Raw genomic sequence first — 54501 nt, 5'->3', positions numbered from 1 at the left:
GCATAAACCCTACGAATCACCAAACTGCCTGCGCCAATAATAGCATCTTTCTCAACCACTACCTTGGGAATTACCGACGCATGAGACCCTATGAAGACCCTTTCTTGCAGTACTACACCACCTGTGACATCACAATGACCACTTAAGGTAGAATAGTTACCGATCGAAGTGTCATGTGCAATAGTGCAATGTGAGTTAACAATAACATGCCGACCAAGCGTAAGGTCACAAGCCAAAATGGAATATGGGCATATGATAGAGCCCACTCCAATAGTAACAGAATGTCCGACCAATACAGTAGGATGGACCAATGAGGCAAAAACTGCCCCACGTACTTCCAACGTTTGAACCACCGCCTGTCTTATCTTAGGGTTCGCGATAGCACAAATAAATACGTCTGACTTGTCTGGAACGTAATCACCCACCGCCCCGAGAATCGGAGGGTACCCTTCGTAACTATCAAGCGCATTCAGGTTATCGTCTAGAAATCCTGACAATTGGGTGTCAGCACTATCTATAATAGAGTCCTTCAACCACCCGAAAACCTCCCTACCAAAACCACCAGCACCAACAATTATAATATTTTTCATCGTTCTAAATTGCCGTATAACCGCCATCTATGACAAGCGTGGTACCTGTTATCCAGCGTGACGCGGGTGATAGCAGGTATTGAACTGCATATGCTATATCTTCTGCTTTGCCCAGGCCCAACGGGTGTTGATTCGAAATATTCTCTTTCCCTTGCTGTCCTACAAGATTGAAGAGAGTCTCTGTCATCTCGGTAGCAACCACCCCTGGGGCAATTGCATTAACACGGATCTGTTCGGATGCCAATTCAAGTGCGGCCGAGCGCACCATAGCATCTACCCCGCCTTTGCTTGCCGAATAGGCCAAAAGGGACGTTTGGCCCACTCGCCCCATCACTGACGACATCAGAACAACACTACTGCCCAGCGTACAGACCCCTTTTTGCCTAAAGGCTTTAATAAGCGTAAAGCACGACGACAGATTAGATGAAATCACCTCCTGCCAATGCTCGATGCTCATAGCGCGTATTGGTTTTGGTCCTTGAACACCTGCGGCATGAATAATACCGTCAAGCGGGCCATACGTTTCTTTGAGCGTCTTAAAAAGAGCGCCCATCTCCGCCGGCTGGGAGAAATCAGCTATCGCGAAATGGTGGTCATCACCTTCCAACGCCGCAACCGCAGATTCAAGCCGTGCTTCGTTGCGGCCGAGGAGTATCAAATTCGCGCCCTGCTGGCTTAACCAATTGGCCGTAACTCGGCCTATGCCAGAGGTCCCACCAGTCACCAATATTCTTTTTCCATTAACAGAGAAAGGATTCATGAGCACAAATTACTCTTCAACAAATGTTAGGGGAGATACATAAAGATTCTCAAGCTCTATTACGCACCCTGCCCACGAGTAACCGACGCCGAAGCCCGCAAGAAGAAAATTGCCCGTCACAGGCCTACCTTGAGCATCTTCAGATATAGCAAGAGGGATCGACACGCTACTGGTATTTCCAAAATTTCTCAATTGAAGCGATACCGCTTCTAAAGGAAGCTTCATACGCTTGGCCAAATGCTGGAGCATGAAACTATTAGCTTGATGAAAATAATATCGATCTACTGCAGATCCACCTTCAATTTGATCCCGCAATCCTGTTAAGGCAGCGACCAAGCTTGGAACACGAGACAAAGTAAACGAGAAAATCTCCGGACCGTTCATATATAAATTGAAGCCTGAACGAATACCATCACTAGAACTATATGCGCCAACTCGATCTCTAGCCCCCCCAGATGGAACCTCAAGATTCTGAGCGCCTTTTCCGTCAGTACCAAGTATGAAATCGACAGGTTTGGCATCTGTCGCTTTATCTATTAATGTGGCAGAGCCAGCATCGCCAAAAAGTGCTGCAACAGAGCGATCCTGATTATTAATAAGTTGGCTGATGGTGTCGCCAACCAAAAGCAAAACTCGATTGGAACCACCCGCAATTAGCGAATGGGCTAACCAAAGTCCATACACATAACCTGAACAGCCCATGGCAACGTCAAAAGCAGCTGTAGTATCCGGCAAGCCTAAACGTTCTTGCAATATACAGGCAGTTGCGGGAAGAACGTGATCATGTGTCTGAGACAGAAAAATCAAGGTATCTATACTGTCACGCTCAATCTTTAGATCATCAATCAACTTATTAGCCGCAGCGTAACAGAGATCGGAGGCACAAATATTTTTGACAACATGCCGCTTTTCGACACCAGTAGTAGCGATTATTTTTTCAATCGTTTCCGCACCGAAAGTTTCATTAAGTGCACGTACATCCGCTACTGTCGTTGGTACCGCGCACGCTAGGCCACTGAGCTTCGCGCCACGGACGCGTTTCGCCCCATCAATAATTTTTTTAATTTTAACAGGTACGGCGGTCATTTCTCGCTTCCCATAATCTCAAGATCAGCTGAACAAGCCTCACGGCAACTTCTACGAAAGTGAAGTATTTTATCTTCTAACGAGCTCACATATCGCGGGGGATTTAGTGACCAAGTGTCAGCAGCAAGCCTTTTACAAACCTCATTATCTTCCAAAAAAATCTGCCGATTCATTTTTGCGCTACTGGAGCCAAACAGGGCTGCCATCTCGGAATACCGCATATCAGAAACGCGAGAGTTGTAAAATCTGCTTGTAAAAAAAGTCATTTCATTGACGGATGGAAAAAAATTCTGCAAGGAATATGAGTACCCGCAAGTGGAGGAAATCATGGAAAACGGAAAAATATAATAGCTCTGATAGCCTTTATAAGCCTCATGAGGCATGAACCACTTAGCCATACTATCAAGTCGCTTGCCTAGTTTTTCATTAAGAATAGGAGCTCTCCATATAGAATTTACTCCTTCAAAATTATTCTCTCCGACACCGAGCTTCAAAGAACCAAGACTATCTGTATGAACCATCGGAATATGGTAAGGTTCTAAAGCGTTTTCGATAGCTAATGGCCAATCACATCCAAATGAGTATCTATTGAAATCAGTTCGTTCCCCCATCGCAGCCGAAATCCTACGAAGATCGCAAACAACCAATTCCCCTAGTTGATCTTCTAGCAACTGGCATGGATCTATTGCGACAAATATGAATCCCGCGCACTTAGAGATTTTATATTTTTGAAGATCAGCATTTTCAATCTGACAGCTCCCGAACGTCTTTGCATTCGGTACTTTGATTTTTCCAGCTACATAGCCCCAACCATGGTATTGACAACGAATGGATGCCTGGCCAGTATCCTCCATAAAAAAACGGGCGCCGCGGTGCGGACAGCGATTGTTAAAGGCCACTAGGTTGCCACGATCATTCGAGATTACGATTTCCGTACCCAGAACGTCGAAACGAATAAAGGCTTTATCCTCACTCAACTCGGACTCATGCCCAACCAAGTGCCAGTGAGAGGTGAATAGTACCTCAGCTACACGAATAGATAGGCGCTTAGATTGCATCTTCCATCTCTTATCAGTGCGATTGCCGAGACATCGGCAATCGCGCAATACCTACCGTCAGCCGACTAATGCGACGACATCATCCACCGTTTGGCATGCCACCAAGCGGTCTGCCGAAAGGGTCTTTTCAAACCGTTCATCGACCAGCCCCATAAAAATAACCACCGCCACAGAATCCCAAACCAACTCTTGGCCCAGCTGCGCGGTACCCTCCTCGGCCTCCATTGCTTCATCGATCAGAGAAAGAATCTCGTTATGCATCTTATGCTCCATTTGAACTCCAGTATTTGGAATACTACCTAAAAACGGCGACATCGTCGCTTGCCCTGCCTGAGATATTCCTTCTCTTTTCAATACTTTACCAGCAGTCATACACAAAATCTTGATGTCGAGCAATAGGCTTTGGTTGTCTACATACCATACATCATATAAAAATTTTTGCTCCCACTCTACCGTATTCCTACCGTTGACCTGAGCCCAACCTGTCAACCCAGGCCTCACACAATGGCGCCGAGCCTGAGTAGGATTGTAGAGGGGGAGATATTGCATCAGCAAAGGCCGTGGACCCACCAAGCTCATATCCCCCCTGAGCACGTTCCAAAGGCTGGGCAACTCATCAAGACTGCTGGCACGCAAAACTCGGCCAAATTTCGTTAGACGTTGATCATCCGGAAGCAGTGAACCATACTCATCATAAGCAACCTTCATGCTTCTAAACTTTAATATCATGAAAGGATCTCCGTTGAGCCCGGGCCGCCTCTGCTTAAAAATTACTGGCCCACCCAACAGTACCTTCACAGCCAAAGCGACTACTATTGTCACAGGCAGCAAAAATAGCGCTAACCCCCCCGAAACAATGAAATCAAATACCCGCTTCATCAAAAGGCTCCAATCAAAAGCATAATAGCTAGTGCTATACGGTCTCTAAGTTTTCGCCTGAAAAGATTTACAGACATTGCTAAGTATACCTTATCAAGGTAGCTATTTCTACGAACGCGCGCCACCCAAGGATCATCTTGCAAGCCCAAAACTGTCATAGCATTCCAAAGAATATTATTTCGGTACCAACCTTCCTTAACTTTATTAAACCGTGCCTTACTGCCCCTCCAACCCAACCCTGCACCGTAAACGTTTTTACCATGCTGCCGATAGAAAACGGTACAATTGTCATCGTGCACCCACTTGTAATTATTGTGCCTCGCAATAGCATATACTACCCAATCATGCGAACGCTGGGCCAAATCTGAAAATGAAAACTGCTCAAGGGTCGCAATGACTTTCATAGCTAACATTTGGCTGAATAAATATGTACAACCCGCAGAAGCACCTTGGAACAAATAATCGTATCTCGCTGGCCTGCCACCTTTAGTAATCTTTTTGGGCCTATGCTTGTAATTCCCAAAAGTTATCAGATCTGAACTATACCCATCGGCGCCGCTCTCCTTTAGAACCGCAAGCGCCCTGGAGATTTTGTCAGGATCCCAAATATCGTCCTGATCAGAGAATCCAATGTAATCATAAGCATCTAACGGAATTGTTCTCAATAGATGAATAAAGTTTCCTGATGCAGAACCCGTTATAACATTATCCTGAAGTACGGTGATGCGGGGATTCGAGCGAAAAGCCTCAAGAATATCCAAAGTACCATCTGTAGAACCATCATCATGGATATAGAGAGAGACATCTCTGTGGGACTGCCATAAAATACTGTTGATCTGTGCTTTTAGGAATTTATTGCCATTATAGCTCGCTAATATGATGGCCACTCGCATCACTGCGCCCCTCCCTGCCTAAGCACATCTGCATATATTAAAAATCCATATATTATAGCTGCAATCAGGTCCAACCTCATAAGCAATGGAGTCGCTTTACTTTCATCTCCAGTGACTAGAAACGCTCCTCTCGCTACCACAGCAACACCTAAACAAAACAAAGAAAACCGGATTCCGGCAACCTCATTTATAAGGTAAGCAGAGACAGCTAAAGCAAGTGACGCGATCAAAAAGATTTTGGTGCGCCGACTCACCTGGTCAGCCCGCCAAGTAGAAAACACACACCACCAAATAAATAGCATGAAGAATCTCTTGATAATCGAACCGGTCGGATTCGTGGCCAAATAAATTGAAGAGCCTGCATGAACATGCGCCACGATTATTGGTAACAGAAAATTCGTAATCAACTGCGAAAAAAACAGCACGACCGGGACTAAAAATAGCACCCCTGCAATTAACCAATCTAACAATCTTGACTGTACTTTTGCTAGTAATACCGTAACAGCCAAGAGCCCCAACATCACAATCGCAGTATCATGAAAAGAGACTGCCACAACTGCGAGTATTAAAAATTTAAACCAAGGTCTTTTTTTCAGATTTTCATCGCATCCCAAATATGCAATGCACAGGTAGGCCGGCGCACTTCGGACAGCAGTGGTTAAAAGAAGCGGCCCTAATGCCAAGGTCAGAAACACCCATCCACGTGCCAGACGAGGGCTACCGCGTGACGCCCAGGTTACAAAAATTAAAAATGCTGCTTGGACGATTGCCACAAATAAATCTACGGTCGCTCGAGGTTCAATATCAAGTTTGGCCGGAACCAGTTTAAAAAAACCTCGAGAAAACCATTCGGCTACATATTCACTCGAATCTCTCAGCACCCCGCCATTTTTTACGATAGTAATATAATTAGTATAGTCAGGAAAGTGATATCCACCCACTATATAATACACACACACTATGATCATTACTGCTGCCACGGCCCCAATCTGGGCCAGATTAAACCGAATCTCGGCAGGCCGAAGCATCACAATCACCACTCAAAAAAGTATATACAAAACAATGACACCAACAATGCCTGAGCAAGCAGCTTACCTATGACAATTGCAGAAGCGCATTCAAATTCGCTTCCCTTGTCCAAAGCCCTAAAGAAAACCTTATCGACATAAGTAAAGGTTATAATAGAGGCACAAAAATTCAGCAACTGCCCAGTATACGCCAAAGTCATGCGCATCTCAGGAAACCAGGAGCTAAGTGCAAAAGGCATTATAATTGCCAAATTGATCAGAAGCGCGATCACAGCAGAAAATAACGTAACACCTGGTTTCCAAGCCCACGTTACTCTCCACCAATAATTAATTTTTCCACTTTTACCAAAAACATAGGCAAACCCTAACACTTGCAAAAACTGTGTGACCTTACCCATCAATGCGTAGCGGCACATCAACAACATCAACAGAAGGCCTGCTATCATCGAGTATCCAAATAAGTCAGGAACGCCAATAGAGCTGACTTTTCTCTCAAGCAATATAGAGATACTAAACACCGAGACCATATTTAGAATGCGAGCCAGATACTGGATCCAGTTAGCAACAGCCAAAATTTCGGTTGCACCTAAGCGGTTAACTTGCGCACGAACCATCACGCAGTAGATGTCAAAAACTTGCGCAACTACGAGGCTAGCAATCACCAATATTTCTACTGCCTGCGCAATATCTTCAAGCATTTATTTAGTCCCTTCCGATATTTTTCGCGTATACGCGCTCAAGCCCATTACTATAGAAACTATAACAGCTAAAACAAACGACAGAATCAATCCTGCGCCTATAACTGTATAGAGTCTAGGATTTACCTCCTCGAAATGAACTTCATTGATGTCTAATTTATCTCCCCAGTCTCCTATGCGGGGGCATAGCGTTTCAGCATGGAGACTGAACTCCTTACTCGTGCATCTCGACACGCTACGTACCGCGGACTTTATTTCCGTCGCGTCATAACCTCGAGCGATAAAGGCAAACCGCGAAAGAGGATCATTTAAACCTCCATGCGCTAGAGGTAATAGCTTATAGGTATTATAAGCGTTACTTTTACTTGCACACGCCTCTATTGAATGGCGAAGATCGTTCAAAAGAACCTCTCGAACATGATAGCACAAAGAACTGGCTATTTCTTTTCCGGGCGATTCAGAGGAAAACATTTTTTGATTTGGTTGAAATATTACCGCCTGTTCATAAACTTGCTTTCGCCCTCCCCCCACACTGGCGATAACTATAAACAATGAAAAAAAGACGAGAAAAAATTTCTTCCTATTCAAAACACAAATTTTCAAAACATCTTCAAAAGATAAATAGATTTTACTTGAAAGAACCTGCCTATCAGCCATCACGCTCGCTCGCGCAATTCAAACACGGTGAAAAGTTCAAATATAGATGCGCAGTATATAGCCATTTGCCTCTTCCTGAATTTTGCCATCAGTAAAATGATTCGAAATTTTTCTATTGGTTGCCTAAACCGAACAGGCGAAACCAAGCTATTACAACGACCGTCTAAGCTCCGGGGATGTCAGTTTCAAGCTGGAATATCAACGCAGTGTACACTACCAACGGTAGGTGCCCCCCCACGTCCTCAGGCCCATTATTCTCTGTGGGGGACAGACCTTCCGCAAGCTATACGCATGGCAAATTTTGAAATCCTAAGGCTCTCACGAGCATCGATCTGACTTTGGGCAATGGCCGATGGCCCTCGAACAGCACCTGCTGATCGGATGGATGATGGCAAACCAAAAAGCTCAGCATAGACAACGGGGTGGGTCAATTCACCTTCCAGGGCTAACCTTGGTAGCAGTGCATGCAAAAGATCATTCAGATCAGCGACAGCTAGACGGCGAGCATTAATGGCCTACAAACCGGCGCTCAAGACCTCAGACAACCAATACTCGTGCACTAGGGGCCAGGGTCCGCCGAAGCTCCTTCGCCAGTGCGGCCTTTGCAACGCGCTCCCCATGAATCAACTTTACCCAAGTAGGAACGATCTGTATGCCATCGACAAACCCCACCAACCCCGCCTGATCCGCATGCGCCGAATACCCACCCACCGTACACACCCGCGCATTCACGTCATACCGCTCCCCATCCAACTCCACCGCGACAAACCCTTCACTCCCCTCGGCCGCCTGCAACACCGCCCCCGGCGTACCCTTCGCCTGGTACCCCGTAAACACCAGGTTATGCCGCGGCTGGCGCAACATGGCCTTGAGGTAGTTCACCACCCGCCCACCGGAGCACATGCCATTGCCTGCAATCACAATAGCCGGCCGCAGGGTGCTGGCCAGGTAATTCACCACCGTTTGGTGTTGGGTGTGGCTGTCTACGGTAATCAGTTGGGGAAAGCTTAGCCGGTTGCTCTGTTGGGCTTTTTCGTTCCAGAAGTGGCTGAGCTCTTGGTAGGCCGAGGTGATACGGCTGGCCAGGGGTGAGTCTAGGATCACCGGCAGTTGCGGCCAGTCGATGGGGTTTTCGCCCACGGCGCCCTCCCCGCTCAAGGCTTTGCGTTCCAGGATTTCAGCGAGTTCATGGAGGATGTCTTGGGTGCGGCCCAGGCTGAAGGCTGGGATCAATACGGTGCCGTGGTCTGCCAGGGCGTGGTCGATAACCCGTTCCAGGTTTTGTTGCCGGTGTTCGCGGCCGCTGTGGTTGCGGTCGCCGTAGGTGCTCTCGAGCACGAGGATGTCTGCGCGTTCGGGCGGTGTGGGGCTGACCAGCAAGGGCGAGTCGCCGTTGCCGAGGTCTCCGGAGAACACCACGCGGTGGTGCCCGCCTGGGTGGGGTACGTCGCACTCTACGTAGGCGGAGCCGAGGATGTGGCCGGCGCGTTGCAAGCGTACGGCGCCAATGCCTTCGCCAGGCAGCGGGTGCCATTGGCCATACGGCAAGGGCACGATCAACGCGCTGATGCGCTGGATGTAGCGTTCTACGGTTTGCCGGTCGCGGCTGTAGGCCATGCGAAAGGCGTCTTCGAGCACCAGCGGTAGCAGCTTGGCAGACGGAATACTGCAGAGGATGGAGCCGTTGAAGCCTGCCGCGAGTAGCTGGGGGATGCGCCCTACGTGGTCGATGTGCACGTGGGTGACCACCAGGGCAATGATGCCTTCGGTGCTGAACCCCAGGCTGTTGCCACGGGGGGCGTCTGCGCCCTGGAACAGGCCGCAGTCCACCAGCAGGCTGTTGCCGGTGGGCAAATGCAATTGGTGGCATGAGCCGGTGACGCCGTTCACGGCGCCGTGGTGGGTGATCGCAGGCAAGGGCATGGGGCAGGCTCCAAAAAAGCGAGCGCGCATTAGGTCAGCAGATGCCCTTGTTTTCCATAAGGGAATTTCGCATTTATGTTACAGGCCGCTGGGGCCGACCTGCCAAGGCGATACCTGTACCTTGAGTAAGGTGGTGGGCTGCGCCGCCTTGGGCAGGCTGGGCAGCAGGCCCAGCATTGCCTCGGGGTCGTGCATCCGAGGCCCGACCTTGAGCAGTTCGGCACGGGGAACGTTCCACCAGTTGGACGCCAGCAAGGCGTCACGCAGGGGCTGATCGAAGCGGTAGCGAATCACCCGCGCCGGGGAGCCGGCGACCACGGCGTAGGCGGGTACGTTTTTGGTAACAAGGGATTGCGCGCCCACCACTGCACCGACGCCGACGGTCACGCCGCTCATGATCATCACGTCGCGGCCTATCCAGACGTCGTGGCCGATGCTGGTGGGCGTTGGGGTTTGCCCAGGGCTTGGGGCGTGGCCCAAGGCGCCGCTGGTGGTGAGCCAGTTCAGTGGGTGTGAGTGGCGGTTTTGCCCGATCACGCAGTTGGCGCCGATCGAGCAGTAGCGGCCGATGTGGGCGACGTCTCTGAGCTCGGTGCCGCTGACGATGTCTGTGTAGGCGCCGATGCGCAATTGCTTGGCATATACCTTGACGTTGTGCAGCTTGACCTTGGGCTCCAGCAGTAACTGGGCCTGCTCGCGCAGGCCGCGCAGGCCGCTGTCTAGCCGGCAGCCGTGGCGGGCCAGTGCGCGTTTGAGCTTGCGGTCGAGCCAGGCACGTTTGAATACATTCATGTGTGACAACGCCGTTACCAAAACACCAAGTTTTTCCTCACCGGTGGCTGGGCGTCAACCTGGGTAGCGCAACCCCTTGGGTGCTATAGGAAAAAATCTTATTAGGGTTGCAGGCAACGTCATCATTCTGTTGTCATAAAGTTGTAGCGTGCTTGCAAGCCTAACCCTTGTTCTGTTGAACTTGCGCCGTAACAGAAGGTATGTAATGAAGCGTTTGCTGGTCGCCCTGTGTTTGTTCAGCCTGGTGGGCTGTGCTGCTACCTCCGAAACCGAAGTGCATCGCGGCCGCAAGGGCGTGCACATCAGTTGTTCGGGGCTTAATTCTTCCTGGGACCGGTGCTACACCAGTGCCGCTGTGGCCTGTGGCGCAGGCGGTTACAAGGTGTTGGCAAAGTCGAGCCAGCATGGGGAGGACGAAGACACCGGTTTTATGGGGATCAACCCTGCGGGGCTGACCACGCGCAAGTTGTTGGTGATGTGCCAGTAAAGCTAGAGGGCTGGGTGGCCCTTGGTGTGGTAGTGCTGCCATGCTGTTCACCCACGCAGCCCACATGATGGATGAGGGACCAACAGCCTTGGGTGCGGCAGCGGTTTTACCGCGTGCTTGAGCTGGCGGGCCTATCGCCCGGCGCAGCCGGCCTCCCACCAGATCTGTGGTGTTGCGGCTTGCAGGGGCATGCTGGCAGGCCGACTACGCCCTCGCGCGCGGCACCGCTACACGCGCCCTTCCAAAAAGATACGCCGCCGGGTAACCCGGCCAATCGGCTCGTGCTTGGCCTTGGCGTATAGCGCATCGAAGCGCCCTGGCGGTACTTCGCCGTAGGCTGGCAGGGCTTCTGCCACCAGGTGGTCGTAGTCAGCCTCGAGCATGTAGCGGTACACGAACCGGTGATAAAAGAACCCGAACTGGAAGGCCAGTAACTCAGGCAGATGGGGCGGCGGCGTGGTAAAGCCGTTCTCAAGGTCTACGGCGCTGGCGGGCTGGGTTTCGTCATCGGGCACCATCACATTGCCGGCCCAGAAGTCCATGTGGCTGATGCCTTTGCCGTGCAGGGCCTTGAGCACAGCGAAGGCCTTGCGCACCAATACCTGCGCCCGGCCGGGGTTGCGCTCCAGCCACTCCAGGCCGTTGCTATGCCCCTGCAGCATGGCGGTGAACAGGAACAGTTCTTCAACCAGCCCCAACCGCGAACGGGTGTAACCGTACCCCACCAACCTGGGCATGCGCGCGCCACGGTGATTGGCGACGGCGGTGTTGCACACTTCTTCGATGGGCCAATCGAGCATACCGTTGCCTTTGCTGGCGCCGCGGGTGATGCGCAGGCGTTTGCTCAAGGTATGGACCACGGTGCGCTTGGTAAACAGGGCAAGGCCTTTACGCAGCAAGGGCGCGCTGGAGGTGCGCGCCTTGGGCGGCTGCCGCAGCCATTCACCCAGGCCGTTGAGTAGGGTAGCGCTGGGCGCTTCGCGAAAATGCAGGGTGGTGCGGCCGCAGCCCAATTTGACGTTGTAGCCGAGTTGTTTTGCGAACGCTTCGCTGATCATGGCCCCAAACCGGTGATTACAAAATGACAGTAGCAGCCGTTTTGTAACACATAAAACGTGGGGGTTTCACAATTCTTTTACAATTAAACCGCGAGATAGAGCGGTTTCAAGGCTTTCACCACCTGGCTGGGGAACGACTCGTTGAGTTGCTGTGTACGGCTGGCGGGCCTATCGCCTGGCACCACCACAGCAGTGCTGTGGCTGGCGAATCACACCTGCTGCGCAGGCACCGGCGCTGCTGCCTGGGCTTTTTGCCGTGCCAGCATGGCGCGCTTGACGCGCCGGCGGCCGCGCATGGCGATGAACCAGCCGATCAGTGGGCCGATGGCCAGGCCGAGCAGGAAGGCAAGCAAGACGAGAACGGCGACCGGCCACTCGGGCCCGGACCAGCCGAGAAAAGACAAAGCTACCGCCTGCTGGTTCTCCAGCACGAACAGTAGGCAGGCCGCCGCGACGATCAGGCCGATTGTGGCCTGCAGCAGCCGTTTGAAATTACGCACGTTCAACCCCCTTTGAAGCGATGGATCAGGCGTGGTCCTCCACGTCTTCGTTCACTCGGTCGCGCAGTTCTTTGCCTGGCTTGAAGTGCGGCACGAACTTGCCGTCCAGCGTGACCGCCTGCCCGGTTTTCGGGTTGCGGCCCACACGCGGCGAGCGGTAGTGCAACGAGAAGCTGCCGAAACCGCGAATCTCGATGCGGTCCCCCGTGGCCAGCGACTGCGACATCTGTTCGAGCATAGTCTTAATGGCCAGTTCAACGTCTTTGGAAGACAACAGGCCCTGGTGGGTGACAATACGTTCGATCAGTTCCGATTTCGTCATATTTTTCCCTTCTTTATCAAGAAGCTAGGCACCTCTTAAGAGGTTGTAGCATGGCTTGATGAATTTGAACAGCGCGGCGCTTGACTTTTCTGAAGTAATTCAGGCTGTTGGAGGGAAAAGACGGGGTTTTGGGGGACCGTTCGTCGGGGCCTGGGGCCTAGGAGGTTTGTTTCAGGCTTCGGGCCCATCGCCCGGCACAGCCGTAATGCTGTTCACTGAAGCGATTTCAGGGCTTTATGGAGGGGATCAATCTGTGAACTCTGCTGAATTTGTGCACGAGCTTCAGGGCCTATCGCCCGGCACAGCCGGCCTCCCACGAGGTCTGTGTTGCGCCTAATATCAATGGCTTACAAAAATCTGGTGGGAGGCCGGCTGTGCCGGGCGAAGGGCCAGTCAGGTCATGCGTTCAGTAAAACCATTTATGGGGTTATTCGATCACACCGCAGGCGAAGCGGGCGCCGCCACCGCCCAAGGGCATGGGGTGGTCAGCGTGGTTGTCGCCGCCCACGTGGACCATCAGCGCGTGGCCTTTGAGGTCGGCCAGTTGTTTGATTTTCGGCGCCAGCACCGGTTGCTCGGCTTTGCCGTCGGCGGTGAAGATCAACGCCGGCAGGTCACCGAGGTGGCCGTTGTCGTCCCAGGGGAAGCTGTGCTTGCCGGTGTTTTTTGGGTCCCAGTGGCCGCCGGCGGCGCCGGCCGGCACGGCTTTGCCGTCTACCGTGGTGGGCGCACAGCTGCCGTTGGCGTGCACGTGGAAGCCGTGTACGCCGGGCGCCACGCCGCTGAGTTCAGGGCTGAACACCACGCCGTAGGCGCTCTGGCTGAGGGTGACGGTGCCGATGCTTTTACCGGCGCCATCGGCGGTGGCTTCCTTGAGCTCGACCTTGAGCGAATCCGCGGCGTGCACGCTGGCGCTGGCGCACAGTGCAACGGTGAGGGCGATCCATGTTTTCATCGTAGTTGGCCTTGGGCAGTGAATAAGCCTTGCCAGCTTAGCCCACCGTTGCGCCGTGCTCGAATGAAAATCATTGCCAACTTCCCGCCTAGAGCGCTGGCGAGGCGGGTGGCGCCACGCCACGCCGCGCCCTGCCCGCCCCTGCTGCCCAGCGCACGAACGGCCGCTCGATGCCCCAATAGGTGAGCACGCTGAGGCTGAACGCCAGCCACAGCACCGGCAGCAGCCAGAACTGCGCGAACTGGCCCAGGCTGCTGCCGCTGAAGCCGTACAGGCCAAACACGGTGAACAGCAACGTGAGCACAATGCCATGCAGCAGGTAAACGCTGAAGCTCACTTCGCCCAGCACCTTGAGCACGCGCAGTTGCAGCAGGCCGCCGAGGGTGTTGCCCAGCACCATCAGCGCAAAGGGGATGCCCAGCAGCAGCATTTGCGCCTGGGTGTAGTCCTGCAGGCTGAAGGCCGCTATCAGCGCCAGCACGGCCACAGCGCTGTAGCCCCAGTGGCCGGGCCGCTGCACGCGGGCGCGCAGCCAGGGTTCGGCAAGGGCCACGGCCATGCCCACGGCGAACAGGGTGAGGTACTTGGGGCTGAGGGATTGATGGAACAGCACCAGGAAGCCGACGATGCCCAGGCTGCCCAGCAGCACCGGCCACAGCGAAAACTGCCGGCGCAACAGCAGGCACAGCCAAGGCAGGCTGCAATAGAACAGCGCTTCGTAGAGCAGGCTCCATTGCACCGAGGCGTTGATCAGCCGGGTGGCTTCGTAGCCGGCCACCGCCGGGCCGCCGAACAGCAACCAGCCGGCGATGGGCTTGAGCAGGTTGCGCAGGCCCAGCGGCTCGGCGCTGAGCGCGCAGGCGATCACCACCAGCGCGGCGACGCTGGCGATGTACATGGGGTAGATGCGCAGCACCCGGCCAACCAGCAGGCCGCGCCAGTTCACGGTGGGGTCTTTGCGGATTTTGCGGGTGAACAGGTAGCCGGTGATCATGAAGAACAGCGACACGGCCACCGCGCCAAAGTTGTTGATCACACCGTTGGGGGTGAGCTGCCAGAGGCCGGTGAGCTTCCATTGCCAGGTAATGGCGAAGTGGTGCAACACCACCAGGGTGGCGAGCAGGCCGCGCAGGCCGTCGAGGGTAGACACCCGGTGCAAGGCATCGGGGGCCAGCAGCGGCAGGCGGTGGGTGGCCAGGCCGAACAGCGCGATGGCGACCGCGGCCAGCGCCAGCAACAGGTAGGCGTCGTTCATGGGGTTGTCCTTGGGTTGGCGGTAAGCGAAGCGCAATACCCTGCCCAACAACCCATTGAGGCGAACGCGGTAACGACGGGATCCGATACTAAGCCAAGCGCTCTGCAATAACCAGTACCGCTAGGTGCTCGCTCGGCTGATGATGCTATAGCCGGTCAACTCGCCGCCCGCCGGGCGCGGGTTGCCGTCGCGCTCGCCCTGCATCGCGCGGATCAACAGCTCCCCGGCCTTCACCCCCAGGGTGTAAGGGTCTACCGCCACCGTGGTGATCGGCGGTTCGCAGTAGCGCGACACTTCGAAGTCCCCAAACCCGGCCACCGCCAGGCCGCCGGGCACCTTCACGCCAAGGCGGTGGCACTCCATGATCGCGCCGAAGGCCGAGAGGTCGCTCACGCACAGTACCGCGTCGCAGTCTGGGTAGCGCTGCAGCAGCAGGCGCACGGCCTCGCCGCCGTGGCTCATGGTGATCGGCGAGGCGCCATGTTCCACCAGCCGTGGCGCCAGGCCGAGGGCGGTCAGTGCCACCTGGTAGCCGCTTTGCCGTTGCCGGCCGCGGTGGTCGAGCGGTGAGGCGCCGCCGATGAAGCCGATGCGCCGGTAGCCCTGGCCATGCAGGTGGCGCACCATCGCCGCGGCGGCCTCGGCGTTGGAAAAACCTACCCACTGGTCGATCGGTTCGCTGGGCACGTCCCAGGTTTCGACCACTGGTACCCCGGCCTGGCGCAGCAGGTGGCGGGTGCTGTCGAGGTGGGCGGTGCCGGTGAGCATCATCCCGCGCGGGCGGTGCCGCAGCAGGGTGCGCACCAGGCGGGCTTCTTCTTCGAGGTGGTAGTGGGTGTCGCCCAGCAGCAGGCTGAGGCCGTGGGGCGTTACGGCATCGCCGAGGCCGCGCACGGTGTCGGCGAAGTTCGAGCTCATGATCGACGGCACCAGCGCCACCACGAACTCGGAATGCCCCCGCGAGAGCGCCCCGGCGCCAGCGTCGGGCAGGTAGCCCAGTTCGTCGATGGCCGCCTGCACCCGCTGGCGGGTGGCGGCGGAGGCATCGCGCCCGGCCAGCACGCGCGACACGGTCATCTTCGACACCCCGGCCAGGCGGGCGACGTCTGCCATGCGCGGCGGCCCGGCGGGGCGAGGCGGTACTTCTGCTGGCATGGGGGCTCCGGGGCGGCGGCGATAGGGGGAGTATACCGGAGCCGCTCGGCTACGCTGCTTTGGCTGAACCGCGCCGCTGCCTTGGCGGTCGGTTACTCCACCCCCCTTCTCCGGAGGCAACACCATGAACATCGCATTGATCGGCCTGGGCAACATGGGCCTGGGCATTGGCCAGAACCTGCTGCGCGCGGGCTTCAGCCTGGCCGTGCACAACCGCACCCAGGCTAAGGCCCAGCCGTTGCTCGACCAGGGCGCGCAGTGGGCGGCCAGCCCACGCGAGGCCGCGGCCGGGGCGCAGTTGGTGCTGACCATGGTCGCCGACGACAACGCCCTGCTGGCGGTGTGCGACGGCGCCGAGGGGCTGCTGGCAGGCCTGGGCCAGGGGGCGATCCATGCCTCGATGAGCACGGTAAGCACCGCCTTGGTCGAGCGCCTGGCCGCGCGCCACCAGGCCCAGGGCGCGGTGCTGCTCGGCGCGCCGGTGTTCGGCCGGCCGGACGCGGCCGCCGCGGGCAAGCTGTTTATCGCCGCCGCCGGGCCGGCCGAGGCGATCGAGCAGGCGCGGCCGGCGTTCGAGGCGGTCAGCCAGAAGCTGTTCGTGATCGGCGATAAACCCCAGGAGGCCGCCCTGCTCAAGCTGATCGGCAACTTCCTGCTCACCTGCGTGATCGAGGGGCTGGGCGAGGCGACGGCGTTGGCGGCCAAGGGCGGCATCGAGCCGAAGGCGCTGGTGGAGATGCTCACCGGGTCGATCTTCAACGCGCCGGTGTACCACACCTACGGCAAGCTGATCGTTGAGCAGCAGTTTGAGCCGGCGGGGTTCACCGTACCGCTGGCGGCCAAGGACAACCGCCTGGTGCTGCAGGCAGCGGAGGCGCTGAACGTGCCGCTGCCGTTTGCCAGCATTGTGCGGGACCGGTTTATCAGGGCCCAGGCGCAGGGGATGGAGAAGCAGGATTTGTCTTCGATTTCGAAGCTGGCGAGGGTGGATGCGGGGGTGTGATGGGTGGGTTTTAGGGCCCATCGCCCGGCACAGCCGGCCTCCCACCAGATTTGTGTAAGTGCTTGATTTACGAGGCAAAACAGAATCTGTGGGAGGCCGGCTGTGCCGGGCGATAGGCCCTCAAGCCAGCATCAGGGCACCGGGTTGGCCGGGCCGTCTTTCATCTGGTCTTCCACCACTTGCTCGTCTACCCGCGGGTCGAGGGCCGCGGCCAGGGGTGAGGCGGTCATGTTGTCGGGCATCGGGATGTGGTGCAGCGGCGCGTCGTCGACCTGGTGCAGGTTGGTCACCGCCTTTGGCCGCACGCGCAGCACCAGCACCAACGCGGCAAAGCTGAAGAACGCGTAGAGCATCTGGTGGCCGAACTGCTTCATCAGCACCCCGGCCAGCAGCGGCCCGGCGCTGGCGCCGACGCCGTAGGTCACCAGCAGCATGGCGGTCAGCGACACCCGCCGCTCCGGCTCGACGTGGTCGTTGGCGAACGCCACCGCCAGCGGGTACATCGAAAACTGCAGCAACGACACGCAAAAGCCCATGGCGAACAGCAGCTCCAGCGGCAGTTGCGGGAACACCGCCAGCGGCAGCGCCACCACGCACAGCGCGCCGGCGATGCAGCGGATCAACAGCGCGCGGTCGTAGCGGTCGGACAACCACCCCAGCGGCCACTGCACCACCAACCCAGCGAACACGCAGCAGCCCATGAACAAACCCACCGCCTCGGTGCTCAGGCCCTGGCCGGTGGCGTACAGCGGCGCCAGGCCGTAGAACGAACCGATCACCAGCCCGGCGCCGAGCACCGTGGTCAGCGATTGCGGCACGCGCTTGATGAAGAACAGCGGCTCCATCGGCACCGAGTGCAGCGGCTGCGGGTGGATACCTTTGGTCAACGCCACCGGCACCAGGCACAGGGCGAAGCAGATGGCGACGATCATCAGCAGGTCTGGGCCCAGTTGCGGGTGCGCCACCAGCAGCAACTGGCCGAGCACCAGGCCCAGGTACGAAGCCACCATGTAGGCGCTGAACACCAGCCCGCGCTGGCGCGCTTCGGCCTGCTCGTTCAGCCAGCTCTCGATCACCATGTACTGGCACATCATCCCCACGCCCACCAGCAAACGCAGCAACAGCCACACCGGCAGCAGCCCGACCACGCCGTGGCCGAGCACCGCCGCGGTGACGATCCCGGCACAGGCGGTGTAGGCGCGGATATGCCCCACCCGGGCGATCAGCCGGTGGCCGAGCTTGCCGCCCAGCACCAGGCCGAGGTAATAGGCCGCGGTGAGCGCGCCCACCCACAGGCCGTCGACGTGGTCGGCGGCCAGGCGCAAGCTCAGGTAGGTGGTCAGCAAGCCGGAGCCGATCAGCATCAGCAGGGCGGCGAAGTACAACGCACGAAAATTCTTCCAGACTTGACGCATCGGACTGCCCAGAGGGCTCCTTCAACGGTAGATGAAGCCCGGCGCGCTCGGCCGGGCAGGCTTGCCTTGTTTACACTTGCGCGGCCAGGATGCGCCGCTCCCAGGGGGTGATTTCGCCCATGAAGCTGGCCAGTTCCAGGGCCTTGGTCGCGCCAAACCCTTCGATGAACTCCTTGCCGAACAGTTCCACGGCCAACTCGCTGCGCATCAGACGCTCCAAAGCGGCCGGAAGGGTACAGGGTAGCTTGAATTCTTCCGGCACTTCGAATTCTCCTTGCAGCGGCGGGCTGGGCGCCAGGCGTTGCTCGATGCCGTGCAAACCGGCGCCGAGCACCGTGGCCAGGGCCAGGTAGGGGTTGGCGTCGGCGCCGGGCAGGCGGTTCTCGAGGCGCCGCGCGGCTGGGGCGCTGGCCGGCACGCGCAGGCCGGCGGCGCGGTTGTCGTAGGCCCAGCAGGCGTTGTTCGGCGAGGCGTAGGGGTGAAAATAACGCTGGTAGGCATTCACGTTCGGCGCCAGCAACGCGGTGAGCTCGGCCATGGCCTGCTGCTGGCCGCCGATGAAGTGGGAAAACGCCTCGGTGGCGCGGCCATCGGCGCCGCTGAACAGGTTGCCGCCGCCGTCCAGGCGCACCACGCTCTGGTGGATGTGCAACGAACTGCCCGGGGTGTGCGCCAGCGGCTTGGCCATGCACACCACGCTCAGGCCGTGGCGCAGGCCAACCTCCTTGAGCAGGTGCTTGAACAAGAACGTCTGGTCGGCCAGCAGCAGGGCATCGCCGTGCAGCAGGTTGATTTCGAACTGGCTAACGCCCATTTCGTGCATCACCGTGTCCCGCGGCAGGCCCAGCGCGGCCATGCTGCGGTATACCTCGTCGAAAAACGGCCGCAAGCCGTTGTGCGAACTCACGCAGAAGGCGCCATAGCCCAACTCGCCGGCCGGCAGCTCGAACGGCTGGGTGGGGTCGGCATGCTGCTTGAACACGTAGAACTCAAGCTCGGTGGCCACCACCGGCGCCCAGCCGTGGGCGGCGTAGCGCGCCAGCACGCGCTTGAGCTGTTCGCGGGTCGATAACGCCGAGCCCTCGCCGCTCAGCTCCTGGGCATCGCAGATCGCCCAGGCCCGCGGCGTGCTGCTCCAGGGCAGGCGGTACAGGTGCTGGGTGTCGGGCACCAGGGCCAGGTCGCCGTCATCGCTGCCATAGAACCGCGCCGGCGGGTAGCCGCCCATGATGCCCTGCAGCATCACCCCACGGGCCAGTTGCAGGCGCCGGCCTTCGGCAAAGCCCTGGGCGGTCATCACCTTGCCGCGCGGCACGCCGTTGAGGTCGGGGGTCACGCATTCGATTTCGTCCACGCCGGCGAGGGGGTGCGGGTTGGCCATGTTGAACTCCTTGTTCTTGTTCGGGCCACCAGCCTACAAGATTCCACCGCGCCTGGGCGCCTCGGCGCATGCCTGGCGTTTACCGGCGGCCTTGCAGCGGTACAGCGCGCGGTCGGCGCGCAGCAACAGGTCGGCCTGGTCGCCGCTGCCCTCGAACTGCGCCACGCCGAAGCTCACCGCCAGGCTGCACTGGCCAACGGGTGGCAAGCTGGCGATCTGCCGCTGGATCCGCAGGGCCAAGGCGTTGGCGTCGGCCTGGCGGGTGCTGGGCAGCACCAGCATGAATTCATCGCCGCCCCAGCGCGCCAGGGTGTCGACCTGGCGGATGCACTGGCTGATCGCCTGGGCCACGCTGACCAGCGCCCGGTCGCCGCAGGAATGGCCATGGCGGTCGTTGATCAGCTTGAAGCCGTCGAGGTCCAGGGCGATCAGCGACAGCGGCTGGCGAAAGCTTCGCGCCTGCTCGCAGGCCTGGCTGAGCACCTGCTCGAAGCGGTAACGGTTCGCGGCGCGGGTCAGGGTGTCGGTTTCGGCCAGTTGGCGGTTTTCGTCGAGCTGGCGGCGCAGCTCCAGGTTCAGCGCTTCGAGCGCGCGGGTGCGCTCGTCGACCATCTGCTCGAGCGAGTCGTTGCGCAACTGCAACTGCTCCAGGTGGCGGGCGCCGGGCTGCACCAGCCGGTAGGCGCCGACCATCCGCGCCACCGAGCGGTCGGGGTTGCGCGCCACTACTTGGGCCTGGTCGTCGATCAGCCGGTAACTGCCGTCTTGGCAGCGGCAGCGGTACTGGATGTGAAAGCCCCCCAGGCGCTCTTGCAGGCAGGCGTCGAAGTGGCCCATCACCGGTGCGTAGTCGTCGGGGTGGATGAGGTGGGTCCAGCTGTGCATGGTGTTGCGCAGGGCATCCGGCGCGTAGCCAAGCAACTGGTACCAGCCGTGGCTGCGATACACCTGGCCAGTGTTGGCGTTCCAGTCCCACACGCCGTCGCTGACAACCGCCAGCATGGCCTGCAACACCTCTTCGGTAACTTCGGGCCAATGGCCCAAGCGCGGCAGCGTTCCATCGGCCATCACACTTCCCCTTGTGCTCAGCCACTACAGGAGGGGCACTTCGGCATCGTACTGCTCAACCCCCGCCAGCCTCTGAAAACCTTTTTATACCTGTGTGGCCTGTTGCGCCAGCGCCGTTCGGCCCATCCGTTCGCGGCCCAGAGCAAACCAGAAGCCGCCCTGCCCCAGCACCGCGGCCACCACCAGTACCACCGCGGCCCCCAGCGCCGGGCTGCCCAGCCAGCCGACGGCGGTGGTGCACAGCCCGCCCACGACCATTTGGGTAAACCCATAGAACCCCGCCGCCGAGCCGATCAGGTGGCTGTCTACCGACAACGCCTTGGTCATCGCCGCCGGGCTGGTGATGCCGGCGCCGAGGGTGAACAGAAACATCAACACCAGCACCCAGGGCACGCTCAGCGCGCCGCTGCACTCCACCACCAGCAGCGCCACCGCGCTGGCCAGGCACAGTGCGTTGCCGCCCAGCAGCAGCCGCGCCAGCGGGCAACTGCGCACCAGTTGGCGGGTGAGCGCATTGCCCAGGGCCATGCCGACGATCAACCCACCCAGGTACAGCCCCACCTCCTGCACGCTGCGGTGCAGTTGCTCGACGAACAAAAACGGCGCGGCGGCGATGAATGCGTAGATCGAAGTGGTGGTGCAGCCGCCGCCCAGGGCGAAGCCGAGGAACGCCCGGTTGCCAAGCAGGGCCTTGTAGTCTCCGGCCAGCGCCGGCAGGCTCACCTGGCCGCTGGGTTGGCTGGTTTCCGGCAGCAGGCGCCAGCTCAGCAGCCAGGTCAAGGCGCCCAGCGCCGCCAGCACCACGAACACCGAGCGCCAGCCAAAGTGCGCGCACAGGGTAGAGCCTATCAGCGGCGCCAGGCCGGGGCCGACCATGATCATCAGGTTGAGCAGGGCCAGGTCGCGCGCGGCGTCCAGCGTGCTACCCACGTCGCGCACCATCGCCCGCCCCAGGGCCAGCCCGGCGCAGCCGCCCAGCGCCTGCAGCAGCCGCGCCGCCAGCAACAGCGGCACCTGCTCGGCGCAGGCCGCCAGCACCCCGCCAGCGGTGTACAGCGCCAGGCCCACCAGCAACATCGGCCGCCGGCCGAGGCCGTCGCTCATCGGCCCATAGAACAACTGCCCCACCGCCAGGCCAGCGATGTACAGGCTGATCGCCATTTGCAGGGTGCCGGGGCTGGCGGCGAAGGCGGCGGCGGCGCTGGGCAGGGCCGGCACGAACATGTGCATGGCCAGGGTGCCGCTGATGGTGATGATCACCAGCAACCACAGCGGTGCGCTTTTGCGGGGGAACTCAGGTGTGTGCACGGGGGGCCTGCGGGGCTAGATAGTTAGCCATGCAATTATATGCACACCCCGCTCCGCCCCCGCCAGCACCGCCGCTCAACTGGTGATCTGGCTGATCCCGTAGCTTTTCACCAGCTTCTGGAAGTACGGGATTTCCTCGGCCATGCGCTGGCTGATCTGCTCCGGCCCCTGCGGTTGGTTCATCAGCAGCAGGCCGTCTTGCAGCTTTTGGAAGGCCGCCGCGCCCTGCAACTGCTTGAGGCTGCCGAGCAAGGCCGTGCGCGCCGCCGGCGCCAGCCCGCGCTGGGCGAACCAACCGTACCAGCCGTAATGGTCGAGGTCGTCGATGCCCGCCTCGGCGAAGGTGCCCACCTGTGGCCACCAGCGCTGGCGGGTGCGCCCGGTCACGGCGATCGGGCGCAGGGTTTTATCCCCGAGCACGGCGAAGTTGCCCGCCACCACGATGCCGGCGGCCAGTTGCTGGTGGCGCAGGTCGTCGAACAGCGCGCGGGAGGCGCGGTAACCCTGCGGGCGCAGGGCGATGTCTTTGTTGCGGGCGAGGATCAGGCAGCCCAGGTGGCCTTGCGAGCCGTACAAGGAATAGCCCACATCCTGCAGCGCGGGGTTGTCTCGGGCCCACTTCAGGTAGCTGTTGAGGTCGGTCACCGAGGCCGGCACCGCCGGGCCCACCACCAGGGCGTAGGCGTATTCGCCCAACACCCCAAGCGGCTCGAAATCGCCGATCGGGTCGTAGCCGAGGTGTTCGTACATGGCCGGGAACAACACCATCGAGCCAGACTGCGCCTGCAGCAAGGTGCGGCCGTCTGGCGGCGCGGCCTTGACCGATTCGGTGGCGTCGCGGCTGTCACGGGTGTCGGTGATCTGCAACTGGTAGCTCAGGCCCATCGGCCGCAGCAGGTCGAGGGCGCCCTGCGCCAGCTTGCTGCCAATGGCCCCGCCGGGCACCCCGAACACCAGCCGCCCACTCAGGGTAGGGTCTGCCGCGCGGGCTGAAAAAGGAACCGCCGATGCCAGCGCCAACGCGGCGGAGCCAGCAAGGAATTCGCGCCTGTTCATAAAACCTCCCTGTGGTCGATGCTTCCACTGTAGTACACCGCAGCGGGAAGGATCCGAAACCTCAGCGATTACAAGCCCTTCACCAGGTCGACGAAGGCCCGCAGCGGCGCGGGCATGTGCCGCTGCGCGGGAAAATACAGGTGCAACCCCGGCCCGGGCGGGCACCAGTCGGCCAGCACCTGTTGCAGCTGCCCGCGGGCCAGGGCCGCTTCGGCATAGGGCTGCGGCACGTAGGCGATACCCAGGCCGGCGGCGGCCGCCTCGGTCATCAGTTGGGTGTTGTCCAGGGTCAGGCCGCCGGGCACGTCGACCGCCAGGGCCTGGCCGTGCTGGCTGAACTCCCAGCGGTAGCGTTTGCCGCTGGGCAGGCGTTGGCGGATGCAGCGGTGCCCGGCGAGGTCGTCGGGCACCCGCGGCGCTGGGTACGCGCGCAGGTAGGCCGGCGCCGCCACGGCAATGAAGCGCAGTTCCGGGCCCAGGGGGATGGCGACCATGTCCTTGGGCAGCGCCTCGCCCAGGCGCACGCCGGCATCAAAGCCTTGGGCGACGATGTCGACCAGCCGACCTTCGGCGGCGAGGTCCAGTTCCACCCCCGGGTAGCGCGCCATGAACGCCGGCACCAGGTGCTGCAACAGGTAGCGCAGCGCGCCTTCGCTGCCATTGATGCGCAAGCGGCCGCGCAGGGGCCCGCCGTCCCCACCGGCCTGGTGCAGCACCCGCTCCAATTCGCCGAGCAACGGGTACAACTGCGCCAGCAAGCGCTCGCCGGCCTCGGTCAGGGCCACGCTGCGGGTGGTGCGGTGCAGCAGCTGCACCCCAAGGCGCGCCTCGAGGCCGCTGACCGCGTGGCTCAGCGCCGAGCGGCTAAGGCCCAGCAGGTCGGCGGCGCGGCGGAAGCTGCGCTGCTCGGCCACGGCGATGAAGGCGCGCAGGTCGGCCAGGGTGGGCGAAGCCATTGGTGAATTCATTTCACGGTTTCATCCGGGCTGTTGCGGTTTATCGCGCCAGTGTTACCGCCTACCGTGATGCTGTACATCCTTGATGAGGTATTCACCATGAGTAACACCTGGTTGATCACTGGTGCCTCGGCAGGCCTTGGCCGGCTGATGGCCGAACGCGTGCTGGCCCGCGGCGACCGCGTTTTCGCCACCCTGCGCCGGGAAGGGGCGCTGGATGACCTGGCCCAACGCTACGGCGCGCAATTGCGCGTGCTGCCCCTGGAACTGACCGACACCCCGGCCCTGCGCGCCGTGGTGGCCCAGGCCTTCGCCGAAGCCGGGCGGATCGACGTGGTAGTCAGCAATGCCGGCTACGGGCTGTTCGGAGCCGCCGAGGAGGTGAGCGATGCGCAGATCGAGCGGCAACTGGCGACCAACCTGCTTGGCTCGATCCAGTTGATCCGCGCGGTGCTGCCCTACTTGCGCGCCCAGGGTGGCGGGCGGGTGGTGCAGGTGTCGTCGGAAGGCGGGCAAATCGCCTACCCCAACTTCAGCCTGTACCACGCCAGCAAATGGGGCATCGAGGGCTTCGTCGAGGCGGTGGCCCAGGAGGTGGCGCCGTTCAACATCAGCTTCGTGATCGCCGAGCCCGGCCCCACCGCCACCCAGTTTGGCGCCAGCCTCGACCACGGCACGCCGCTGCCGGAATACGAAGCGACCCCGGCTGGGGCCTTACGCCGGGCCATTGAAAGTGGCGCGTTTGCCATCAAGGGCGATGCCGGCAACACCGTGGCGGCGATCATCGCCGCCGCCGATGCCGAACGGCCGCCGTTGCGCCTGGTGCTGGGCAGCACGGCGTATGCGTCGGTCAGCGAAGCGTTGAGGGCACGGTTGAGTGCGCTGGAGGCGCAGCAGGCGGTGGCGTTGAGTGCGGACCGTTGAGGGGGTAGGTTCTGTGGGCTCTGCTGATGTCGTGCATGAGCTTTAGGGCCTATCGCCCGGCACAGCCGGCCTCCCACGGGTTCTGTGTTGCCAAGTAAATCAAGTACTTGCACAAATCTGGTGGGAGGCCGTGGTCCGGCACTCCGGCTGTGCCGGGCGATGGGCCCTTCGCCCGGCACACTCCCTAACAGATGAGGGGGTGTACTGAACTGAAATCTGGTGTCCCCGGCAGGAATCGAACCTGCATCTGAGCCTTAGGAGGGCCCCGTTCTATCCGTTGAACTACAAGGACGTTGGCGCCGCAATTCTGGCAGTTTTGCCCAAGCGCTTCAACCACTTGCGCGCGGCCCACTGGATTGCCTGGGCGGGGCGTCAAAGAACGGGAAATCCAGGCAGTGGCAGAACGCCACAGTCAAAATCATGCATTTTGCATGGCAGCCATTCGGGCATCTTGCAGAATGCACGTCACACGCCTTTCAAAATCACTTTAAGTAATTGATTTTAAAGGCTTTATTTGGCAATCAAGAGCTGGCATGGCTTCTGCTGTAGTACTGGCTCTCGGACAACACTTCGCGACCCCGGTCGCCCTGCGGAGCCCACGCCATGAATGCCACCCTCTTCGCGCTGAACGCAATGGCCCTTGCCGCTCTGCTGTCGTGCCACTTTCTTTCCGACCGCAACGATGCCGCGCTGGTTCATATCGATACCGACCACTGGGTACAACGCCCAGTCGCGCAGCGCGCAGGCATGCCGACACAACACATTCGTGCAAGCGTGATACAAGAGCGTGCTGGCAACGTTGAGCACATGGAGATGGCGCAGCCCGCGCCGGTTGAACGCTACACTTTTTGAAGGAACGTAAACGATGTCCAGATCAGCCGTGGTTTTTCTGATCGCCAGCGCCTTGAGCCTGCTCGGCGCCCTCCTCGCCTCCCCGGGCACCACCAGCGATGGTCGCGTGCTGTTGTTCGCCGGCAGTTGCTTCGCGGTGTTGTTTATCCTGGCGCTGATTCGCGGCAAACGCTTTCGCTTCGACCCTCAACTGCGCTGATGCGCATTTTCCACTAGCAGCAATAGGCCAGCAACGCTATCCTCAAGCCGGCCCGAGTTGTCCAGCCGCTGGATACCGGCACCGGCAGCCCACTGCCCCGCTTCTTCATTCAATTGTTCATGCCGGCGCAAACGCTGTTCGATCTGGGCATTGTCTTCGCGCCCGCGGCGCAGCAAGCGTTCGCGCAATACCGCCGTATTCACCGTCAGCAGTATCGGCAGCAGCCTTGGGTAACGCCCCAGGGCCTGCGGTAGCGCGCCCCGCGAACCATTGACCAACACCCCCGTACCCGCCGCCAGGCAGGCATCGATGCTGGCCGGGATGCCGTAATGCAAGCCATTGGCCTGCCAGTGCAGGGCAAAGGCCCCCTGGGCGCGCAAGCGCTCAAAGCCAGCCTCGTCCACGCCCAGGGCGCATTCGCCGACAGATTCGGCCGAGCGCGTGATCACCCGTTGCACCACTTCGATACCGCGCTGTGCCAGCACTGGCCGGGCGGCGTCTATCAGGGTGTCTTTGCCCGCGCCAGACGGGCCCATCAGGTAGATCAGCGTGCCAGGTTGCATTTCGTCAGCCTCTGGGTGGGAAACTAGCGATTGGCCGGTTTGCCACTATGCTCAAAATAAGGAGCTGGAGTGATATCTACCCGCCATGACGCCCCGGTAATATCAGCCCCGTTACGTTCTGTGACCGGCATCACGCATGGATCGCCCCGTTTTTTCCAACCAGTACGCATTTTCAGACATTAGGTACTGGCACTGCGCCTTTATTCGGGCCACTATTTGTCACAGAATTGACGCCAATACTACGGCGCCCTCAGGCATCCTAGAGGCCTGAGCAGACAATTCAGGTTGAACATTTGGCAAAATGCCTTGTCATATCGGCATTCTGCGGCCAACTTTTCCGAGAAACCGCTTTCCCTGAACTCAATCGGTAATCCTATGCGCCCAATGAAACAGGCAGTCTATTCCAGCCGTACCGCGGACAAATTCGTCGTCCGCCTCCCTGATGGCATGCGCGAAAACATCGCCGAGGTTGCGCGCAACCACCATCGCAGCATGAACTCGGAAATCATCGCCCGCCTCGAGCAAAGCTTGATTCAGGAAGGCGCCCTCGGCGAAGAGCTGAGCATGCGCCTCGACAGCCCCGAGCTGAGCCTGCATGAACGTGAGCTGCTGCAGCGCTTCCGCCAGCTCAGCCACCGCCAGCAGAACGCCCTGGTCGCGCTGATCAACCACGATGTGGAAATGGCCGCCGAAGCCGAGTGATTGGATGAGTAAAACCCACGGCCCTGCCTCCGTGGGTGTGCTGCAGGTGTACAGGCTGAGGGCCCTTCGCTTGGCGAAGGGCCAGCCGTTTACATCAGGAACACCGTCGCCAACCCCAGGAAGATGAAGAACCCGCCACTGTCGGTCATGGCGGTGATCATCACGCTCGAGCCCATCGCCGGGTCGCGGCCGAAGCGGGCCAGGGTCATGGGGATCAACACCCCCATGAACGCTGCCAGCAGCAGGTTGAGGGTCATCGCGGCGGTCATCACCACCCCCAGCGACCAGCTGTCATACAGCAGCCAGGCGACCACGCCGATCACCCCGCCCCAAATCAAGCCATTGAGCACCGCCACGCCCAGCTCCTTCTTCAACAGGCGCTTGGTGTTGCTGTTGCCGGGGCTGACTTGGTCCAGCGCCATGGCGCGCACGATCATGGTGATGGTCTGGTTGCCGGAGTTGCCACCAATCCCCGCCACGATCGGCATCAACGCCGCCAGCGCGACCAGGTGGGCGATGGAGTCTTCGAACAGGCCGATCACCCGCGAGGCCACGAACGCCGTGACCAGGTTCACCGCCAGCCACGACCAACGGTTGCGCAGCGAGCGCCAGACCGAGGCGAAGATGTCTTCTTCTTCGCGCAAGCCGGCCATGTTGAGCATTTCGCTTTCGCTTTCTTCACGGATCAGGTCGACCATCTCGTCGATGGTCAGGCGGCCGATCAGGCGGTTGTTCTTGTCGACCACCGGTGCCGAGATCAGGTCATAGCGCTCGAAGGCCTGGGCCGCCTCATAGGCGTCGGCGTCGGGGTGGAAGGTCACCGGGTCGCTGGCCATCACCTCGGCCACTTGCTTGTCTGGGTCGTTGACCAGCAGCCGCTTGATCGGCAGCACGCCCTTGAGCACGCCCTCGCCGTCGATCACGAACACCTTGTCGGTGTGCCCCGGCAGCTCGCGCAGGCGCCGCAGGTAGCGCAGCACCACCTCGAGGGTCACGTCTTCGCGCAGGGTGACCATCTCGAAGTCCATCAGCGCGCCGACTTGGTCCTCCTCGTAGCTCAGCGCCGAGCGCACGCGCTCGCGTTGCTGGGCGTCGAGGCTTTCCATCAGCTCATGGACCACATCGCGCGGCAGTTCGGGGGCGAGGTCGGCGAGTTCGTCGGCGTCCATGTCCTTGGCGGCGGCGAGGATCTCATGGTCGTCCATGTCGGCGATGAGGTTTTCCCGCACCGCGTCGGAGACTTCAAGGAGGATGTCGCCGTCGCGCTCTGCCTTGACCAGCTGCCAGACCGTCAGGCGGTCGTCGAGCGGCAGGGCTTCGAGGATATAGGCGATGTCGGCCGAGTGCAGGTCATCGAGCTTGCGTTGCAGCTCGACGAGGTTCTGCCGGTGCACCAGGCTTTCTACCCGTTCCTGGTGCTGGCCTTCCTGGCGGTGGGTGAGGTCTTCGACGACCTTTTGCCGCTGCAACAGCTCTACCACCTGGGCAAGGCGGTCTTGCAGGCTGTCCTGTAGTTTCTTGACTTCTACTTCGGTCATAAGCGTGCTCCACTCCCAGCAGTGGACCACGCCGGGAGATCAATCGATCAATGCTGTGTAGGCGAAACGCTGTAGTGAGGATCTACTGGGTAAGTCCATTGGAAACGATTCCAGAGCCCCGGCGGGGCAGACGGCGGCCATGATACCTGCTTGGTTACATTTAGGGTTAAAAAAAACCGCGCTAAACAAGTGTTTGCGGCCAAGAGTTAACGCCGCTTGCCAGGCTGGCGTTCACATGCGGTAAAACCTCTGTACTGCCCCTCCCCCCACCGGGCACTAGGCTGAGCAGCGCAACGGTAGACCACCGCGCCAGGGAGGGCGTGCCATGCGTACCAAGGTTTTTTTGATTGCGCTGTTATTGGCCCCGGGTGCTGGGGCCAAAACGTTCCAGCGTTGCCTCGATGCCCAGGGGCACCTGACCTACACCTACACCCAGTGCCCCGGCGGCGCTGAGGGCATTGACCACCGCGCCCACAACCCGCCACCGGGCAGCGTGGCGCCCCGCCAGGCCAAGCCGCCAGCGCGGGCCGCGGCGCCGCTGGTGGTGGTCGGCGAACGGCCCAAGGCGGAAAAAACCCAGCCCGCGCCGCAGCCACGCAAAAAGCCCAAGCGCCCGGTGCGGTACCGGCCGAACACACCGTGAGGCGTTCAGTCGTCGGCGTTAGGGTCCAACCCCGGGAACAACACCTCGGTGTAGCCAAAGCGGCTGAAGTCGGTGATGCGCGAGGGGTACAGGCGGCCGATCAGGTGGTCGCACTCATGCTGCACCACCCGTGCATGGAAGCCATGGGCAACCCGCTCGATCAGCTCGCCCTCGGGGGTGAGCCCTTCGTAGCGGATGCGCTGAAAGCGCTCTACCACCCCGCGCAGCCCCGGCACCGACAAACAGCCTTCCCAGCCTTCTTCGAGGGTAGGCGCCAGCGGCGTGATCAACGGGTTGAGCAACACCGTGCGCGGCACCGCTTCGGCTTCGGGGTAGCGCTCGCTGCGGTCGAAGCCAAAAATCACCAGTTGCAGGTCGATGCCGATCTGCGGCGCGGCCAGGCCCACGCCGCCCACGTGTTCCATGGTTTCGAACATGTCCTGGATCAGGCTGTGCAGCGCTTCGCTGCCGACCATCTCTTGCGGCACCGGCGGGGCGACGCGCAGCAGGCGCGGGTCGCCCATCTTGAGGATCTCGCGGATCATGCCTGGCCTCCCGGCTCGGTCTTGCCCAGCGGGTGGGCATGGCCATCGCCGTCGGCGCCTTGGGCGGCCACGGCTTCGGCACTGGCCGGCACGCCTTCCTCGCGCTCGCCCTTGTCCTTGCCTTCGGCCGACATGTGCTCTATCACCGCGTTCATCTCCGCGCCCAGCAGCAACACCGCGGCGGAAATATAAAAGAACAACAGCAGCACGATGATCGCGCCGATACTGCCGTACATGGCGTTGTAGTTCGAAAAGCTCTTCACGTAGATGCCAAAGCCCACTGAGGCGGCAATCCATACCACCACCGCCAGCACCGAGCCCGGGGTGATGAAGCGAAATTCCTGTTTAACGTCGGGCATCACGTAGTAGATCAACGCCACGGCCATCATCATCAGGATGATCACCAGCGGCCAGCGGGCGATGGCCCAGACGGTGATGATGATCTCTTCGATACCGATGCGCTCGGCGATCCAGGTCATCACCTGCGGCCCCAGCACCATCAGCGCCGCGGCCGACAACAGCATGCCGGCGATGCCCACGGTGTACAGCACCGACAACGGCAGGCGCTTCCACACCGGGCGTTGCTCAGGCACGTCGTAGGCGGCGTTCATCGCGCTCATCAGCAGGCGCACGCCGGCCGAAGCGGTCCATAGCGCCACCAGGATACCGAACGACAACAGCCCGCCCTGGGACTGCTGCAACTGGTCGATCACTGGGTTCACCTGGTCCAGCGCCTGCGGTGGCAGCACCAGCGAGGCTTGGGTGCGCAGCCAGCCGAAGAAGTCGGGCAGGTGCAGAAAACCGATCAGGGCGATCAGGAACAACACGAAGGGAAACAGCGAAAACAGCATCTGGTAAGCCAGTGCCGAGGCATAGGTGGGCATTTCGTCGTCAACGAATTCCTTGACGGTTCTGATCAGCACTTTGCTCAGCGGCAATTGCTTCATGTGCGGAAAGATCATCGTGTTCCCTCGCCTTACCCCTCTGGGAGTTTCAATATCCAATGCCCATATAGCACAACGGCCACCCCGAGGATGGCCGCTGCGCCTGGATCAAAGCCAACGAAGGGTATCAGCGGTCTTTGCTGACAGCATCCTTTACTTTGCCTTTGGTCTGTTGGGCTTCGCCTTTCAGCTCCTGGGCTTTGCCCTTGGCCTGGGTTTCGCGGTTACCGGTCACTTTACCAGCCGCTTGCTTGACGTTGCCGGCTGCTTCGTTGGCCATACCTTTGATTTTATCTTTGGTGCCACTCATGGGTCAGACTCCATTTTGCTGATTGAATGATTTCAATCGACATAGGGTTGACCCAACGCTTCGGTGTGGAGTTTCAACCGTTTGCGGGCCCGAAAGGCTTGCCGACGAAGGGTTGTGTCAGGGAAGTTCAATCCGATCGTCGAGGATCACCAGCTTGCCTTCCTTGTACAGCGCGCCGATCGCCTTCTTGAAATTGCCCTTGCTGATGCCGAACAGGTCGGCGATGGCCTGCGGGTCGCTTTTGTCGCAAACCATCAGCGTGCCGCCGGCGGCCTGGCATTTGTCGAGAATCTGTTCATGCAGCGTACGGCTGGCCTGCACGCCCGGCGGCTGCAGGCTGAGGGCGATCTTGCCGTCGGCGCGCACTTCACGGATGTAGCCCGGCTCGCGCGAACCGCTGCGCAGGAACTTGAACACCTCGTTCTTGTGGATCAGCCCCCAGTGGCGGTTGTCGATGATGGCGTTGAAGCCCAGGTCGGTCTTGCCGGTGACCAGCAGGTTGACCGCCTGGCCGGGCTTGTAGCTGGCCGGGGTTTTGTCGAGGTAGCGGTCGACCTTGGCGCTGGCGGTGATGCGCCGGGTGCGGGCGTCGAGGAACACGTGCACCACGGCGTAGTCGCCCACCTTGAGCTGGCGTTTTTCTTCGGAAAACGGCAGCAGCAGGTCTTTGGGCAGGCCCCAGTCGAGGAACACGCCGATGGCGTTGACCTGCACCACCTTCAGGCTAGCGAATTCGCCCACCTGCACCTTGGGCTTGAGCGTGGTGGCCAGCAGGCGGTCTTCGCTGTCGAGGTACACGAACACGTTCAGCCAGTCTTCGACCTCGCACGGCTCGCCCTTGGGCAGGTAGCGCTGCGGCAAGAGGATTTCGCCGTCGGCGCCGCCGTCGAGGTACACCCCGAAGTCCGTGGTCTTGACTACCTGCAAGCTGTTGAAGCGACCCACCAAAGCCATCATCGATACCTATTTTGCGAAGGCGCGCATTCTACCCCAGATCGCCGCGCGCGCCTGCACCGTGACCGGCGAAGGGGGCAAAAGTGCGACCCTTCGTCACTGTTGGAACGAAAATCGACGAGCGGTGGTCCGATCGGCGAATTGCCGGGTATCCTCGGACGCGTCTATGACGGGCTTGATGGCCCGGCCACCGTTAGCCGTTGCGAGCACCACGCAGCCGACTCCAACGCCCTGGGCGCCTTTCAAGGGAGTGAAGCATGCTCAGCCGATATTTGCCCCCGCGCCGCCAAGTGGCGGCGCCGCTGTTTCTGCTGGCCCTGGCGCCAGCCGCCCACGCGCAGTTGATGCAACGCGAAATGGGCGATTTCGACCTCACCCTGGGCACCACGCCGTCGCGCACCATGGCCCAGGGCCTGGTCACCCCGAGCACCGGCACCGCGGTGCACGGCGGGCTCGACCTCACCCACGACAGCGGCTTTTACGTCGGCCAGTGGGCCCCCAGCTTGGGGCTGACCAGCACCAGCACGCTGGAGGTCGACTCCTATGCCGGCTACAAGCGCAAGCTCAGCCCAGCGCTGGGCTATGAAGTGGGGGTGATGAGCTACACCCGGCCCAAGGTGGTCGATGGCGACAGCCACGAACTGTACGCCGGCCTGCGCCTGCTCGGCACGCGCTTCGGCGCGGCGCTGAGCGAAGCGATCGGCTCGCGCGCCAGCACCCTGTACGCCGACTTCGGCGCCCTGCCGCTGCTGAACCTGGGGTTGTCGATGAAGGTCACCAACTACCAGCTGAGCACCCCGTACGACGTGGGCGACGGTAACCTGGTCAGTGGCTACAACGACTGGTCGATGACCCTCACCCGCCCCTACCGCGGGGTGGACCTCGACTTCACCTACACCGACTCAGACCTCTCCGGCGGCCGCTGCGCGGCGTATGCCGGGCACAACCCCGAGTGCGGCGGGACCTTCACCCTGAAGGCGGTGCGGTCGTTTTTCTGAGTGCTGTGCCTGGCTTCAGGGCCTATCGCCCGGCACAGCCGGCCTCCCACGATTTATGTAACTACTTGATTTACGAGACAACACAGAACCCGTGGGAGGCCGTGGTCCGGCACTCCGGCTGTGCCGGGCGAAGGGCCCTTCGCCCGATCAAAGCACTGAAACCCTCACCACCGCATCCTCCCGCCCGCGCAGCGCATCGCTCAGGGTGGTGCCCAGCCCCGGCGCGGTCGGCGGCAGCAGGAAGCCATTTTCCAGCACGGGCAGTTCGGTGACGATCTCCTGGTAGAACCCCGCCAGGTAGGCCCGCACCACTTCCTGGAAAATCGCGTTCGGGCACGACAACCCCAAATGCAGCGAAGCCATCAACACCACCGGCCCGGTGCAGTCATGGGGGGCGATGGGCTTTTGGTAGGCCTCGGCCATGCCGGCGATCTTCTTCGCTTCGCTCAAGCCGCCGCACCACGACAGGTCGAGCATCACGTAGTCCAGCGCATCGGCCGCCAGCAGGTCGCGAAAGCTACTCCGGGTGGCCAGGGTTTCGCTGCCGCACACCGGCAAACCGCTGAGCCGGCGGTAGTCGGCCAGGGCCTGCACGCTGTCCATCTTGATCGGGTCTTCGGCCCAGAAAATATCGTACTGCTTCAGCTCGCGGGCGATCGCCAGGGCGCTGGTGGTGTTCCACAGCGAGTGGAATTCGCACATCACTTCGATGCGGTTGCCCACTGCCTTGCGGATTTTCTCGAACGGCTCGACCGCCTTGCGGATGTCGGCGCTGGAAATGAACTGCCCGCCGGTGGGCAGCGCGAAGCTATCCGCCGGCCAGATCTTCATGGCGCTGTAGCCCTCTTCGATCAGGCTGTAGGCGAGTTCGTCCGGGCATTCGATAAAGGCCACCTGGTCATCGTAGCGGCCAGCCACCTTGGCATCGCCCTTGGCGATGGTGCGGCGCTGCTCGCCGCCGGTGTTGAAGTTGCCGCCGGCACAGGTGTTGTAGGCGCGCATGCTGTCGTGGGCCAGCCCGCCCAGCAGTTGCCACACCGGCTTGTTCACCGCCTTGCCGAACACGTCCCAGAGGGCAATATCCAGCGCCGAGGCGGCGCGGGTCTCCACCCCCGAGCCGTTGAAGCCCAGGTAACCGCGCAGCAGCGCCTTGTTGTGCCGTTCAATCTGCAGCGGATCTTTGCCCAGCAGCATGCCGGCGGAAATCGAATGGATGTAGGCCTCTACCGCCTCGGCACCGCGGAAGGTTTCGCCCAGGCCAACGATACCCTCGTCGGTGTGCACTTCGACCCACAGCAGGTTGGGCCAGGCTTTGATGCGGGTGGTCTGGATCTTGGTGATTTTCATGAAAGCGGCCTCAGTTGCCGGCAACAACGTTATGCAAGGGTTCACCGCGCGCCAGGCGGTCGATGTTCTGGGCGATCAGGCGGTAGCGGCGTTCGAACAGGCCGTGGGTCCAACCCGACACATGGGGCGTGCAAAAGGCATTGGGCAACGCTTCGAAGCGCTGGCTGGCCGGCTGCACGTTGTCGCCCTCGCCGGCCGGGTACTGGTACCACACATCGAGAAACGCCCGGGCAATGCGCTGGGCCTTGAGCGCCTCATACAAGGCCGCCTGGTCGACCACCGCCGCGCGGGCGATGTTGATCAGCACCGCGCTGGGCTTCATCGCCGCCAGTTGGGCGGCGCCGAACGAACCGCGGGTGTGGGCGTTGAGCGGGCAACTGAGCACCACGAAATCCGCCCGCGGCAACTGCGCCAGCACCTCGGCTTCGGTGTAGGCCTCATCCATTGGGCCTTCTACCCGGCCGCCCTGGGCGCGGCTGGAGATCGCCACCACGCGGATGCCAAAGGCCCGGGCGCGCACCGCCACCGCCTGGCCGATGCGGCCGAAACCGATGATCAACAACGTTTTGCCGTACAGCTCACCACGGGGCTGGCGGCCCAGGTAGGCCTGGGCGAAGGTGTCGCTGTTGAACGCCGCGCCGACGCTGGCCAAGGCAATCTGGTGCTCGAGCAGGCAGGCCATGGCGTATTCGGCCATGGGGATTTCATGCTCGAACACGTTGCACACGGTGCAGCCGGCCGGCAGCGCGGCGAAGTCCACGCCATCGAGGCCGGCGCCGGGCGCGTGCAGCAGGCGAAAGCGCGGGGCCGGGGTACTGCGCTTGAAGCGCATCGCCACCAGCACGTCGGCGCCGTCGATCTGGTCGTCCCATTCCGGCGACTCGTGGGCCTCGCGGGGCAGGGCCACGAAGGTGGCCGGGGTCGCCAGCTCGGCGGCGAGTTCCTGTTGGTGGGTGGCGGCTTCGCCGACCATCACAATCTTCATGGGTACTCCTGGTTCAGGCAGGGGGTCAGTGGGCCGAAGGCTCGCCGACCACGGACGTTTTCAGTTGCAGCCGCTGGATCTTGCCGACCAAGACCAGGTAGCAGAGGATCGCCCCCAGGGCGTGGGCGGCAATGAACATCAGGGCGATGGAGAAGTTGCCGGCATCGCTGACCAGGTAGCCGATGATGATCGGCGTGATGATCCCGGCGATGTTGCCGAAGCCGTTGAACAGCGAGCCGGCCAGGCCTGAGGCTTCCTTGGGCACCACATCGCTCATCACCCCCCAGCCCTGGGCGCCGAAGCCCTTGCCGAAGAACGACGCGGCCATGATCGCCACCACTAGCCACTCGGTTTGAATGTAGTTGCAGATGATCATCGTGGTGCACAGCAGCATGCCGGCCACCAACGGGATCTTGCGCGCGGCGCTGAGCGAGTAGCCGCGCTTGAGCAGCCAGTCCGACACCACCCCGCCGAGCACGCCGCCGAGAAACCCGGCAATCGCCGGGATGGCCGCCACGAAGCCCGCCTTGAGGATCGACATGCCGCGGTCTTGCACCAGGTAGATCGGGAACCAGGTCAGGAAGAAATAGGTCAGCGTGGTCACGCAGTACTGGCCGAGGAAGATCCCCGCCATCATCCGGTTGCTGACGATTTCGCGAATCGCCGGCCAGGTTTGCACACTGCCCTGCTCGCCCTTTTTACGCTGGGTGTTTTCCGCGCTGTCCATGTCGACCACGGCGCCGCCGGCGACGATGTAGTCCAGCTCGGCCTGGTTCATCCGCGGGTGTTGGCGCGGCGCGTGGATCACCTTCAGCCACACCAGCATCATCGCGAAGCCCAGGGTGCCCATCAGCAGGTACACGTACTGCCAGCCGAATTCCTGGGTGATCCAGCCCATCAGCGGGGCGAAGATCACCTTGGCGAAGTACGAGGAGGAGGTAAACAGTGCCGAGGTGGTGCCGCGCTCCGAGGCCGGGAACCAGGTCGCCACCACCCGGCTGTTGGCGGGGAACGCCGGGGCCTCGGCGATGCCGATCAGAATCCGCAGCACGAACAGCGCGGCGATGCCCACCGCCGCCGGCAAGCCGATGACGAAGCCCATGGTGAAGGTCAGCGCCGACCACAGGCCAAAGCTGACCGCGTACACCCGCTTGGAGCCGTAACGGTCGAGCAGGCGGCCGCCTGGGATCTGCGCCAGCACGTAGGTCCAGGCAAAGGCCGAGAACAGGTAGCCGAGGGTGATCGAGCTCAGGCCCATGGTCTGCTGGATCGCCACGCCGGTGATCGACAGCGTGGAACGGTCGGCGTAGTTCATCGCGGTCATGAAGAACAGCATCGCCATGATGCCGTAGCGCACGCGGGTGGCCTTGAGGGCCGTGGCGTGCTCGAGAGGTTTGGTATCGCTACCATTTTCTGCCGCCGAAGCGTGCGCGAAAGTCTTGGACATGGCTGGGCCCTGGGCTCGGTGTTGTAGTTGTTGTAGGCTTGGTGCTCGATGGTAACGCAACCATCTTTAGGTAAATCTAGCGCGTGTTGGGGGTGTTGCGCAAGCCTCGGGGCCTTTAAACCGTACTGCCGCGCTGCACCAACTCAAAGCCGATGTCAGTGATCACCGGTGAGGTTTCATCCCCGTTCAAGCGCGCCAGCAACAGCGCCGCCGCGGCCTGGCCCATGCGCTGGCCGTCGATGCGCACGGTGGACAGCGGCGGGAAGGTGTGGGCGGCAAAGGCCATGTCGCCAAAGCCGATCACCGCCAGTTGCTCGGGTACCCGCAGGCCGCGGGCGGCGGCTTCGGTGAGCACGCCGTGGGCGATGGTGTCGGAGGTGCACACCACCATCAGTGGCCCGCCGCCCTCGCCCAGGCCCTCCTCGAGCAGCCGCGCCAGGGCCTCGCGGCCCTGGGCCAGGCTCGGCAGGCCGTCAAAGCTTTGCAGGCTGGCCAGCGCCACGCCGCCCACGGCCAACGCCTGGGCGAAGGCCTGGCTGCGGCGGGTACCGCGCGGGTCGCCAACCTTGACCAAGGCGAAGCGCCGGTAACCCTTGCCGAGCAGGTGCGCCGCCAGCTGCTCGCCCACCTGCTCGTGGGCAAAGCCCACCAGCATGTCGATGGGGTTGTCGGTCAGGTCCCAGGTTTCGACCACCGGCACGCCACTGGCCTTGAGCCGGTGGCGGCTGCCTTCGGTGTGCAGGGTACCGGTGAGGATGATGCCGTCGGGGCGGCGGCTGAGGATCACCTCGAGCAGCTCTTGCTCGCGGTCGGCCTGGTAGCCGCTCATGCCCAGCAGCACTTGGTAGCCGGCGCTGGCCAGGCGCTCGGCGATGGCCTGGAAGGTGTCGGAAAAAATCGGGTTGGTCAGCATCGGCACGATCACCGCCACCAGCCGGCTGCGGTTCGAGGCCAGCGCCCCGGCCAGGCGGTTGGGCACGTAGCCGGTCTGCTCGATGGCCTTGAGTACCTTGCTGCGGGTGGCGTCGCGCACTGCGTCGGGCTGGTTGAGCACCCGCGACACGGTCATCGGCGCCACGCCCGCCAGGCGGGCGACGTCGATCAGGGTTACGCCGCCGGTTTGCCGGCCGCTGGGGGACTTGTGCGCCATCAGGGGTTTTGCCGAGAAAGAAGCGCATCCTACCGTGTGGCCGCGGGCCTTGCCAAACGCAGCGGCCAGGCACACCCTTTGCTAGGTGATAGGCTTACGCCGGTTTTCAGGACACCCCATGTTTTCAACGATGTTTCGCCGCCGCGGCGCCCGCGTGCTGGCCAGCCTGGCCGTGATCAGCGCGCTCGCCCTGCCCTACGGCTGCTCGCGCCTGGCCTACAAAGAGCGCGAGCTGATCTTCCGCATCGAACCCGGCACCGCCAGTTGGTTCAGCGGCCTGCCCGCGGGCGTGCAGCAACTGAACATCCCGCTGCAGAGCAACACCAGCAGCAGCCAGTACATCCACGCCTGGTGGTGGCCGGCGGCGCAGCGTAACGCCCCGGCAGCGCTGTACCTGCACGGCACCCGCTGGAACCTCACCGCGCAATTGCGGCGCATCACCCAACTGCGCGAGCTGGGGTTTTCAGTGCTGGCCATCGACTACCGCGGCTTTGGCGAAAGCCCCGGCGACCTGCCGTCCGAGCGCACGGTCTACGAAGACGCCCAGGCCGCCTGGCAGCGCCTGGTGCAGTTGCAGCCCGATGAGCAAAAGCGCTTCATCTACGGCCACTCCCTCGGCGGCGCGATCGCCGTGGACCTCGCCCAGCGCATCGGCGACGGCGAGCAGCCCAAGGCCGCCGGGCTGATCATCGAGTCGACCTTCACCAACATGGGCGACGCCGCCCAGGCAGTGATCAACACCTCGCTGCCGGTGCGCTGGCTGCTGTCGGAGAAATTCGACTCGATCGACAAGATCCCTCACATCGCCATGCCGGTGCTGATCGTCCACGGCACCGACGACAAATACGTGCCCGACCGCTTCAGCCAGGCCCTCTACGCCGCCGCCAGCAAGCCCAAGCAACTGCTGCTGGTGCCCGGCGGCACCCACAACAACAGCATGATCATTGGCAGCGATGAGTATGCCAAGGCGTTGCGGGAGGTGTTTGGGGTGGGGGCCCAGGGGCAGTAGCGGCTGGCCCCTCGCCCGGCACAGCCGGCCTCCCACGGGTTTTGTATTGCCTGGTAAATCAAGGGTTTACATAAACCTGGTGGGAGGCCGGCTGCGCCGGGCGAAGGGCCCTCTAACTTCACACACCGCCCTCCGGAACGCCCCCCATGGATCCACAGTCAGTTGTTCATCTCCCCCTGAGCACTGCCCCCATGGACAAGCACCCGCCCGAAGCCGAACAGGACCAAACCCCCGGCCTGTCGGCCGATGAGCAACAGGAAGCCGACGAAAAACAGATGCCCCGCGCCGCGGTGCTGCACGAAATCATCCGCGCCCAGGGCGACCATGAACTGGAGCGCAGCATGGCGGCGTTGTTCTGGTCGGCGCTGGCCGCGGGGTTGACCATGGGGCTGTCACTGATGGCGATGGGGTTGCTCAATTCGCGCCTGCCCGCCAACGAAGCCAGCCACGTGATCGCCAGCCTGGGCTACAGCGCGGGCTTTCTGGCGGTGATCCTGGCGCGCCAGCAGTTGTTCACCGAGAACACCATCACCGCCGTGCTGCCGGTGATGACCCGCCCAACCCTGCTCAACTTCGGCCGCCTGGGGCGGTTATGGGGCGTGGTGCTGATCGGCAACCTGGCCGGCACCCTGCTGGTGGCCTACGTGATGCTGCGCCTGCCAATTTTCGACAGCAAAACCGACGCGGCCTTTCTCGACATCGGCCGCAAGGTGCTGGAAAACGCCCCCGGGCAGATGTTCGCCAAGGGCATCATCTCGGGCTGGATGATCGCCACCATGGTGTGGATGATCGCCGCCCTCGACCAGGCGCGGATCTGGATGATCATCATGGTCACCTACCTGATGGCTCTGGGCGAATTCACCCACATCGTGGTCGGGTCGCTGGAGGTGAGCTACCTGGTGTGGGCCGGTGAGGCGAGCTGGCGCGACTTCCTGTTGCAGTTCGGCGGGCCGACGCTGGCGGGGAACATCATTGGCGGGAGTTTCATCTTTACGCTGATCAGCCATGCGCAGATCAGGAGTGACCAGCCCTCAGGGGCAACCGAAGAAAAAAGCGCTAAGCGGTAAGCCATGGCAAGCGGCGCACCACTTGCCGCTTGCCGCTTGCCACTGCCCCCTACTCAATCCGCCAGCTGGTCCCACCCTTGCCATCTTCCAGCACCACCCCCATCGCCGCGATCTGGTCGCGAATCCGGTCGGATTCGGCCCAGTTCTTCTCGGCGCGGGCGGCCAGGCGTGCCTGAATCAGCGCGTCGACCTCGGCCGCATCGACCTTGGCGCCGGCGCGCAAAAAGGCATCGGCCTCCAGTTGCAGCACACCCAGCACGCTGCCCAACTCACGCAGGCGGCCCGCCAGGCCAGCCGCGGAGGCGGCGTCTACCTCGCGCAGGCGGTTGATCTCGCGCACCAGGTCGAACAGCACGGCGCAGGCCTCGGGGGTGCCGAAGTCGTCGTTCATCGCCGCGGTAAAGCGCTCGACGAACGCCTCGCCGCCGGCCGCCGGCGCCTGCGGCAGGCCCTTGAGCGCGTTGTAGAAGCGGTCCAGCGCGGCCTTGGCGTCGCGCAGGCTCTCTTCGGAGTAGTTGATCGCGCTGCGGTAGTGGCTCGACACCAACAGGTAACGCACTGTTTCCGGGTGGTACTTCTCCAGCACGTCACGGATGGTGAAGAAGTTGTTCAATGACTTGGACATCTTCTCGCCGTTGATGCGGATCATCCCGCAGTGCATCCAGCGCTGGGCGTAGAGCTTGCCGGTGGCCGCCTCGCTCTGGGCGATCTCGTTCTCGTGGTGCGGGAACTCCAGGTCGCTGCCGCCGCCGTGGATGTCGAAGGTGTCGCCCAGGCAGCAGGTGCTCATCACCGAGCACTCGATGTGCCAGCCCGGCCGGCCCTCGCCCCACGGCGACGCCCAGCTCGGCTCGCCCGGCTTGGCGGCCTTCCACAGCACGAAGTCGAGCGGGTCTTCTTTGGCCTCGCCCACTTCGATGCGCGCGCCGATGCGCAGGTCTTCGATGCGCTTGCGCGACAGCTTGCCGTAGCCCTGGAACTTGCCGACGCGGTAGTACACGTCGCCATTGCCGGCGGCGTAGGCATAGCCCTTGTCGATCAGGGTCTGGATCATCGCGTGCATCCCGGGGATGTGCCCGGTGGCGCGCGGTTCCTGGTCGGGGCGCAGGATGTTCAGGCGGCCTTCGTCTTCGTGCATCGCGGCGATCATCCGCGCGGTCAGGGCCTCGAAGCTTTCGCCGTTGGCCTGGGCGCGCTGGATGATCTTGTCGTCGATGTCGGTGATGTTGCGCACGAAGGTCAACTCATAGCCGCTGTAGCGCAGCCAGCGGTTGACCAGGTCGAAGGCGACCATGCTGCGGCCGTGGCCAAGGTGGCAGTAGTCGTACACGGTCATGCCGCACACGTACATGCGCACCTTGTTGCCATCGAGCGGGGTGAACACTTCCTTGGTTTTGCTCAGGGTGTTGTAAACGGTCAGCACGGCCGGTCAGCTCCAGGAATCACGCAGGGTTACGGTGCGGTTGAACACGGGCTTGGCCGCGCTGTGGTCACGCAGGTCCGCACAGAAATACCCCTCGCGCTCGAACTGGAAGCGGTCTTCAGGCGCCGCCTGGGCCAGCGACGGCTCGGCGCGGCAGCCGCTCAACACCTGCAGCGAGCCCGGGTTGATGTTGTCGAGGAAGGTGCCGCCCTCGTCGGTTTTTTCCGGGTTCGGCGAGCGGAACAGGCGGTCGTACAGGCGCACTTCGCATTCGACCGATGCGGCCGCCGGCACCCAGTGGATCACGCCCTTGACCTTGCGGCCCTCGGGGTTCTTGCCGAGGGTGTCGGCGTCGTAGCTGCAGCGCAGCTCGATGATGTTGCCGGCGGCGTCCTTGATCGCCTCGTCGGCGCGGATCACGTAGGCGCCGCGCAGGCGCACTTCGCCGCCCGGCTCCAGGCGCTTGTAGCCCTTCGGCGGTTCTTCCATGAAGTCGTCGCGGTCGATGTACAGCTCGCGGGCGAACGGCAGTTGGCGGTTGCCCAGGTCGTGTTTCGGGTGGCGCGCCAACTCCAGCGTTTCAACCTGGCCCTCGGGGTAGTTGCTGATCACCACCTTCAGCGGGCGCAGCACGCACATCGCCCGCGGGGCGTTGTGGTCGAGGTCTTCGCGGATGCTGAACTCGAGCATGTTCATGTCGACCACGCCGTCGGAGCGGTTGGTGCCGATCATTTCGCAGAAGTTGCGGATCGACGCCGGGGTGTAGCCGCGCCGGCGAAAGCCCTGCAGGGTGCTCATGCGCGGGTCGTCCCAACCGCTGACGTGGCGCTCGTCGACCAGTTGCTTGAGCTTGCGCTTGCTGGTGATGGTGTAGTTCAGGTTCAGCCGCGAGAACTCGTACTGGCGCGGCTTGCACGGCACCGGCAGGTGCTCGAGGAACCACTCGTACAGCGGCCGGTGGCCTTCGAACTCGAGGGTGCAGATGGAGTGCGTCACGCCCTCAATGGCGTCGCTCTGGCCGTGGGTGAAGTCATAGTTGGGGTAGATGCACCATTTATCGCCGGTTTGATGGTGGTGGGCGTGGCGGATGCGGTACAGGATCGGGTCGCGCAGGTTCATGTTCGGCGAGGCCATGTCGATCTTGGCGCGCAGCACGCGGGCGCCGTCTTCGAATTCGCCGGCCTTCATGCGCGCGAACAGGTCGAGGTTCTCGGCCACCGAGCGCTCGCGGAACGGGCTGTTCTTGCCCGGCTCGGTGAGGCTGCCGCGGTACTCACGGGCCTGCTCGGGGGTGAGGTCGTCAACATAGGCCTTGCCGGCCTCGATCAGGCTGACCGCCCAGGCGTGCAACTGGTCGAAATACTCGGAGGCGTAGCGCACCTCGCCATTCCAGTTGAAGCCCAGCCATTGCACGTCGCTTTTGATCGCGTCGATGTATTCCTGGTCTTCCTTGGCCGGGTTGGTGTCGTCGAAGCGCAGGTTGCACACGCCACCGAATTCCTGGGCCAGGCCGAAGTTCACGCAGATCGACTTGGCATGCCCGATGTGCAGGTAGCCGTTGGGCTCCGGCGGGAAACGGGTCACGATGGCCGTGTGCTTGCCCGCGTCCAGGTCAGCCTGGATGATCGGCCGCAGGAAGTTGGTGGGAACCACAGGCGCCTTGGCGGCTTGGGTGTCGGCGGTTGGCTTGCTCATAGAATCCTTGAATACGGGTGTGCCGGCTGGAACAAAGCGCTTATCATAGCCCAAGCTGTCAAGGCACCGACAGGCCGGCGCTGCATGGCACTGGCTCAAACCGTTTTTTCGACAAGAGTGATTTTTATGGCAACCGTCAAACTGACCACCAACCACGGTGAAATCGTCCTCAAGCTGAACGCCGAGAAGGCGCCGGAAACCGTGGCCAACTTCGTCCAGTATGTGAAGGAAGGCCATTACGACAACACCATCTTCCACCGCGTGATCAACAACTTCATGATCCAGGGCGGCGGCTTCGCGCCGGGCATGGAACAGAAAAAAACCCGCGCCAGCATCAAGAACGAGGCCAACAACGGCCTGAAGAACACCAAATACAGCATCGCCATGGCGCGCACCTCCGAGCCGCACTCGGCCTCGGCGCAGTTCTTCATCAACGTCGGCGACAACGACTTCCTCAACCACAGCCAGCCCACGATGCAAGGCTGGGGCTACGCGGTATTCGGCGGCATCGACAAAGACGACAGCGCCAGCCAGGAAGTGGTCGACAAGATCAAGGCCGTGAGCACCGGTTCCAAGGCCGGCCACCAAGACGTACCGAAAGAAGACGTGATCATCGAGAAAGCCGAGATCATTGAGTGATCCTGCTGATCTCCGACTTGCACCTGCAGGAAGAACGCCCGGACCTCACCCGGGCGTTTTTTGCTTTGCTCGAAGGCCGCGCCCGCGGCGCCGAGGCGCTGTACATCCTTGGTGATTTCTTCGAAGTGTGGATCGGCGACGACGCCATGTCGCCGTTCCAACAGTCGGTCGCCACCGCGCTCAAGGCCCTGGCCGAGCGCGGCACGCGCATCTACCTGATGCATGGCAACCGCGATTTCTTGATCGGCCGGCGCTTTTGCCGCGCGGCCGGTTGTACCCTGCTGCCCGACCCCAGCGTGGTCAACCTGGGCGGCGAGCCGGTGCTGCTGATGCACGGCGACACCCTCTGCACCCGCGATGAACAGTACCAGCGCATGCGCCGGGTGCTGCGCAACCCGCTGGTACGCTGGGTGCTCGGCCACCTGCCGCTGGCCACCCGGCAGAAGCTGGCGCGCAAGCTGCGCCGCGAAAGCCGCGCGCAAACCCGCATGAAGGCCACCGACATCATCGACGTGACCCCCAGCGAAGTGCCGCGCGTGATGGCCCGCCACGGCGTGCTCACCCTGGTCCACGGCCACACCCACCGCCCTGCCCTGCACAAGCTGCAGCTCGGCGCCCAACCCGCGCGGCGCATCGTGCTCGGCGACTGGGAGCGCCAGGGTTGGCTGCTGCAGGTGGAGGGCGGCCAGTGGCAGTTGGAGCCGTTCGACATCGCGCCTGGCGCCTGAACGCCTTCGAGCGCTTCAGCCTTGCCCTCCCCGGAATCGCCGCACGTCAAAAGCCCCGTAATCTCGCGGGTAGTTATAGGCGCCTAACCACGGCGAATCAGCCATCTCGGCGGCGTTGGTGGTGAACAGCATCTGGCCTCGCTGATGGGGCACCAAGGTGTAGGAGAGGTCGATGAGGGGGTTGAGGTCGGCCCATTGAATCGCCTCGCCGTTGTATGCACGCACCGGCCGCCCGCTGAGCCGGTGAATACCCGCGCCGAATGCTTCCCGGCCGGGGCTGAAGCTATCAGCGCTGTGGCAAATGACCAGATGGATCTGGCTGGCGTCATCCAGCACACGGCGTGACGCGGGTGTTGAACCGAAAAACCGCCAAGCTTCGTCGGGCGCCAGTAGTTCACCATGGACCAGCATCCGCCCCTCCAGGCCGTGGGCGATGACCTCCATCGTTCTGCCGGGCCCCATGCCCACTACAACCTCCGGCGCAAGCGGGGTTGCCCAAAGCGTGCGCAACGCGGCCTTGTCTGGGCGGCCAGTGATCAGGCGGCCAAGTTTGCCGAGCTGTTTGCCGATCTGTTCAACCCCCCGGCCGGAAGGGTCCCAGCGCCCGACTGGCTCAGCGTTGGCGTAAGCGTACGCATTGATGCCACCGGCCCCGAATGGGCTGTATGCATCCGCCGCCAGTAAGCGCCTTAGCGTAGGGGAGTACCCACGCCGCCCCTGCCCCAGCAGATACAGCCCGCTGCCAGGCTCGCGCCACAGGCCATTGAACGCGGCGGCTGCCCGCCTGGCCGGCCCATAACCAAAGGCATCATAGTGCTGAAGCAGCCCATTGCGGTGAAGCACGGTGCCAGAGGCATGGGTCGTGACGAGCATGGGTAACCTCCATCAACAGGGGCTCGCACCCACTATAACGGCCCTGTATAACCCAACCACCTAGTAAGGTTGCCAGGTTTGCAGGCTGGGGCGAAAATCAGGCCCGCCTCAATCCGGGCAGCAGGCCCAACCTACTCCGCTGCCCCCCCCAGGCCACCTTCAGGAGCCCCCCTTGCCCACCAATATCATCACCCGCGAAGGGCACGACACGCTCAAGGCCGAGCTCGACCACCTGTGGCGGGTGTACCGCCCGGAAATCACCCAGAAGGTCGCCTGGGCCGCCTCGCTGGGCGACCGCAGTGAAAACGCCGACTACCAGTACAACAAAAAGCTGCTGCGCGAGATCGACCGCCGCGTGCGCTACCTGCGCAAGCGCCTCGAAGACGTAAAAGTGGTCGACTACGCCGCCGAACAGGAAGGCAAAGTGTTTTTCGGCGCCTGGGTCGAGATCGAGAACGACGACGGCGAGCAGAAGACCTTCCGCGTGGTGGGCTATGACGAAATCTACGGCCGCAACGACTACATCTCGATCGACGCGCCCATGGCCCGGGCCTTGCTGAAGAAGCAGGAGGGCGATGAGGTGACGGTGCAAACGCCCACCGGCGAGGCACTGTGGTATGTGAACCGGATCTGGTATGGGGCCAAGGCTTAGGCCTGGCAAGGGCGCGCATGGCCTGGTGGGCCCATCGCCCGGCACAGCCGGCCTCCCACGGGTTGTGTATTGCTTCGGAAATCAATGACTTACACAAATCTAGTGGGAGGCCGGCTGTGCCGGGCGAAGGGCCAGCGGCCTCAACCAAACCCCCCAGCCAGTTGCTCGCGCAAATACCCCACCAACGCACTCACCGCCTTCGGCACATGCAAGGAATACGGCCGGATCAGGTGGATCTCATCGGAAAACGCCCCACGCAGCCGCCACGGCGCCAGCACCCGCACCAGGGTGCCTTGGGCCAGCCCGGCCTGGGCGCTGAAATCCGGCAGCAAGGCAATGCCCAGGTGGTTCAGCGCGGCATCGCGCAGCGCTTCGCTGTTGTTGGTGGCGAAGCAGCCGGTGATCGGCACGGTGATGCGCTCCGGCTCGGCGTGGCCGCGGCGGGCCTTTTCGAAGGTCCAGGCCGGGGCGTCGGCGTTGCGCGGGTAGAACAGGCAGTTGTGCTGGGCCAGTTCCTCGGGCCGTTTCGGCTCGCCGGCGTGGGCCAGGTAGTCGCGGGTGGCGACCAGCACCGAGTGGGTGTCGCAGAGCTTCCAGGCCACATGGGTTTCCGGCACCTGGAAGCCATGGCGCACCGCCAGGTCGTAGCCCTCGGCGGCGATCGAGCTGATTGCATCGCTCACATCCAGCTGGATGCGCACCTCGGGGTACGTCCGCAAAAAGCCCGCCAGCCGCGGCACCAGTTGCTGGCGCGCCAGCGCCACCGGCGCGGTCACCCGCAATAGCCCGCGCACGGCGCCGGCGGAATCGCGCACCTGGGTAAAGCTGCGGGCGATGTGCGCGTAGGCGCTGCGCACCTCGCGGGTGAGCGAGGCGCCGGCGTCGGTCAGGCGCACGCTGCGGGTGGTGCGCATCACCAAGCTCAGGCCGGTGGCTTTCTCCAGGTCGATGATGCGCTGGCTGACCGCCGACTTGCTCACCCCCAGGCGCTGCGCGGCCGCGGTGTAGGTGCCCTGCTCGGCCAGCACGGACAGCCAGTGGATGTGCGTCCAGAGGGCTTCGATTTCGGTTTTTTCCATCGGCGGATTGTTCAGTAATCAGGACAATGATTTCAATTTTTGCGCCTCGGCAAGAACAAAGTAAAGGGCTATCGTTAACCCCATCGCAGCCCCATCCGCCTACAAGAACCGGAGCCCCGCCCATGAGCACGCCCTCAATCACCCATTACATCAACGACGAACGCGTCAGCCGCGATGACCGCGCGCAAAACGTTTACAACCCGGCCACCGGCGAGGTGTCTGGCAGCGTCGCGCTGGCCAGCCAGCAAACCGTGAACGAGGCAGTAGCCGCGGCCCAGGCGGCGTTCCCAGCGTGGAGCGAAACCCCGCCGATCCGCCGCGCGCGGGTGTTGTTCGAGTTCCTGCGCCTGCTCAACGAGCGCAAGGATGAACTGGCCCACATCATCACCGCCGAGCACGGCAAGGTGTTCACCGACGCCCAGGGTGAAGTCGCCCGCGGCATCGACATCCTCGAGTTCGCCTGCGGCGTGCCGCAACTGCTCAAGGGCGACTACACCGACCAGGTGTCGCGCGGCATCGACAACTGGACCATGCGCCAGCCGCTGGGCGTGGTCGCCGGGGTGACCCCGTTCAACTTCCCGGTGATGGTACCGATGTGGATGTACCCAGTGGCCCTGGCCGCCGGCAACACCTTCGTGCTCAAGCCAAGCCCGCTCGACCCTAGCGCCTCGCTGTTCATGGCCGACCTGCTGCGCGAAGCCGGCCTGCCCAAGGGCGTGTTCAACGTGGTCCAAGGCGACAAGGAATCGGTAGACGCACTGATCGACCACCCCGACGTGAAAGCCCTGAGCTTCGTCGGCTCGACCCCGATCGCCCAGCACATCTACCAGGCCGGCGCCGCCAACGGCAAGCGCGTGCAAGCCCTGGGCGGCGCCAAGAACCACATGGTGGTGATGCCCGACGCCGACATCGACCAGGCAGTAGACGCCCTGATCGGCGCCGGTTACGGCAGCGCCGGCGAGCGTTGCATGGCCATCTCGGTCGCGGTGCTGGTAGGTGATGTGGCTGATCGGCTGGTGCCGGCCCTGGCCAAGCGCGCCCAGGAACTGCGCATCACCGACGGCCGCGACCTCAAGGCGGAAATGGGCCCGATCGTCAGCAAGGTGGCCCTGCAGCGCATCGAGGGCTACATCGAGCAAGGCGTGCAAGCCGGCGCTACCCTGCTGGTCGACGGCCGCACCTTCAGCCCCGACGAGCAAGGCCTGAAGGCTGGCTTCTGGACCGGCGCCACGCTGTTCGACCACGTCACCCCTGAAATGAGCATCTACCGCGAAGAGATCTTCGGCCCAGTGCTGAGCTGCGTGCGCGTGCGCGACTTCGGCGAGGCGGTCGAGCTGATCAACGCCCACGAATTCGGCAACGGCGTGAGCTGCTTCACCCGCGACGGCAACATCGCCCGCGAATTCTCCCGGCGTATTCAGGTGGGCATGGTCGGCATCAACGTACCGATCCCGGTGCCGATGGCCTGGCACGGCTTTGGTGGTTGGAAAAAAAGCCTGTTCGGTGACATGCACGCCTACGGCGAAGAGGGTGTGCGCTTCTACACCAAGCAGAAGTCGATCATGCAGCGCTGGCCTGAAAGCATCGAGAAAGGCGCTGAGTTCACCATGCCGGTGGCGAAGTAACGTTGCTTGAAAGCCCCTCGCCCGGCGCCAGCCGGGCAAGGGGCCTGCAACCCTATTCCACCTTGTGCCCCGCCTTGTCATAAATCTCGACGATCGTCGCGTTCTCCCGGTTGATCAGCAAAAAGTGATCGCCCGATTTCACCCACTGGGTGTTTTCCTTCGGCGCCGGCAGCTTGTAGTTCTTCCAATCCTTCAGCGCCACTTCGTCCCGGCTGTTTGGGTCTGGCACTTTATCGCCCGTGCCATAGCACTTGGTGTGATCGAGGAACTTCATGAATACCTCGTTCTTCTGGCAGTCGGCCGGCTTCTCGTTGTCGGCGTGCGCCCACTGTGGGCCCAGGGCCAATACCGCACTGGCCAGCGTGGCATACACCACCTTGCGTACTGTCGCGCTCATGCTCGTTTCCTTTTATTGGCACTGTGTAACTTGGAGCCGGGCAAAGGCGTGGCGGTTCAGCTTAATGTTCGGCGGCGGGCGCCGGGCATAACCTTAGTCCGATACAGTCTTTCACCCGCGCCCCCCAGGCTTTGAATACTCGCTGGCTCCATTCCTTGCCCTGGCGATGTTCCCATGCCCCTACGCTCCATCCTGCTGGCCGCTGGCCTGCTGCTCTCGGCCGCCGCCGCGCAGGCCGCGCAAACCGTAGACATCGGTTACCAACGCTCCTCCACGCTGTGGATCCTGCTGAAGAACAACGGCCAGCTCGAAGAAAAGCTCAAGCCCCTGGGCTTCACGGTGAACTGGCACGAGTTCAGCAGCGGCCTGCTCAGCGCCATGAACGCGGGCTCGGTTGACCTGCACGCCGACGTCGCCGACGCCTTCGCGCTGTTCACCCAGGCGGCCAACGCGCCGCTCACCTACTACGCCCGCGAAACCCCGGCGCCGAGCGCCCAGGCGATCATCGTGCAAGCCAACTCGCCGGTGCACAGCGTGGCCGACCTCAAGGGCAAGCGGGTGGCGGTGTCGAAGGGTTCGGGCAGCAACTTCCTGTTGATCAGCGCACTGAAAAGCGCCGGGCTGACCCTGCAAGACATCACCCCGGTGTACCTCGAAGCCCCCGACGGCGTGGCCGCGTTCAGCAACGGCAGCGTAGATGCCTGGGCCATCTGGGACCCGTTCCTGGCCACCCAGCAGCGTGAGCATCAGGTGCGGGTGATCGCCGACGGCAGCGCCGGGGTGGCCAACTACAACCGCTTCTACGTGGCCAATACGAGCTTTGCCAAGGCCCACCCAGAGGTGCTGCAGGTGGTGTTCGACACCCTCAAGCACACCGGCCAATGGGTCAAGGCGCACCCGCAAGAGGCGGCGCAGCAGCTCGGCCCGCTGTGGGGCAACATCCCGCCGGCCACCGTCGAGCTGGCCAACAGCCGGCGCAGCTACGAGATCGTGCCGGTCAAGCTCGATGAGCTGGCCGAGCAGCAACGCATCGCCGACACCTACTACGCCGCCAAGCTGATTCCCAAGCCGCTGACGATCGACACCATCGCCACCTGGGCACCCACTGCCCACTGACCGCCTGCCTGGAGCCGCCTTGCCATGAGCCGCCAAATCCACCTGTCTGCCTTTTTGTTGTCTGGCCCGGTGATCCACAGCCACGCCGCCTGGCGCCACCCGCAAACCGTGGGCAACTACCTGGACCCGGAGTACTACGCACGTACCGCGCGGGTGGTCGAAGAAGGCCTGTTCGACTTTCTGTTCTTCGCCGACCGCCTGGCGGTGGGCGACCAGATGGGCGGCTCGCGGGAGCTGGCGCTGCGCTACGGCGCCCAAGACGCCACCCGCCTCGACCCGCTGCCGGTGCTCTCCTACCTGGTGGGGCAAACCCGCAAGCTGGGGCTGGGCGCGACCCGCTCCACTACCTATTACGAGCCGGCGCACATCGCCCGCGAATTCGCCACCCTCGACCACCTCTCACAGGGCCGCGCCGCGTGGAACATCGTCACCTCGATGAACGACAGCGAAGGCCGGCTGTTCGGCAAGGCCAAGCACCTGGAGCACGACCTGCGCTACGACCGCGCCGACGAGTTCGTGCAGGTGGCGCTGAAGCTGTGGCAAAGCTGGGGGCGCGATGCGCTCAAGCTCGACCGCGAACAAGGCGTGCTGGCCGACCCGTCGCGCATCCACTCGGTGAACCACCAGGGCGAATGGTTCAAGGTCGAAGGGCCGCTGAACATCCCGCGCCCGCCCCAAGGCCGCCCGGTGTTGATCCAGGCGGGCTCCAGCGGCCGCGGCCGGCGCTTCGGCGCGCGCTGGGCGGAAGCGATCTTTACCATCCACCCGCACCTGGCGGCGATGCAGGCGTTTCGCAACGACGTGCGCGCCCAAGTGGTCCAGCAAGGCCGCCATGCCGACAGCTGCAAGGTGCTCACCGCGGTGATGCCTTTCATCGGCGGCAGCGAGGCCGAGGCCCGCGCCAAGCGCGACCAGCACAATGCCCTGGCGCGGCCGGAGTTGGGGCTGGTCACCCTGGCCTCGCAGTTGAACGTCGACCTCTCGCCGTTCCCGCTCAACGCCACGCTGGCGCAAGTCGCGGCCTCACCCTTGGTGCACGCCGCCGCCGCGGAAAAACTGCTGATGCAGGGGCCCAGCACTACCCTCGAGGAACTCGGGCGGATCTTCGCCAGCAGCGTGCGCGTGCCGCAACTGGTGGGCACAGGCGCCCAGGTGGCGGACCAACTCGCCGAGTTGTTCAACCAGGGCGGCTGCGACGGCTTTGTGGTGTCGCCGGCGTTCCTGCCGGGCTCGTTCAGCGAGTTCGTCGAGAGCGTGATCCCGCACCTGCAGCGCAAGGGGCTGTTCCGCACCGCCTACGAAGGCAGCACCCTGCGCGAGCACCTGGGCCTGGCGGCGCTGGAAGACTGAGGTATGCTGGGCCGCCAGCCCCCGCCTGCGAGCCCCGCCATGATCCACCCCGCGCTGCCCAGTGACGAAGCCGCCATCCGCGCCTGCGCCGAGCAGGCCTATGCGCCCTACATCCCGCTGATCGGCCGCCCGCCAGCGCCAATGCTGGCCGACTACGCCGCGCAGATCGCCGCCGGCCAGGTGTACGTAGCCCGTGGTGCTGGCGATGAGTTGCTGGGGTTCGTGGTGCTGTGGGCCGAGGCCGACCATGTGCTGCTGGAGAACGTGGCGGTCACCCCGGCCGCGCGGGGCCAGGGCATCGGCAAGGCGTTGATCGGGTTTTGCGAGGGTGAAGCGCGGCGCCTGCGGCTGCCGTGCGTGCGGCTGTACACCCATGCCTTGATGAGCGCCAACCTGGCGTTGTACCCGCGGCTGGGGTATGCCGAAACCGGCCGGCGCCGAGAGCACGGGTTTGATCGGGTGTTTTTCGAGAAGGCGGTGTAACCGCCGTAAGGCTGTTCGCTTGAGCCATTTCGGGGCTTCATGGAGGGGATCAATCTGAGAGCGCTGCTGATTTTGTGCATGGGCTTCAGGGCCTATCGCCCGGCACAGCCGGCCTCCCACCAGATTTGTGTAGTCCCGATTTCCTAGGCAACACAGGAACCCGTGGGAGGCCGGCTGTGCCGGGCGAGGGGCCGCTAAGCCGAGCCTAAAGCTCAGGGTCCTCATCGCCGGCATACAGCTCCGACTGCTTGTACAGGTCATGCACATGGCGGATCAGCACCATGATCACCGCCGCCACCGGCAGCGCCAGCAGCACCCCGGTGAAGCCGAACAACTCGCCACCGGCGAGCACGGCGAAGATCACCGCCACCGGGTGCAGGCCAATGCGGTCGCCCACCAGCATCGGCGTCAGTACCATGCCTTCAAGCGCCTGGCCGATCACGAAAACACCGGCGATCAGCCCCAGGTGCAGCCAGTCGAGGCCGAACTGGAACAACCCGGCCACCATCGCCACGCCGATACCAGTGATAAAGCCCATGTACGGCACGATCGACGCCAGCCCGGCGATCACCCCCACCAACAGGCCCAGCTCCAGGCCCGTGAGCATCAGCCCGCAGGCATAGATACCGCCTAGGGCGAGCATCACCAGCAGTTGCCCGCGCACGAACGCGCCCAGCACCTCGTGGCATTCGCCGGCCAGGCCGACGATCTGCTTCTCGCGTTGGCGCGGCAGCAGGCTGCGGATCTTGGCCATCATCACGTCCCAGTCGCGCAGCAGGTAGAAACCCACCACCGGGATCAGCACCAGGTTGGCCAGCCAGCCCACCAGCGCCAGGCTGGACGCCGTGGCGCGCTGCAACACCAGGCCGACGATGTCGGTGGTCTGGCCCATGTGCTCGGAAATCGCTGCCTTGATCTTGTCGAACTTCCAGAAGCCCTCGGCCAGGCCCAGCTTGGCCTGGGCCCAGGGCAACGCCACCTGCTGCAGCCAGTCGAGCATCTGCGGCGCCAGTTCGTACACCCGCACCACCTGGCGCGCGAGCATCGGGATCAGCACCACCAGGCCCAGCACCAGCACTAGGGTGAACACCACGAACACCACCACCACGCCGAGGGTGCGCGACAGCCCCCAGGCCTCGAGGCGGTCGACCAGCGGGTCGCCCAGGTAGGCCAGCAGCATCGCCACCAGGAACGGCGTGAGGATCGGGTGCAGCAAATAGATGAACGCGCAGCACAGCAGGGCAATGCCCAGCCAGAACCAACGGTGCATGTCAGCCATGGTCAGCCCTTACCAGTGAAAACGCAGAGGGGCCGGGCCGGCGGGCACCGGCGCGGGAGCTACCGCGGGTTGGCCGGGCACGGGCGCCGGGGTGGCGGCGGGCGGTGCCGGCTCGGGCGGGCTTTCCTGCAATTTCGCCAGGCCGAGCTGGGCCCGCAATTGCTCAGGGCTGCCGGTGACCTGGTACACCGCGGTGTCACCGTTGATCGAGGCCAGGCGGCCGCCGAAGCTGTCGAGCAGGCGGCTGAGCTGGCCGTAGCGCTCGAGGTTCATGCCCTGCACCTGCAGGGTCATGTCGCTGCTGGCGCCCGGCTTGGCGATGAAGCGCGGCGCCAGGCGCTCGCTGACCGCCAGCATCACCGCGTCGGCCAGGCCGGCGGCATCGCTGCCCTGGGCGGTGCCCTGCTCACGCTGGTTGCCCAGCCACAACTGCCATTTGGCCTGCAACTGGCCGGCGCTACCGGTGGCGTGCACCGCCAGCAGGGCGTCGGCGCCGTAGCGCTCGGAGGCGCCGCGCAGGGCGCTGGGGTCGTTGCCTTCGAGGGTTTTCGCGCTGGCCAGCGGCTGCTCGGCCAAGTCTGCCAGTGGCAGGCGCAGCGGCAAGCCGCGGTGCTGGGCGGCGCGGCGCAGCGGGTCGGCGCTGGCCTGGCCGTCGCCGGTGAGGTTGGTGCCGTTGTCGCTGTCGGTCAGCCACCAGGCGAG

General features: G+C 62.4%; 56 protein-coding genes, 1 tRNA gene and 1 pseudogene (2 of these 58 only partly in view). 17 read left to right on the top strand and 41 right to left on the bottom strand.

Going from position 1 to position 54501, the window contains the following annotated elements:
- From ACFZCE_RS15335 to ACFZCE_RS15285, 11 genes and pseudogenes are all read right to left on the bottom strand, one after another.
- Positions 1 to 590: the 5' portion of a NeuD/PglB/VioB family sugar acetyltransferase gene (locus ACFZCE_RS15335; RefSeq protein WP_390940400.1), read on the bottom strand. It extends 46 nt beyond the left edge of the window; only the first 590 of its 636 coding nucleotides appear in the window; its start codon is at positions 588 to 590; the stop codon falls past the left edge of the window.
- Positions 591 to 594: 4 nt separating this feature from the next.
- Positions 595 to 1350: an SDR family oxidoreductase gene (locus ACFZCE_RS15330; RefSeq protein ID WP_390940635.1), complete on the bottom strand. Its 756-nt coding sequence runs from the start codon at positions 1348 to 1350 to the stop codon at positions 595 to 597.
- A 9-nt stretch (positions 1351 to 1359) separates the two neighbouring features.
- Entirely contained in the window at positions 1360 to 2436 is a 1077-nt protein-coding gene (locus ACFZCE_RS15325) for a 3-oxoacyl-[acyl-carrier-protein] synthase III C-terminal domain-containing protein (RefSeq protein ID WP_390940398.1), read from the bottom strand.
- Positions 2433 to 3494 carry a Rieske 2Fe-2S domain-containing protein gene (locus tag ACFZCE_RS15320; RefSeq protein ID WP_390940396.1) on the bottom strand — a complete coding sequence of 354 codons (1062 nt, stop codon included), beginning with the start codon at positions 3492 to 3494 and terminating at the stop codon, positions 2433 to 2435. The genes ACFZCE_RS15325 and ACFZCE_RS15320 overlap by 4 nt, the downstream gene beginning before the upstream one ends.
- A gap of 288 nt (positions 3495 to 3782) precedes the next feature.
- Positions 3783 to 4373: pseudogene (locus tag ACFZCE_RS15315) on the bottom strand (sugar transferase); the annotation flags it as partial.
- The gene (locus ACFZCE_RS15310; protein ID WP_390940395.1) at positions 4373 to 5266 is read right to left on the bottom strand and encodes a glycosyltransferase; all 894 of its coding nucleotides are present in this window, start codon (positions 5264 to 5266) and stop codon (positions 4373 to 4375) included. The pseudogene ACFZCE_RS15315 and the gene ACFZCE_RS15310, both read right to left, overlap by 1 nt.
- Positions 5266 to 6294: an EpsG family protein gene (locus ACFZCE_RS15305; protein ID WP_390940393.1), complete on the bottom strand. Its 1029-nt coding sequence runs from the start codon at positions 6292 to 6294 to the stop codon at positions 5266 to 5268. The genes ACFZCE_RS15310 and ACFZCE_RS15305 overlap by 1 nt, the downstream gene beginning before the upstream one ends.
- A gap of 5 nt (positions 6295 to 6299) precedes the next feature.
- On the bottom strand, positions 6300 to 6992 hold the full coding sequence (locus ACFZCE_RS15300; RefSeq protein WP_390940391.1) for a hypothetical protein: 693 nt from the start codon (positions 6990 to 6992) through the stop codon (positions 6300 to 6302).
- Positions 6993 to 7649 (bottom strand): hypothetical protein, encoded by a 657-nt coding sequence (locus tag ACFZCE_RS15295; RefSeq protein ID WP_390940389.1) that lies wholly within the window; start codon positions 7647 to 7649, stop codon positions 6993 to 6995.
- Between the two features lie 537 nt (positions 7650 to 8186).
- The gene (locus ACFZCE_RS15290; RefSeq protein ID WP_390940387.1) at positions 8187 to 9572 is read right to left on the bottom strand and encodes an MBL fold metallo-hydrolase RNA specificity domain-containing protein; all 1386 of its coding nucleotides are present in this window, start codon (positions 9570 to 9572) and stop codon (positions 8187 to 8189) included.
- A 78-nt stretch (positions 9573 to 9650) separates the two neighbouring features.
- Positions 9651 to 10364, bottom strand: coding sequence for a DapH/DapD/GlmU-related protein (locus ACFZCE_RS15285; RefSeq protein WP_390940385.1), 714 nt, complete (start codon positions 10362 to 10364; stop codon positions 9651 to 9653).
- 205 nt (positions 10365 to 10569) lie between these two features.
- On the opposite strand from ACFZCE_RS15285, the gene ACFZCE_RS15280 reads away from it, so the two are divergent.
- The gene (locus tag ACFZCE_RS15280; RefSeq protein WP_390940383.1) at positions 10570 to 10851 is read left to right on the top strand and encodes a hypothetical protein; all 282 of its coding nucleotides are present in this window, start codon (positions 10570 to 10572) and stop codon (positions 10849 to 10851) included.
- A gap of 227 nt (positions 10852 to 11078) precedes the next feature.
- Here ACFZCE_RS15280 and ACFZCE_RS15275 read toward each other — a convergent pair whose 3' ends face one another.
- From ACFZCE_RS15275 to ACFZCE_RS15250, 6 genes are all read right to left on the bottom strand, one after another.
- Positions 11079 to 11909 carry a hypothetical protein gene (locus ACFZCE_RS15275; protein ID WP_390940380.1) on the bottom strand — a complete coding sequence of 277 codons (831 nt, stop codon included), beginning with the start codon at positions 11907 to 11909 and terminating at the stop codon, positions 11079 to 11081.
- Positions 11910 to 12118: 209 nt separating this feature from the next.
- A complete protein-coding gene (locus ACFZCE_RS15270; protein ID WP_390940378.1) occupies positions 12119 to 12409 on the bottom strand; it encodes a lipopolysaccharide assembly protein LapA domain-containing protein in 291 nt (96 codons plus the stop codon).
- A 25-nt stretch (positions 12410 to 12434) separates the two neighbouring features.
- Positions 12435 to 12731 carry an integration host factor subunit beta gene (gene ihfB / locus ACFZCE_RS15265; RefSeq protein WP_390940376.1) on the bottom strand — a complete coding sequence of 99 codons (297 nt, stop codon included), beginning with the start codon at positions 12729 to 12731 and terminating at the stop codon, positions 12435 to 12437.
- A gap of 427 nt (positions 12732 to 13158) precedes the next feature.
- Complete coding sequence (gene sodC / locus ACFZCE_RS15260; protein ID WP_390940374.1) at positions 13159 to 13686, bottom strand: superoxide dismutase [Cu-Zn] SodC; 528 nt, start codon at positions 13684 to 13686, stop codon at positions 13159 to 13161.
- Between the two features lie 88 nt (positions 13687 to 13774).
- Positions 13775 to 14941, bottom strand: coding sequence for an acyltransferase family protein (locus ACFZCE_RS15255; protein ID WP_390940372.1), 1167 nt, complete (start codon positions 14939 to 14941; stop codon positions 13775 to 13777).
- 120 nt (positions 14942 to 15061) lie between these two features.
- A complete protein-coding gene (locus tag ACFZCE_RS15250; RefSeq protein WP_390940370.1) occupies positions 15062 to 16096 on the bottom strand; it encodes a substrate-binding domain-containing protein in 1035 nt (344 codons plus the stop codon).
- A gap of 124 nt (positions 16097 to 16220) precedes the next feature.
- Between ACFZCE_RS15250 and ACFZCE_RS15245 the strand changes: the two genes are divergently transcribed.
- Complete coding sequence (locus tag ACFZCE_RS15245) at positions 16221 to 17099, top strand: NAD(P)-binding domain-containing protein (RefSeq protein ID WP_390940368.1); 879 nt, start codon at positions 16221 to 16223, stop codon at positions 17097 to 17099.
- A 131-nt stretch (positions 17100 to 17230) separates the two neighbouring features.
- On the opposite strand, the gene ACFZCE_RS15240 is transcribed toward ACFZCE_RS15245, so the two are convergent.
- From ACFZCE_RS15240 to ACFZCE_RS15215, 6 genes are all read right to left on the bottom strand, one after another.
- Complete coding sequence (locus tag ACFZCE_RS15240) at positions 17231 to 18514, bottom strand: MFS transporter (RefSeq protein WP_390940366.1); 1284 nt, start codon at positions 18512 to 18514, stop codon at positions 17231 to 17233.
- 70 nt (positions 18515 to 18584) lie between these two features.
- On the bottom strand, positions 18585 to 19895 hold the full coding sequence (locus tag ACFZCE_RS15235; protein WP_390940363.1) for a glutamine synthetase family protein: 1311 nt from the start codon (positions 19893 to 19895) through the stop codon (positions 18585 to 18587).
- Between the two features lie 33 nt (positions 19896 to 19928).
- A complete protein-coding gene (locus tag ACFZCE_RS15230) occupies positions 19929 to 20963 on the bottom strand; it encodes a diguanylate cyclase domain-containing protein (RefSeq protein ID WP_390940360.1) in 1035 nt (344 codons plus the stop codon).
- Positions 20964 to 21047: 84 nt separating this feature from the next.
- Positions 21048 to 22271 carry a Bcr/CflA family efflux MFS transporter gene (locus ACFZCE_RS15225; protein WP_390940358.1) on the bottom strand — a complete coding sequence of 408 codons (1224 nt, stop codon included), beginning with the start codon at positions 22269 to 22271 and terminating at the stop codon, positions 21048 to 21050.
- Positions 22272 to 22346: 75 nt separating this feature from the next.
- Positions 22347 to 23327 (bottom strand): tripartite tricarboxylate transporter substrate-binding protein, encoded by a 981-nt coding sequence (locus tag ACFZCE_RS15220; protein ID WP_390940356.1) that lies wholly within the window; start codon positions 23325 to 23327, stop codon positions 22347 to 22349.
- Positions 23328 to 23395: 68 nt separating this feature from the next.
- Positions 23396 to 24283, bottom strand: coding sequence for a LysR substrate-binding domain-containing protein (locus tag ACFZCE_RS15215; RefSeq protein ID WP_390940354.1), 888 nt, complete (start codon positions 24281 to 24283; stop codon positions 23396 to 23398).
- A 99-nt stretch (positions 24284 to 24382) separates the two neighbouring features.
- Between ACFZCE_RS15215 and ACFZCE_RS15210 the strand changes: the two genes are divergently transcribed.
- Positions 24383 to 25207, top strand: a complete 825-nt coding sequence (locus ACFZCE_RS15210) for an SDR family oxidoreductase (RefSeq protein WP_390940352.1) — start codon at positions 24383 to 24385, stop codon at positions 25205 to 25207.
- 217 nt (positions 25208 to 25424) lie between these two features.
- Here ACFZCE_RS15210 and ACFZCE_RS15205 read toward each other — a convergent pair.
- Positions 25425 to 25499: transfer RNA gene (locus ACFZCE_RS15205), tRNA-Arg, on the bottom strand.
- A gap of 311 nt (positions 25500 to 25810) precedes the next feature.
- On the opposite strand from ACFZCE_RS15205, the gene ACFZCE_RS15200 reads away from it, so the two are divergent.
- Positions 25811 to 26059, top strand: coding sequence for a hypothetical protein (locus ACFZCE_RS15200; RefSeq protein ID WP_390940350.1), 249 nt, complete (start codon positions 25811 to 25813; stop codon positions 26057 to 26059).
- A 13-nt stretch (positions 26060 to 26072) separates the two neighbouring features.
- Positions 26073 to 26258 carry a PA3371 family protein gene (locus tag ACFZCE_RS15195; protein WP_390940348.1) on the top strand — a complete coding sequence of 62 codons (186 nt, stop codon included), beginning with the start codon at positions 26073 to 26075 and terminating at the stop codon, positions 26256 to 26258.
- Here the strand turns inward: ACFZCE_RS15195 and phnN are convergent.
- On the bottom strand, positions 26246 to 26821 hold the full coding sequence (gene phnN / locus ACFZCE_RS15190) for a phosphonate metabolism protein/1,5-bisphosphokinase (PRPP-forming) PhnN (protein WP_390940346.1): 576 nt from the start codon (positions 26819 to 26821) through the stop codon (positions 26246 to 26248). The genes ACFZCE_RS15195 and phnN overlap by 13 nt on opposite strands.
- A gap of 375 nt (positions 26822 to 27196) precedes the next feature.
- Here phnN and ACFZCE_RS15185 point away from each other — a divergent pair, with 375 nt between their 5' ends.
- A complete protein-coding gene (locus tag ACFZCE_RS15185) occupies positions 27197 to 27523 on the top strand; it encodes an Arc family DNA-binding protein (RefSeq protein WP_390940344.1) in 327 nt (108 codons plus the stop codon).
- Between the two features lie 89 nt (positions 27524 to 27612).
- Here ACFZCE_RS15185 and mgtE read toward each other — a convergent pair whose 3' ends face one another.
- Positions 27613 to 29061, bottom strand: a complete 1449-nt coding sequence (gene mgtE, locus ACFZCE_RS15180; RefSeq protein ID WP_390940342.1) for a magnesium transporter — start codon at positions 29059 to 29061, stop codon at positions 27613 to 27615.
- A 325-nt stretch (positions 29062 to 29386) separates the two neighbouring features.
- Here mgtE and ACFZCE_RS15175 point away from each other — a divergent pair, with 325 nt between their 5' ends.
- Positions 29387 to 29704, top strand: a complete 318-nt coding sequence (locus ACFZCE_RS15175) for a hypothetical protein (protein ID WP_390940340.1) — start codon at positions 29387 to 29389, stop codon at positions 29702 to 29704.
- Positions 29705 to 29709: 5 nt separating this feature from the next.
- Here ACFZCE_RS15175 and def read toward each other — a convergent pair whose 3' ends face one another.
- The 4 genes from def to ACFZCE_RS15155 form a co-directional block, all read right to left on the bottom strand.
- Positions 29710 to 30249, bottom strand: coding sequence for a peptide deformylase (gene def / locus ACFZCE_RS15170; RefSeq protein ID WP_390940338.1), 540 nt, complete (start codon positions 30247 to 30249; stop codon positions 29710 to 29712).
- On the bottom strand, positions 30246 to 31211 hold the full coding sequence (locus ACFZCE_RS15165) for a YhjD/YihY/BrkB family envelope integrity protein (protein WP_390940336.1): 966 nt from the start codon (positions 31209 to 31211) through the stop codon (positions 30246 to 30248). Before ACFZCE_RS15165 ends, def begins: the two co-directional genes overlap by 4 nt.
- A gap of 109 nt (positions 31212 to 31320) precedes the next feature.
- Positions 31321 to 31503: a CsbD family protein gene (locus ACFZCE_RS15160; protein WP_390940334.1), complete on the bottom strand. Its 183-nt coding sequence runs from the start codon at positions 31501 to 31503 to the stop codon at positions 31321 to 31323.
- Positions 31504 to 31620: 117 nt separating this feature from the next.
- The gene (locus ACFZCE_RS15155; protein WP_390940332.1) at positions 31621 to 32457 is read right to left on the bottom strand and encodes a S1-like domain-containing RNA-binding protein; all 837 of its coding nucleotides are present in this window, start codon (positions 32455 to 32457) and stop codon (positions 31621 to 31623) included.
- 257 nt (positions 32458 to 32714) lie between these two features.
- Between ACFZCE_RS15155 and ACFZCE_RS15150 the strand changes: the two genes are divergently transcribed.
- Entirely contained in the window at positions 32715 to 33455 is a 741-nt protein-coding gene (locus ACFZCE_RS15150) for a TorF family putative porin (RefSeq protein WP_390940330.1), read from the top strand.
- A gap of 147 nt (positions 33456 to 33602) precedes the next feature.
- On the opposite strand, the gene ACFZCE_RS15145 is transcribed toward ACFZCE_RS15150, so the two are convergent.
- From ACFZCE_RS15145 to ACFZCE_RS15130, 4 genes are all read right to left on the bottom strand, one after another.
- Entirely contained in the window at positions 33603 to 34802 is a 1200-nt protein-coding gene (locus ACFZCE_RS15145) for an enolase C-terminal domain-like protein (protein WP_390940328.1), read from the bottom strand.
- Between the two features lie 10 nt (positions 34803 to 34812).
- Positions 34813 to 35787: an NAD(P)-dependent oxidoreductase gene (locus ACFZCE_RS15140; protein ID WP_390940326.1), complete on the bottom strand. Its 975-nt coding sequence runs from the start codon at positions 35785 to 35787 to the stop codon at positions 34813 to 34815.
- Between the two features lie 25 nt (positions 35788 to 35812).
- Positions 35813 to 37129, bottom strand: a complete 1317-nt coding sequence (locus tag ACFZCE_RS15135) for a D-galactonate transporter (protein WP_390940633.1) — start codon at positions 37127 to 37129, stop codon at positions 35813 to 35815.
- A 220-nt stretch (positions 37130 to 37349) separates the two neighbouring features.
- Entirely contained in the window at positions 37350 to 38384 is a 1035-nt protein-coding gene (locus tag ACFZCE_RS15130; RefSeq protein WP_390940324.1) for a substrate-binding domain-containing protein, read from the bottom strand.
- A gap of 118 nt (positions 38385 to 38502) precedes the next feature.
- Here ACFZCE_RS15130 and ACFZCE_RS15125 point away from each other — a divergent pair, with 118 nt between their 5' ends.
- Positions 38503 to 39393 (top strand): alpha/beta fold hydrolase, encoded by an 891-nt coding sequence (locus ACFZCE_RS15125; protein WP_390940322.1) that lies wholly within the window; start codon positions 38503 to 38505, stop codon positions 39391 to 39393.
- A gap of 191 nt (positions 39394 to 39584) precedes the next feature.
- Positions 39585 to 40460: a formate/nitrite transporter family protein gene (locus ACFZCE_RS15120; RefSeq protein ID WP_390940320.1), complete on the top strand. Its 876-nt coding sequence runs from the start codon at positions 39585 to 39587 to the stop codon at positions 40458 to 40460.
- Positions 40461 to 40509: 49 nt separating this feature from the next.
- Here ACFZCE_RS15120 and cysS read toward each other — a convergent pair whose 3' ends face one another.
- Positions 40510 to 41883 carry a cysteine--tRNA ligase gene (cysS, locus tag ACFZCE_RS15115; protein WP_390940318.1) on the bottom strand — a complete coding sequence of 458 codons (1374 nt, stop codon included), beginning with the start codon at positions 41881 to 41883 and terminating at the stop codon, positions 40510 to 40512.
- Positions 41884 to 41889: 6 nt separating this feature from the next.
- Positions 41890 to 43578 carry a glutamine--tRNA ligase/YqeY domain fusion protein gene (locus ACFZCE_RS15110; protein ID WP_390940315.1) on the bottom strand — a complete coding sequence of 563 codons (1689 nt, stop codon included), beginning with the start codon at positions 43576 to 43578 and terminating at the stop codon, positions 41890 to 41892.
- Between the two features lie 126 nt (positions 43579 to 43704).
- Between ACFZCE_RS15110 and ACFZCE_RS15105 the strand changes: the two genes are divergently transcribed.
- Both ACFZCE_RS15105 and lpxH read left to right on the top strand, forming a co-directional pair.
- The gene (locus tag ACFZCE_RS15105; RefSeq protein WP_390940313.1) at positions 43705 to 44217 is read left to right on the top strand and encodes a peptidylprolyl isomerase; all 513 of its coding nucleotides are present in this window, start codon (positions 43705 to 43707) and stop codon (positions 44215 to 44217) included.
- Positions 44214 to 44945, top strand: coding sequence for a UDP-2,3-diacylglucosamine diphosphatase (gene lpxH / locus ACFZCE_RS15100; protein ID WP_390940311.1), 732 nt, complete (start codon positions 44214 to 44216; stop codon positions 44943 to 44945). The genes ACFZCE_RS15105 and lpxH overlap by 4 nt, the downstream gene beginning before the upstream one ends.
- 15 nt (positions 44946 to 44960) lie before the next feature.
- Here the strand turns inward: lpxH and ACFZCE_RS15095 are convergent, their stop codons facing one another.
- Positions 44961 to 45818 carry an RHS repeat-associated core domain-containing protein gene (locus tag ACFZCE_RS15095; protein WP_390940309.1) on the bottom strand — a complete coding sequence of 286 codons (858 nt, stop codon included), beginning with the start codon at positions 45816 to 45818 and terminating at the stop codon, positions 44961 to 44963.
- Between the two features lie 172 nt (positions 45819 to 45990).
- Between ACFZCE_RS15095 and greB the strand changes: the two genes are divergently transcribed.
- Positions 45991 to 46470 (top strand): transcription elongation factor GreB, encoded by a 480-nt coding sequence (gene greB, locus ACFZCE_RS15090; protein WP_390940307.1) that lies wholly within the window; start codon positions 45991 to 45993, stop codon positions 46468 to 46470.
- 140 nt (positions 46471 to 46610) lie between these two features.
- Here greB and ACFZCE_RS15085 read toward each other — a convergent pair whose 3' ends face one another.
- On the bottom strand, positions 46611 to 47549 hold the full coding sequence (locus ACFZCE_RS15085) for a LysR substrate-binding domain-containing protein (protein WP_390940305.1): 939 nt from the start codon (positions 47547 to 47549) through the stop codon (positions 46611 to 46613).
- A gap of 122 nt (positions 47550 to 47671) precedes the next feature.
- On the opposite strand from ACFZCE_RS15085, the gene ACFZCE_RS15080 reads away from it, so the two are divergent.
- Complete coding sequence (locus tag ACFZCE_RS15080; protein WP_390940303.1) at positions 47672 to 49174, top strand: CoA-acylating methylmalonate-semialdehyde dehydrogenase; 1503 nt, start codon at positions 47672 to 47674, stop codon at positions 49172 to 49174.
- A 52-nt stretch (positions 49175 to 49226) separates the two neighbouring features.
- Here ACFZCE_RS15080 and ACFZCE_RS15075 read toward each other — a convergent pair whose 3' ends face one another.
- Positions 49227 to 49571: an RcnB family protein gene (locus ACFZCE_RS15075; protein ID WP_390940301.1), complete on the bottom strand. Its 345-nt coding sequence runs from the start codon at positions 49569 to 49571 to the stop codon at positions 49227 to 49229.
- A gap of 174 nt (positions 49572 to 49745) precedes the next feature.
- Here ACFZCE_RS15075 and ACFZCE_RS15070 point away from each other — a divergent pair, with 174 nt between their 5' ends.
- From ACFZCE_RS15070 to ACFZCE_RS15060, 3 genes are read left to right on the top strand one after another with little or no spacing between them, the layout of a single operon-like run.
- Positions 49746 to 50687 carry an aliphatic sulfonate ABC transporter substrate-binding protein gene (locus ACFZCE_RS15070; protein WP_390940299.1) on the top strand — a complete coding sequence of 314 codons (942 nt, stop codon included), beginning with the start codon at positions 49746 to 49748 and terminating at the stop codon, positions 50685 to 50687.
- A 24-nt stretch (positions 50688 to 50711) separates the two neighbouring features.
- Complete coding sequence (locus ACFZCE_RS15065) at positions 50712 to 52037, top strand: NtaA/DmoA family FMN-dependent monooxygenase (protein WP_390940297.1); 1326 nt, start codon at positions 50712 to 50714, stop codon at positions 52035 to 52037.
- Positions 52038 to 52076: 39 nt separating this feature from the next.
- Entirely contained in the window at positions 52077 to 52520 is a 444-nt protein-coding gene (locus ACFZCE_RS15060; RefSeq protein ID WP_390940295.1) for a GNAT family N-acetyltransferase, read from the top strand.
- A gap of 205 nt (positions 52521 to 52725) precedes the next feature.
- Here the strand turns inward: ACFZCE_RS15060 and ACFZCE_RS15055 are convergent, their stop codons facing one another.
- Complete coding sequence (locus ACFZCE_RS15055) at positions 52726 to 53799, bottom strand: AI-2E family transporter (protein WP_390940293.1); 1074 nt, start codon at positions 53797 to 53799, stop codon at positions 52726 to 52728.
- A gap of 9 nt (positions 53800 to 53808) precedes the next feature.
- Positions 53809 to 54501, bottom strand: partial view of a DUF2066 domain-containing protein gene (locus tag ACFZCE_RS15050; protein WP_390940290.1) — the 3' portion only. It continues 363 nt past the right edge of the window; 693 of the gene's 1056 nt are visible here — the last part of the coding sequence; its start codon lies beyond the right edge, outside the window — the gene reads right to left on this strand; it ends in the stop codon at positions 53809 to 53811.

This window comes from Pseudomonas sp. NPDC007930 (assembly GCF_042958985.1).
Classification (GTDB): Bacteria; Pseudomonadota; Gammaproteobacteria; order Pseudomonadales; family Pseudomonadaceae; genus Aquipseudomonas.
The sequence above is the reverse complement of the archived record's forward strand: the minus strand, read 5'-3'. Positions and strand labels throughout refer to the sequence as shown.

Excerpts from the sequence above, each read along its gene's own strand:
- ACFZCE_RS15330 (WP_390940635.1), bottom strand. The coding sequence starts at position 1,350 with ATGAATCCTTTCTCTGTTAATGGAAAAAGAATATTGGTGACTGGTGGG.
- ACFZCE_RS15325 (WP_390940398.1), bottom strand. The coding sequence starts at position 2,436 with ATGACCGCCGTACCTGTTAAAATTAAAAAAATTATTGATGGGGCGAAA.
- ACFZCE_RS15320 (WP_390940396.1), bottom strand. The coding sequence starts at position 3,494 with ATGCAATCTAAGCGCCTATCTATTCGTGTAGCTGAGGTACTATTCACC.
- ACFZCE_RS15310 (WP_390940395.1), bottom strand. The coding sequence starts at position 5,266 with ATGCGAGTGGCCATCATATTAGCGAGCTATAATGGCAATAAATTCCTA.
- ACFZCE_RS15305 (WP_390940393.1), bottom strand. The coding sequence starts at position 6,294 with ATGCTTCGGCCTGCCGAGATTCGGTTTAATCTGGCCCAGATTGGGGCC.
- ACFZCE_RS15300 (WP_390940391.1), bottom strand. The coding sequence starts at position 6,992 with ATGCTTGAAGATATTGCGCAGGCAGTAGAAATATTGGTGATTGCTAGC.
- ACFZCE_RS15295 (WP_390940389.1), bottom strand. The coding sequence starts at position 7,649 with ATGGCTGATAGGCAGGTTCTTTCAAGTAAAATCTATTTATCTTTTGAA.
- ACFZCE_RS15290 (WP_390940387.1), bottom strand. The coding sequence starts at position 9,572 with ATGCCCTTGCCTGCGATCACCCACCACGGCGCCGTGAACGGCGTCACC.
- ACFZCE_RS15285 (WP_390940385.1), bottom strand. The coding sequence starts at position 10,364 with ATGAATGTATTCAAACGTGCCTGGCTCGACCGCAAGCTCAAACGCGCA.
- ACFZCE_RS15280 (WP_390940383.1), top strand. The coding sequence starts at position 10,570 with ATGAAGCGTTTGCTGGTCGCCCTGTGTTTGTTCAGCCTGGTGGGCTGT.
- ACFZCE_RS15275 (WP_390940380.1), bottom strand. The coding sequence starts at position 11,909 with ATGATCAGCGAAGCGTTCGCAAAACAACTCGGCTACAACGTCAAATTG.
- ihfB (WP_390940376.1), bottom strand. The coding sequence starts at position 12,731 with ATGACGAAATCGGAACTGATCGAACGTATTGTCACCCACCAGGGCCTG.
- sodC (WP_390940374.1), bottom strand. The coding sequence starts at position 13,686 with ATGAAAACATGGATCGCCCTCACCGTTGCACTGTGCGCCAGCGCCAGC.
- ACFZCE_RS15255 (WP_390940372.1), bottom strand. The coding sequence starts at position 14,941 with ATGAACGACGCCTACCTGTTGCTGGCGCTGGCCGCGGTCGCCATCGCG.
- ACFZCE_RS15250 (WP_390940370.1), bottom strand. The coding sequence starts at position 16,096 with ATGCCAGCAGAAGTACCGCCTCGCCCCGCCGGGCCGCCGCGCATGGCA.
- ACFZCE_RS15245 (WP_390940368.1), top strand. The coding sequence starts at position 16,221 with ATGAACATCGCATTGATCGGCCTGGGCAACATGGGCCTGGGCATTGGC.
- ACFZCE_RS15240 (WP_390940366.1), bottom strand. The coding sequence starts at position 18,514 with ATGCGTCAAGTCTGGAAGAATTTTCGTGCGTTGTACTTCGCCGCCCTG.
- ACFZCE_RS15235 (WP_390940363.1), bottom strand. The coding sequence starts at position 19,895 with ATGGCCAACCCGCACCCCCTCGCCGGCGTGGACGAAATCGAATGCGTG.
- ACFZCE_RS15230 (WP_390940360.1), bottom strand. The coding sequence starts at position 20,963 with ATGGCCGATGGAACGCTGCCGCGCTTGGGCCATTGGCCCGAAGTTACC.
- ACFZCE_RS15220 (WP_390940356.1), bottom strand. The coding sequence starts at position 23,327 with ATGAACAGGCGCGAATTCCTTGCTGGCTCCGCCGCGTTGGCGCTGGCA.
- ACFZCE_RS15215 (WP_390940354.1), bottom strand. The coding sequence starts at position 24,283 with ATGGCTTCGCCCACCCTGGCCGACCTGCGCGCCTTCATCGCCGTGGCC.
- ACFZCE_RS15210 (WP_390940352.1), top strand. The coding sequence starts at position 24,383 with ATGAGTAACACCTGGTTGATCACTGGTGCCTCGGCAGGCCTTGGCCGG.
- ACFZCE_RS15200 (WP_390940350.1), top strand. The coding sequence starts at position 25,811 with ATGAATGCCACCCTCTTCGCGCTGAACGCAATGGCCCTTGCCGCTCTG.
- ACFZCE_RS15195 (WP_390940348.1), top strand. The coding sequence starts at position 26,073 with ATGTCCAGATCAGCCGTGGTTTTTCTGATCGCCAGCGCCTTGAGCCTG.
- phnN (WP_390940346.1), bottom strand. The coding sequence starts at position 26,821 with ATGCAACCTGGCACGCTGATCTACCTGATGGGCCCGTCTGGCGCGGGC.
- ACFZCE_RS15185 (WP_390940344.1), top strand. The coding sequence starts at position 27,197 with ATGCGCCCAATGAAACAGGCAGTCTATTCCAGCCGTACCGCGGACAAA.
- mgtE (WP_390940342.1), bottom strand. The coding sequence starts at position 29,061 with ATGACCGAAGTAGAAGTCAAGAAACTACAGGACAGCCTGCAAGACCGC.
- ACFZCE_RS15175 (WP_390940340.1), top strand. The coding sequence starts at position 29,387 with ATGCGTACCAAGGTTTTTTTGATTGCGCTGTTATTGGCCCCGGGTGCT.
- def (WP_390940338.1), bottom strand. The coding sequence starts at position 30,249 with ATGATCCGCGAGATCCTCAAGATGGGCGACCCGCGCCTGCTGCGCGTC.
- ACFZCE_RS15165 (WP_390940336.1), bottom strand. The coding sequence starts at position 31,211 with ATGATCTTTCCGCACATGAAGCAATTGCCGCTGAGCAAAGTGCTGATC.
- ACFZCE_RS15160 (WP_390940334.1), bottom strand. The coding sequence starts at position 31,503 with ATGAGTGGCACCAAAGATAAAATCAAAGGTATGGCCAACGAAGCAGCC.
- ACFZCE_RS15155 (WP_390940332.1), bottom strand. The coding sequence starts at position 32,457 with ATGGCTTTGGTGGGTCGCTTCAACAGCTTGCAGGTAGTCAAGACCACG.
- ACFZCE_RS15150 (WP_390940330.1), top strand. The coding sequence starts at position 32,715 with ATGCTCAGCCGATATTTGCCCCCGCGCCGCCAAGTGGCGGCGCCGCTG.
- ACFZCE_RS15145 (WP_390940328.1), bottom strand. The coding sequence starts at position 34,802 with ATGAAAATCACCAAGATCCAGACCACCCGCATCAAAGCCTGGCCCAAC.
- ACFZCE_RS15140 (WP_390940326.1), bottom strand. The coding sequence starts at position 35,787 with ATGAAGATTGTGATGGTCGGCGAAGCCGCCACCCACCAACAGGAACTC.
- ACFZCE_RS15135 (WP_390940633.1), bottom strand. The coding sequence starts at position 37,129 with ATGGCGATGCTGTTCTTCATGACCGCGATGAACTACGCCGACCGTTCC.
- ACFZCE_RS15130 (WP_390940324.1), bottom strand. The coding sequence starts at position 38,384 with ATGGCGCACAAGTCCCCCAGCGGCCGGCAAACCGGCGGCGTAACCCTG.
- ACFZCE_RS15125 (WP_390940322.1), top strand. The coding sequence starts at position 38,503 with ATGTTTTCAACGATGTTTCGCCGCCGCGGCGCCCGCGTGCTGGCCAGC.
- ACFZCE_RS15120 (WP_390940320.1), top strand. The coding sequence starts at position 39,585 with ATGGACAAGCACCCGCCCGAAGCCGAACAGGACCAAACCCCCGGCCTG.
- ACFZCE_RS15110 (WP_390940315.1), bottom strand. The coding sequence starts at position 43,578 with ATGAGCAAGCCAACCGCCGACACCCAAGCCGCCAAGGCGCCTGTGGTT.
- ACFZCE_RS15105 (WP_390940313.1), top strand. The coding sequence starts at position 43,705 with ATGGCAACCGTCAAACTGACCACCAACCACGGTGAAATCGTCCTCAAG.
- ACFZCE_RS15095 (WP_390940309.1), bottom strand. The coding sequence starts at position 45,818 with ATGCTCGTCACGACCCATGCCTCTGGCACCGTGCTTCACCGCAATGGG.
- ACFZCE_RS15085 (WP_390940305.1), bottom strand. The coding sequence starts at position 47,549 with ATGGAAAAAACCGAAATCGAAGCCCTCTGGACGCACATCCACTGGCTG.
- ACFZCE_RS15080 (WP_390940303.1), top strand. The coding sequence starts at position 47,672 with ATGAGCACGCCCTCAATCACCCATTACATCAACGACGAACGCGTCAGC.
- ACFZCE_RS15075 (WP_390940301.1), bottom strand. The coding sequence starts at position 49,571 with ATGAGCGCGACAGTACGCAAGGTGGTGTATGCCACGCTGGCCAGTGCG.
- ACFZCE_RS15070 (WP_390940299.1), top strand. The coding sequence starts at position 49,746 with ATGCCCCTACGCTCCATCCTGCTGGCCGCTGGCCTGCTGCTCTCGGCC.
- ACFZCE_RS15065 (WP_390940297.1), top strand. The coding sequence starts at position 50,712 with ATGAGCCGCCAAATCCACCTGTCTGCCTTTTTGTTGTCTGGCCCGGTG.
- ACFZCE_RS15060 (WP_390940295.1), top strand. The coding sequence starts at position 52,077 with ATGATCCACCCCGCGCTGCCCAGTGACGAAGCCGCCATCCGCGCCTGC.
- ACFZCE_RS15055 (WP_390940293.1), bottom strand. The coding sequence starts at position 53,799 with ATGGCTGACATGCACCGTTGGTTCTGGCTGGGCATTGCCCTGCTGTGC.